Source organism: Agrobacterium sp. DKPNP3 (assembly GCF_052686535.1).
In genome coordinates this window covers 1-57,671 of the sequence record NZ_JBQYSN010000008.1, presented here as the reverse complement: position 1 = coordinate 57,671, position 57,671 = coordinate 1, and the positions used below count along the sequence as shown (strand labels likewise).

The window sequence follows — 57,671 nt, the reverse complement described above, 5'->3', positions numbered from 1 at the left end:
CATCGAGAGCCGTGGTCGGTTCGTCCAAAACCAGAATATCGGGACGGCAGGACATGGCCATGGCCACCATCGCACGCTGCAACTGGCCGCCGGATACCTGATGCGGGTAACGGCTGCCGAAATTCTGATAATCGGGAAGCTGCAGCGCCTGCAGCAGTTCCAGCATCCATGCTTCCGCTTCCTGCCGGTTCATGATGCCGTGATAGAGCGGCCCTTCCATGATCTGTTCGCCGATCTTCATCGCCGGATTGAAGGCGGCGGCTGCGCTTTGCGCCACATAAGCGATGCCCGCACCACGCACCGCCTCACGTCCGGCGCGATCGATCGTCATCAGCGAAACACCGTTTACAATGATCTCGCCCCCAACGATACGGCAGCCGTTGCGGCCGTACCCCATAGCGGCAAAGCCAATCGTGGACTTGCCCGCGCCGGATTCGCCGATGAGCCCTTTGACCTCACCGCGCTTCAGGTCGAGATCGACATTGTCAACCAGGATGGCGCCATTCGGTGCGGCAACCTTGAGCCCGCGAATTTGCAAAACCTTGCTCTCGTTCATCGGTCCGCTCCCTGAATTGCGCTGCGGCCGGCAAGCAGCCAATCCACGACGAGGTTGACGCCAATGGTAAGGATGGCGATGGCGGCAGCCGGATAAAGCGGAGCGTAGAGACCGTAAAGGATCGCCTGCTGGTTATCTTTCACCATGCCGCCCCAGTCCGCGAAGGGCGGCTGGATGCCAAGGCCAAGGAAGGAAAGGCCTGCAACGAAGAGGAAGGTGAAGCAGAAGCGAAGACCGAACTCGGCAATCAGCGGTGGCAGGGCATTGGGCAAAATTTCCTTAAACACCAGCCACAACAGGCCTTCACCACGAAGACGCGCCGTTTCGGCATATTCGAGAACATTGATACCCTGCGCAACGATGCGGGCCAGGCGAAAGACGCGTGTGGAATCCAGAAGGGCGATTGTGACGATGAGCACGGGAATGGACGAGCCAAGTGCCTGCAACACCACAAGAGCAGAGATCAGCACCGGAATACACATGACCGTGTCGACAATGCGCGACAGAACCGTGTCCAGCCAGCCGCCGAAAATGGCCGCGATGAACCCGAGTGTTATCCCGATCGTGAAGGACAGCAGCGATGCGGCCAGTGAAACGCCGATGGACATCTGTGCGCCAGCCAGAAGACGCGACAGCATATCGCGACCATTCTGATCGAGTCCAAACCAGTGCGCGGCCGAAGGCGGATCAAAAGGTGATCCGACGATCTCTTCCTGTGCGAAAGGCGCTATGTGCGGGCCGGCGACGAACAGGACGATATTGAGCGAGATGATGAAAAGACCGATCCATGCGGTCGGGGTGATGGAACGGAGAATTTTCATCGGGGATGCCTCAGGCGCGGATTAAGCGCGATTGCCGAAATATCGGCAATGATGTTCAAGATGACGTAGGCGGCGCCAAAAACGAGGGCCGCAGCCTGCACGAGCGGCAGGTCGCGCTTGGAAACTGCATCGACCATGAAGCGACCAAGCCCATTGTAATTGAACACGGCCTCCACCAGCACAACGCCCGTGATCAGATAGGCAACGTTGAAAGACACGACATTGACGATGGGCGCAGCCGCATTGGGAAGGGCGTGACGAAGAACCGCGCGCCGGGTGCGAAGCCCCTTGAGATAGGCGGTTTCGACATAGGCCTGATCCATGACAGCCAGCACGGCGGTTCGGGTCATACGCAACATCTGCGCCACCGTCACAAGAACAAGCGTCAGGGCCGGCAGCGTGGTCGCCTTAAGCCAGTCCGCAAAACCCATGCCGGGATAGGTGTCCGCAAGGCTCGGCAGGAGGTTATACTGCACGGACACGAACAGGATCAGCAGCAGACCGAGAAAATATTCCGGCAGGGAAACGAAGGCGAGCGCCACAATGTTCACCGCACGATCGAACAGGCTGCCGCGCAGGATTGCGCTGAACAGCCCAAGTGTGACGGCGACAGGAACGGAGACGACGGCGGCATAAAGCGCGAGCGCCATGGTGTTCCAGAAGCGTGGCCACAGAAGATCGGCAACGGGCTGGTGGTTTGCCAAAGAATTTCCGAGGTCGCCGGTTACGAAGCCGCCGAGCCAGGAGAAATAACGATGCAGAAGGGGCTGGTCGAGACCGAGATCGGCGCGCAGCACGGCGAGGGATTCTGGCGTCGCATTTTGTCCGAGTATTGCCGACGCCACGTCACCGGGAAGAAGCTGAGTGCCGGCGAAAATAAGCGCCGACACCAGCAGAAGCGTCAAAATACCCAAAGCAACGCGCTTCAGGATAAGTGTAGTCATTATGCGTCCAACCAGACTTTTTCAGCGAGACGGGCGCCCATGAAATTGAACATGGGATGGGTCGTCACGCCCTTGAGTTTCTTGGATGTGGCGTCGAGATAGTCGCCAAACATCGGGATCATCGCTCCGCCCTCATTGGAAATGAGCGCTTGCAATTCGGCATAGATTTCCTTGCGCTTGGCGTCGTCGAGAAGCGCACGCGCTTCGATCAGCTTCTTGTCGAATGTCTCGTTCTTCCAGTGCGTGTCGTTCTGCGCCGACGTCGACTGGTATGCGATGGTCAGCATCTGGTCCGCCGTGGGACGACCGCCCCAATAGGACATGCAGAATGGCGCTTTCATCCATACGTTGTCCCAATAGCCGTCAGCCGGCTCGCGCTTGATCGAAACGTCGATCCCGCCCTTTGCCGCGCTGGTGCGGAAGATCGCTGCTGCATCCACTGCACCGGAGAAGGCGGCGTCGGAAGCAGAAATCTCGATCTTGAGGGCATCAAGTCCTGCCTGCTTCAGATAGAACTTCGCCTTTTCGGGGTCGTATGGCCTCTGCGGCAGGTCTGCCGCATAGAAGCGGTCCGAGCTGGGGATCGGGTGGTCGTTGCCGAGGCGGCCATAGCCGCGCAATGCGGTTTTCAGAAGTTGCTCGCGGTCGATGGCGTGTTTGATGGCGAGCCTGATATTGTTGTCCGTATAGGGCGCCTGTGTGCAATCCATCAGGAAGGTGAAGTGCTGGCCGCCAGCCGACTGAACGATATTGAGGTTGGGATTGCGGCGAAGCAGATCGACCGTCTTGAAATCCAGCTGGTTGATGGCGTGTACCTGACCCGACATCATGGCATTGGTGCGGGCGGCAATATCGTTGATGACGATGACTTCGACGGCGTCGACATGGGCCGCATTCGGCTTCCAGTAATTGGGATTACGGGTGAAGCGGGAACGCACGCCAGGATCATAGCTTTCAAAGACGAACGGCCCAGTGCCCACAGGCTTGTTGAAATCCGTCCAGCCTTCGGGAACGACGAGGAAATGATAGTCAGAAAGGATGTAAGGCAGATCGGCGTTACCGCTTTCGAGGACGATCTTGACCTCGGTGTCGGAAAGCTTGTCGACGCTTTTCAAGGCGGATGCAACCGAGCGCGCTGCAGAGGTGGTTTCCCCGCGGTGGAGGTTGATGGAGTAGATGACGTCTTCTACCGTCAAATTCTTGCCGTTATGGAACGTGACGCCCTGGCGCAGCTTGAAGACCCACTCCACCGCGCCCGGTTGAGCTTCCCAGCTCTCGAACAGTTCCGGCACGGCATGATTGTTGGCGTCGATCTCCACGAGGCCGTTCATGATCATGAATGCCTGATTGACGGGCACCCAGTCCTTCAGAATGCGGGGGTCGAGATTATCAGTGGTGCTGCCGCCGCCGATGCCCAGTTTCAGCACTCCACCCTTCTTGGGCGTGTCCGTGCTTTGCGCACTGGCATTCGTGATGAAACCGGCGGAAAGCGCCGCAAGGCTCGCCGCACCGGCGAGGAAGTGCCGGCGATCGAGTGAGAAGGAAAAGGGGGAGGAGGTCATATCTGGGTTCCCTGTTTTTTATCTAGCCGGTCAAGGCTCAGCTCGCTGTGGGGTATCGTACTCGGCGGTTCGGCACTAGATAGAGACCAGCAAAGGGGGGTATGATTTTTGCGCATGGGGTCATGAAATCTGAGCGCATCCACTTCTTTGCGAAGCGCTTTAAAGGGAGGCGCCGGAGCCGATCCGGTGTAGCAATTCTCGCGCGGCGAGAGCGTTCATGGAGTGAATACAAATGGGGCTAGCGGATATTGTCGGCCTTGCAGGAGCCTTTTTCTATCTCTTCGCCTATGCCCTGTTGCAGCTTCGATTTCTAACGATAGAAGACTGGCGATACACTCTCTTGAACGTTCTGGGCGGTGTGTTCCTGATCTATTCGTTGATCTGGAACTTTAATCTCGGCTCGCTCATCTCGCAACTCGCATGGCTGCTCTTCACCGTCATCGGCTATGCCCGGTTCCTGCTGGACCGCCGCCGCAAGACGCCGTCCATCAGTGCCTGACAAGATCTTAGCGTGCGGTTTTATGATTGTCCGCGATCAGCCAATCTGAAACCTCACGCACAATCTTGCGCTGGTGGCGATCGGCCGGGCGCATCAGGTAAAATTTGCCCTCCGAGCGCATGGCGTGGGCATGGACAGGCACAAGCGCGCCGCTATCCAGCTGATCGCGGATGAGCCAGGTCCAGCCAAGTGTTGCGCCGAGCCCCTGCGACGCTGCCGCAACACAGAGACCATAATCTCCAAGTTTCCACTGGATTGCATCCTTTGGCGGCAGCAATTGTGCTGAGCGCCACCAGTCGCTCCAATCCTGCCATTCCCGCATCGAATCCTCGATGGAGATCAAAACCGGTGCTTTCTGGTCCATGAGATCGCCCACACCGCGCGCAGAGACAGGGACGACGTCTTCCTGACCGAGCTCCGAAAGCCACACGCCGATCGGTCTTTCCTTGCGATAAAAAATCGCAAGATCGAATTCGTCCAGGCGAAGATGCGCCACGTCATCTGTCACCCGCACTCGCAACTCGATGCCGGGAACATCCCGTTTCAGCTTTTGCAAACGGGGCATGAACCATTGATCGGCAATGCCACGGGAGCAGGCTATGGTGATCTGGCTTGCCCCGGTCCAAGACCGCACACCGTCCGTCACGCTTGCGATATCGAGGATCAGCCGCGATATGTCGATCGAGTAATTCTCTCCTATGGTCGTCAGTCGCACGCCCGTCGGCACGCGTTCAAATAGCTTGGAACCGATGAATGCTTCCAGCTTGCCGATCTGCCTGCTGACCGCGCTTTGCGTCAGGCCAAGCTCGCTGCCGGCGCGAGAGAAGCTTCCCAGACGGGATGCAGCCTCGAAAACCACAAGCGCCTCCAGCGGCGGCAATCTATATGATGGTTGCATTCCAGTTCCTGCGACAGTTTCCGTGATCCGTACACCGCCGCACCGAGCAGTTCAAATTTTTCAGAGGCGATACCCGGCGCTGCGGGCGGAAGATGATGGAAGCTGAACCGGGTGAGGGCGGTCAAACCTTTTGCCTGGAGCTTGTCGCAGGTCGCATTACGTCCCTGAGTCCAAATCCACCCCGTTAGAGCGGGCTCAAAGTTCGATAGGATAAACTTCCCCATGCGTGGCGACAACCGCTTCTCCAGACGCGGTCACCCAGCCGCGGAACATGCCCGCGGTGTTGTACGGAGCGGCGATGTGGCCCGCCGTATCAATGGCGACCAGGCCGGCGCCGATGTCATAGGGAGCCAGATCCCTGTACACGAGATCGCCGGCAGCGTTTTCCAGCTCCTGTCCGAGATAGGCGACGCGGGATGCGATCTCGTGGCCTACGACGTAACGGATGAAAAATTCTCCCTTGCCGGTGCCGGAAACGGCGCAGGCGCCATCGCGTGCATAGGTGCCGGCGCCGATTACCGGGCTGTCGCCGACCCGGCCATCGGGCTTGTTGGTATAGCCGCCGGTGGAGGTGGCCGCGGCGAGATGCCCCGCGGCATCGAGTGCCACCGCACCGACGGTGCCATGTTTTTCGTTTTCCGTCGCTTCCGTGCCGGCCACAGCATGGCGCTTCATCGCCGCGAGCGCGTCAAGGCGTTTTTGCGTGGTGAAATAGGATTGAGCTTCCGTGGCCAGACCTTTTTCCTCGGCGAAGCGATCTGCTGCTTCACCTGTCAGATAGACGGCACGTTCGTCGGTCATCAGCGCACGAGCCGCCTTGACCGGGTTGCGAATGGCGCGGGATGCGCTGATCGCGCCTGCCGCCAGCGTCGCACCGTCCATAATCGAGGCATCCAGCTCATGAATCCCGTTTTCGTTGAGTGCCGCCCCATGGCCAGCATTGAAATGCGGGCTGTCCTCCATGACGACGACCGCCGCCTCAACGGCGTCGAGCGCGGTGCCGCCCGCCTTCAGCACGCCATAACCGGCGCGTAATGCCGCTGCAAGATCATCGCGGGCCGCAGCCCATTCCTCTGAAGTCATGCTGTCTTCCGGCATCACGCCACAACCACCGTGAATGGCCAGTGCGATCTTTGTCATATGCTCACTCCCTCGTCGCCCTGCCGCCGGCAGTGCCTCTTGCAATCAATGAAAGGCGATATCGCCGATGACCCGCACGCGAACCCGCCGTGCACCGCCAGGCAGATAGGCAATCGGGATGTCCTCCACCTCAAGCGTCTTGAGGCTCGCCCGCTCCGCGCCTGAACAAACCGCCGCGTTCTGCGCCTCGGTCTCGGCTTTCGCAAGAGCCTCATCGCGGCTCAGTCCGGAAAACACCTGATCGACCTCGCCGGAAACCTGCGCCATCGCTGCACCGAGTGCATTGGCGACGCCGGCATTTTCCACACGCAGGACGTCCGACGCACCCGGAACCGTCTCGGGGATCAGGAACGCCCCGCCGCCGACGGCAACCAGCGGAACATCTTCGGCCGAGGTCTTCATCTGGTCGAAACTGTCCGCCACCATGTCACGGATGCGCTGGAGTGTGGCCTGCACGAAAGCCGGATCGAGGCCTTTCACGCGATCGCGGTCGCCCATCTCGATCAGCCCCGCGGCAACGGCAATATCCGATGTCGTGAGCGTCTCGCCACCGAAAACACGGGCTTGCGTCAGGATGCGGTAACCGACCGAGCGTGGACCGATCCTGCCCGTATCAGGATCGACGATGGTGCCGCCGCCGAGCGCAATCGGCAGAAGATCGGGCATGCGGAAGAGTGTGCGTACCCCGCCAATATGGACGATATTGTTCGCCTCGCGCGGAAACCCGCCGACAAGGCAGCCGATATCGGAGGTTGTGCCGCCGACATCCACCACCATGGCATCGGTTAGCCCGGTGAGGAAGGCTGCACCACGCATCGAGTTGGTTGGGCCTGAAGCAAAGCTGTGCACCGGGTTGGCAGCGGCGACATTCGCGAGCGCCACGGTGCCGTCATTCTGGGTCAGATAGAACGGGGCCTTCACACCGGCTTCGCGCAACGCATCCGAGAATGCCCGAACGGTTGTCCTGCCCAGTGTTTGCAGTGCCGCGTTCAGCAGGGCGACATTTTCCCGCTCCAGAAGCCCGATGCGGCCAAGCGTATGGGAGAGCGTGATACGTGCGTCGGGGATGACCGAACGAACGATTTCCGCTGCCCGCACTTCGCATTCGGTTGTCAGCGGCGAGAAGGTTGCCGAAATGGCGATGGAGGTGATGCCCGCATCGCGGATTTTCATCGCGGCCTCCCGAATTTCATCAGGGATCATTGGCACCAACGGGCTGCCGTCATATTCACGGCCACCATGGACCATGAAGATCAACGGATCGACAGCATCGTATAAATCTTTTGGCCAGTCGCACATGGGCGGCAGCGACGAACCTGTTGGTAGCGCGATGCGGATGGCGGCAACCCGCTCCAGCCGTGCGCGCTCCACCACCGCATTGGTAAAATGGGTGGTGCCGATCATCACAGCGTCGATCGGTCGGTCCGCAGCGCCGACATGGCCAGACACGTGCGCGAGCGCTGCTTTTACGCCCGACAGAACATCCTGCGTGGTCGGAACCTTGATGGAGGCGACAATGGTGTCTCCATCGATCAAAACGGCATCCGTATTGGTGCCGCCAACGTCAATACCGATGCGTTTCATGGGAATACCGATCTGAAGTCAATGTCATAACCGAAGGCGCGCGGGCCGACGGCAGCGATGCCGGCAGGCGTCGTCAAAAGCTCTGGTGCTGGCAGGGCGACAACCGTCACGCGCTGACCGTAACGCACCGATTCCGTACCGATGGCGCCACCGGAAACCGTATCGAGAAGGCAGAGCAGGTCCGGCGTCATGGCGACTGGCTGGCCATCGCGGAAGGCAACGGCCCACTCATTCTGGAATGCGAGTTCCATGCGTGAACCACGGTCGGCATCGATACCTTCAATGGTCGTGCTGCCGCGCAGGAAACCACCCGTGGTCTCGCGGGCCACGTCCACCACCTTGCCGCGGAACAGCTGCTTGCCGCCCTCGTGGTCGAGAACCGCCTGAACGGGATCGTCATGGCGCGCACGTGCTGCCATCACCGCGCGCCCGAGTTCGGTCGCCTTGGTAACGGTGTAATGAATGCCCCACTCCTTCACTTCCTTGCCGGTGCGCGGGGCCTTGCACGTGGCGGCGGTTGAACCGACCTCGGTGCAGACCTTGCGCGAAATGCGCTCCATCCATTTCCATGAAGCGGCGCGCGTCACGATGACCTCATTGTCGCGCACATCGACCAGCGACAGCGGAAACATCGGCAGGTTGCCGATGGCGAAGGACGTCATCTGCGCTTCCGGATAGGCCCGTCCCATGGCGTCGGCATTAACGACCGGGCGGTCGAGTACGGCGGCGGCGAGGAAGGAGGAAAGCGCATTCGAACCGCCGATTTCCACGCTCATGATCGCCCGGAACGGCTTGCCGAGATAATCCTCCATGACCTCAACAGCGCGGGCGAGATGCACGGGGTCTCCCAGCCGCTCCTGACCGACAAGCGGCGCACCCATCTTGGAGACGACGGCGACCATGTCGTCATCGGCAAGCGCCATGGGATCCATGACCTTCACCCGTCTGCCCTCGGCATAGAGACGCCGCAGATTGAGCGTCGAGATATAGGGGTTGCCGCCGCCACCCGTTCCCAGAATCCAGGCACCGGTGGCCAGAGGTTCGATATCGTCTTCGGAAAATTCCTGGATCATGCGTCATCCTCGGGCATGCCTCAGCCTTTCCGGCTGCAGGCGATGCTCCTTCCCTTTGAAGTTCAAAGTCTGGCCAACCCCGCCTTTGTGGCGGGGCCGGTTTTCATCAGGCGGAGCTCACTCCGCCTTGCAGTCCCAATGGAAGTTGGAGAAGTTCAGGTCCCAGCTTTGCATGGGAATGAACTCGTAGCCCTGAAGGCACTTGTTCGCCGCATAACGGCGGTTCGGCGCAACGGCCCAGACGTCAGGCTGAAGGTCAACGATCTTCGTCTGCAGCTCCTTGTAGGTGGCGTTCTGCTCGTTGACATCGGTTGTGGCGCGGACCTTGTCGATCAGCCCGTCGATCTCCGCATTCTGCAACCATTCCATCGACATCCAGGTACCGGACGCCTTGGAATGATACTGGTTGTAGAACATCGAATCCGGCGACGGATAGGTCGGCGAGATGTTCACCTGCGTCGATGCAGGCGTCGTTTCGGGCTTGGAAGAAAGCTCGACGATACGGTTCCAAGGCTCCGGCTTGATATCGAGCGTGATGCCGATCTGCTCGAGGCTCGATTGCAGAAGCAACGCCACTTCCGCCTCGAAGGCGAGCGACGCGACATAGCTGTTGACCAGCGTGATCTTCTGGCTAGCATATTTCGACTTCGCCAGTTCTTCCTTGGCCTTTTCCAGATCGTAGACGCCCGGCTGGATATCGCCGTTATGCGCATCCTTGAACGCGTCAGAGAGCGGGCCCTTCATATCGAAGCCCGGATAGATCACTTCCTGGATCGTCTTGTAGTCGGTCGCATAGGCGATGGCGCGGCGGACGTGGACGTCGTCGGTCGGATAGACCTTGGTGTTGAGCTTGATGACGAAGCCGCCGGCGGTGCGGGTCTGGATCAGCTTGTAACCGTTCATCCGACCGATGGATTCATAGGTGTCGTTGCCAAGCCCGTGCGAGGAAAGTCCTAGTTCACCCTTTTCCGCCAGTGCCTTCACGGTGGCGTCGTCACTGGTCTGCACGAAGCGCACTTCGTCAATCGGCTTGCCCTTCGTCCAGCCCAGGAAATAATCGGCATTGCGGGCAATGACCATGTCGGCGGAACGGTTGTAGCTGACGAGCTTGTAGGGGCCGGAACCGGCGGAATGTTCGCCGACGTAAGCCTCGCCCCATTTGTCCTCGGGCTTGGCATTGGCTTCGATCAGCGTCTTGTTCATCGCCATCATCAGCGGCGTTGCCGCCATGAAGGGCGAGAACTGGCGCTCGATCTTCATCACCAGCGTCGCATCGTCAGGGGCAGTGACGTTTTCAGGTTTCAGCACGCCGACGATGAGGTTCGACGGGCCCTTGTTGATGCCGAGCAGGCGCTGGATCGACCACGCAAGATCGGCCGCCTTTACCGCCGTTCCGTCCTGGAATTTCGCATCGTTGCGCAGGTGGAAGGTGTAGGTCAGGCCGTCCTCGGAAATCTCCCAGGATTTCGCCAGATGCGGCACGATTTCGCCCTTGGCGTTCACGGTGGTCAGACCGTCATACATGTTCACGATGGCCATGTAGCCGGTGTAGTCAGTCACTTTCGCCGGGTCGAGCGAGCTGAATATCTGCATGGTGTTGACCGCGACCGACACCTTGTCTTCCGCAAGGGCTGCAGAAGAAACAAGCGGCAACGCGAGCGCCGTGCCGAGCGCCAGTGCGGCGAGACGGGAAGAAAGTACAGGCATTTTCATTATCGTTCTCCTCTTTATTGCGGGTCATCGGCCCGCTTATGGTTAGGCAGCCTTGCTGACCGGAACGGGCAGCGGTGAGAAAGGAATGTCCGGGTAACCGAAGGCCGCCGGCCCGACGACCTCTAGAGCGCGGGCGCTGCGCAGCAGGTCGTGGCAGGGGATGGCGATGACGGCCACACGCTGGCCATAGCGCAACACTTCGGTGGTGATCGGATAACCGGTGTCGACATCGAGCAGGACGATCAAATCAGGCACCGTCACTTCCACCTTGCCGTCACGGGAAAACAGCAGGAATTCGTTCTGGATGGCGACGCCCGCCGTCTGTCCGACGCAGTCGTCGAAGCCTGACAGCGTGAGATCGCCGACCGCAAAACCGCCGCGAAGATGGCGCTTCAGATCGGTGATCTTGCCGTTGAAGATTCGCCGCCCGCCTTCGAGCGCGCAGACTGCGGCAATAGGGTCTTCCTGCTGTTTGCGGGCACGGATCACCGCCTCACCGATGGCGATCGCCTTGGTATAGGTTTTCGGAATGCCATACTGGTGCACGTAATGTGCCTGCATCGGAGCCGTCGCCAGCATTGCGCCGCCCCCCTGCGAGACGACGCAGGCGCGCGCCATGCGCTCATGCCAGACTTCGGAAACGGCATGGCTGAAGATGACGGCATTGCCGTGCAGATCGCACATCACCGATGGTGTGGAACTATGGCCATAGATGGAGAAGGTGGTCATCTGCATTTCCGGAAAAGCTCGGCCCATGCCATCGCAATCGAGGATAGGCAGGCCACCCAGCGCCGCCGTCACCAGCGGGTTCATGGAATTGGAACCACCGATTTCCTCGCAGACGATGGCGTCAACTGGCGTGCGGATCAGCTCTTCCATCGCCCGCAGGCAGCGCAGGCCTTCGCGCCCTTCGCGAATGCGCTCGACGCCGACGACGGGCGCTCCGATGCCGCCGATGGACATGCAGAGCGCATCCGGTTCGATGGCGTCGGTTGCGAGGATCTTCATCTCGTAACCGGCCTTCATGGCCTCCAGCGCCAGCAGCTTGCCGAGATAGGGGTTGCCGCCGCCGCCCGTGCCGAGAATGCCGGCGCCGATTTCCAATGCGTCCAGGTCCTCACGGGTCAGCGTCCGCAATGCCGCTTCGTCATATTTCAGCTTGCGTGTCTCAGCCATGATTGGCTCCCATTTCTCCAACAACTTTCACATGAATGCGGGTGGCATTGCCGGGCAGGTAAGCCAGCGGCATATCCTCGCGCTCGATCACTTCGAGCGTTTCGGCAAGCGCGCCGGCGGCAATGGCCTTTTCGCGGGCCTCCGCTTCTGCCTCAGCCAGTGCGCTCTCGCGCGTGCGTCCATCGACGAGTGAGAAGACCCGGTCTGTCTCACCGCTGATCTGCGCAATGGCCGCGCCAACGGCATTGGCCACCGAAAAATTCTCAGGCCGAATAACCTCAAGATCACCGATGCGATCCGGCATCAGGATGGAACCGCCGCCGACGGCGATAACCGGCACCGGTGACGACGAGATGCGGCTGCGCTCCACGCAGGCTTCAAGCATGTCGTTGATCTTGCTGACGGCAGCATCCACCAGTCTTTTATCAAGGCTGGAGACCAGCGCCTTCTCGCCCACATCCGCCTTGCCGGAGGCAACGGCGATATCGGTCGCCGTCAGGGTCGAGCCACCGAAGCAGAGCGCCTCGCGGCGGACGCGGTAACCGACGGATTTCGGGCCGACGGTCAGGCCGTGACCGCCATTGACCACCAGCGAGCCACCGCCGAGACCGATGGAAAAGACATCAGGCATGCGGAAATTGGTGCGCACGCCGCCGATATCCACCGTGGTCGAGGCCTGACGCGGGAAACCGTGGGAAAGCGAGCCGACGTCCGACGTGGTGCCGCCGACATCCACGACGACGGCATCCTTGAGACCGGTGAGGAAGGCCGCACCACGCATGGAGTTCGTCGGACCGGACGCGAAGGTGAGCACGGGGAAACCGCGCACCACATCAGCCGCCATCAGTGTACCGTCGTTCTGGGTGATATAGAAAGGGCAGGTGATGCCCGCAGCCTTCAGTGCCTCGCCGAAAGCGGCAACCGTGCGGTCGGCAAGCGACAGCAGGCTGGCATTCATGATCGCCGCACTTTCCCGTGCAAGCAGACCGTGACGGCCAATATCCTTGGACATCACCACCGGCAGACCGGGGCAGCGTTCCTGCAGGATTTCCTTCGCTCGCAGCTCCATCGCATCGTTGATGCCGCTGAAAACGCAGGTGACGGCAGCCGCCTTCAGGCTCTTGGCGCGGATATCGGCGGCGATGCGGACGATCTCGTCCTCATCGAGCGGCGAAATTTCGCGGCCGTCGAATTCATAACCGCCGCGCACCTGATAACCGTGGTTGCCGACGATTTCCCGGAGGTCATCCGGCCAGTCGACCATGGGCGGCAGGCCAGCGCCGGACGGCAGGCCGAGCCGGATGGCTGCAACCTCGTCCATATGCCGGCGCTCGATCACCGCATTGGTGAAATGCGTGGTGCCGATCATCACGGCACCGATGCGCGCCCTGTCGATGCCCGATGCCTCGATGACCTTTTCAAGGGCTTCGATGACGCCTGACGTCACATCCTCTGTCGTGGAGGCCTTCACCCCCGCCAGAACGGTTTTATCCTGCAACACAACGGCATCGGTATTCGTGCCGCCGACGTCAATTCCAACGCGATACACGTCAGGCTCCTCTTTCATAAATCGGTCGATTTAACGAGGAAGCGCATGCGCTCCTCCTCGGTCACCGTGGGTTTGAGACGTTCTTCCTCGTCGGTGACGACGGGGATGGCCGCAATCAGCGCGCGGGTGTAGGGATGGGCCGGCTCGGCGAAGACCGCCGACGTCACGCCCTCTTCGACGATCTCGCCCCGCAGCATGATGGCGATGCGCGAACAGAAATTGCGCATCAGCGACAGGTCGTGCGAGATCATCAGATAAGTCAGGCCAAGCTCCTCGCGCAGCTGCAGCAGAAGGTCGATAACCGTCTTCTGCACGGACACATCGAGTGCGGCCGTCGGCTCATCAAGGATGAGAATTTTCGGCTCGGCCGCCAACGCCCGGGCAATCGCCACACGCTGCTTCTGGCCGCCGGACAGCTCATGCGGATATTTGCCGAGATAGGATTGCGGCAGCCGCACCAGCCCCATCAGTTCCTGCATGCGGTTTTCACGCGCAGGCCCGTCCATGCCTATGGATTTCAGCGGCAGGACAAGCGTCTGTTTCACCGTGCGCTTCGGATTGAGCGAGGTGCCCGGATTTTGATAGACGATCTGCGTCAGTCGCTTTCCGCGCGCAGGAGCCGGGGCGTCGATAACAAGATTGCCTGACGTCGGGCGCGAAAGGCCCATGATCATGCGCGCGACCGAGGTCTTGCCAGAACCGGATTCGCCCGCAAGGCCAAAAACCTCGCCCTGCTTCAGCGTCAGGTTCACATCCCGCACGGCATGGTAGCCATTGCGCTGGCCATAAATCTTGTTCAGCCCTTCGATGGTGATAATCGGCTGCCGCGTGCTCTGCACCAGATCGGTGACGCGCGGGCCATAGAGCGGAGGCACGGCATCCAGAAGCGAACGCGTATAATCCTTGGTGGGGCTATGGAGGATTTGCGTGCAGGGTCCGGTCTCAACGATATCGCCATGATGCATGACCACGACTCGATCCGCCACCTTGCGCACGACGCCGAGATTGTGCGTGATCATCAAGAGCGCCATGTTTTCTTCGGCGACCAGCTCGTTGATGAGATTGAGGATTTCATCTTGCGTCGTCACATCAAGCGCCGTGCCCGGCTCGTCCGCGATCAGGAGCTTCGGCTGGTGCAGCAGGGCAAGCCCAATCAGCACGCGCTGGCGCATGCCGCCCGAAAGTTCGGAGGGATAGGCGTTCATCACCCGCTCGGTGTCGGCAAGCTGCACCCGGCGTAGAACGGCAGCAATGCGGTTGCGACGCTCGACCTTGGAAGAGTTGATTCCATCGCGCTTGTCGGCAAAACGCATGACGTCATCGAGATGCGTGCCGATCTTGAATACCGGATTGAAGGACGATAGCGGGTCCTGCATTATCAGCGAAAACGCCGTGCCCTTCAGCGCCTCACGCTCCCTGCGCGGTAAGGAAAGCACATCCCGGCCATCGATGACGATCGCACCGGAGGTGATCGCGGCATTCTTCGGCAAAGTGCCGATGATCGCCTTGGCGGTGACCGATTTGCCCGATCCGGTTTCACCGATCAGCGCCACGCGCTCGCCGGCGGCAACCGTGCAGGCGACATCGCGCAGCACCTGCCGGGTGCGGCCATAATTAGTGAAGGTGACGTTGAGATTTTCGACCTTGAGAAGCGGTTCAGTCATGGTCTTAGCTTTCCACGTCGAACATGTCGCGCAGGCCGTCGCCCAGCAGATTGAAACCCAGCGTCACGTAAAGCACGGCCGCGCCGGGGCAGAGCACTTCCCACCAGAAATCCGGCATGAACTGGCGCCCGTCGGCGACCATCGATCCAAGGTCAGGCGTCGGCGGCTTGACGCCGAAACCCAGGAAGCTCAACGTCGCGCCGAACAGGATGACGAAGGCGGCATCGAGCGTCGTCTTGACCGAAATGACCGAAACGCAATTGGGCAGGATTTCGCGGAAGAGGATGTGCAACGGGCCTGCGCCGGCAAGACGTGCCGCTTCAATATAGTCTTCCGAGGCGATAGACTTCGATACCGAATAGATCAGCCGCGCATGCCAGGTCCACCATAGCAGCGTGATCGCGATCATGGCGTTCGTCAGCGTCGGTTCCAGAAGGTTGGACACTGCGAGTGCCATGACCAGCGGCGGCATGGCCAGCATCACATTCGTCAGGCCGCTGATGAGTTTTTCGGTCCAGCCGCCGAAATATCCGGCGATCAGGCCAAGCACAGTTCCGACCGGGACGGAAATGCCGAGCACGCCGATGACGAGAAGCAGCGAGACGCGGAGCCCGAAGATGGTGCGGGAAAAGATATCGCGTCCTGCCTTGTCGGTGCCGAACCAGTGTTCGAGATCCGGCGGCATATGGCGGGCGCGGAAATCGACAACCGCGCCGATATGTTTCGGATAGGGTGTAAGCCAGGGCGCGAAGACCGCCAGTACCAGCACCGATAGCAGGATCAGCGAGCCGATGACCGCCGCCGGATTGCGGCTGAAGCGATACCACATCATGTAACCGGCGCTTAAGCCCCGATCGGTGGGTTCGAGCATTTTCATATCGGCCATCAGCGAGCCTCCTTGCGGCGCAGGCGCGGGTCGATGATCGAGATCAGAACATCCACGATCAGGTTCGCAACGATGAAGAACAGGCCGGCCACAAGCACCACGGCGGTCACGGCGTTGAGGTCTTTCTGAAGGATGGCGTTGAGCCCGTAGGATGCGAAACCGCCCCAGGCGAAGACCATCTCGATCACGAAGGCATTGCCGATCAGCGACGCGAATTCGAGACCCATGATCGTCAGCGGCGCGATGGAAGAAAGCTTCAGCAGGTAACGGAAGATGATCACTCGCTCCGGCACGCCGAAGCTTTGCAGGGTCAGCACATGGTCCTTGCGCTGGTTCTCGATCATCGAGGAGCGCGTGATGCGGGTGATCTGGCCGATGCCGGCCATGGAGAGCGCAAAGGCTGGCAGCGCGAGATGTTTCAGCGCATCGAGCACGACGTCGAAACGTCCGGCCAGCATGCCGTCGATCAGGATGAAACCCGTCGGGCCGCCCTGCCAGCCGAGTGAATGATCCAGCCTGCCGATGATCGGCCAGCCGGAGAGAAAGCGCGCTGCCAGCAATTGCAGCGTGATGGCGAACAGGAAGCTTGGGATCGTGACCCCGGTGAGCGACAGGATGCGGCCGATATGATCCAGCGGCCGGTCGCGGTAATGCGCCGTGATGACGCCGAGCGGGATGGCGACGAGGAACATGAAGATGACCGAGACCAGCACCAGCTCCACGGTGGCGGGAACGGTCTGCGCGAGATCGGTCGTAACCGGACGCTGCGACACCAGCGAAAAACCAAGATCACCGTGCAGCGCCTTGCCGATGTAGTCGAGATATTGAACGGCGAGCGGCTTATCGAGGCCCATCTGCCCGCGCAGCGCATCCACCTGCTCCTGCGTTGCCGCCGGCCCCAGCGCCATGCGGGCCGGCTCTCCGGGCACCACGCGGGCGAGCACGAAAATCATGATGGACAGCGCAATCATGACCAGCGCGAAGGTGCCGAGCCTGTTCAAAATCGCGATCAGCGGGTGTTGCTGCATCCGTGGAACGTCCTTGTGCATCGGTTGGCTGAGTACAAGTTTTCATCGTCAACGCATTTCAACAATCTCCAAAAGGTATAGTTTTTTGAAAGATTGGTATAGGTTTTGGTGATTAAATCTCCTATCCCTTGCGAATGACGCTATTACCTCGAACCCGCCTTTGCCGTCGCATCGCCCGCCAAGCCGCCGGTGTCGTTTTTCTGCGTGCGCCTGCTGGAGCGGGGAAAAGCGTGCTGCTGGAGATGATCGCGAAGGAACTGGGTGCCACCATATGCTGCACGCACCAGCCGCGAAGCGATGAAGTGGCCGATGGCTGCCTTCTATGGGATGTGCCGGTCGTTGCGCGGGCCGTGCGTATGCCGGCGAGTATTCTGGAATCGGTGCGGGTTTTGATCATTGCCTGCCGGCCCGATCAACGGATCAGCGGGCTGGCGCGACAGATCCTGCATCGCGGTTCGCTCACCATTGGGCCGGATGAACTGGCACTGGGGAACGATGAAGCCAAAAGCCTTCCGTTTGAACAGCGACGCATCGCCCTTGAGGATTTTGCGGGATGGCCGGCCTTCCTGGCGTTGGCGCGGCAGCCGGATGACAGCCTGTGTGCAGAGTATCTGCGGGAAAACTATCTGTCGCATCTTTCTCCCGGCCAGACGGCCGAGCTCTGCTTCTGGCTCGAAAAACCGTCTGCACAACCCAAGGCGGAGTGGAGGGACCTGCTCCCACCTTTCCTCACCGGACATCCAGAGCAACATCCAACGCTCATCCGGCTTTTGACCTTGGCCGCACGGGAACGCCTCGCGATTTTGCAGGCCGGCAACGCGGTGGTGGAGGTCGCGTCCGCTTTTGAAAGGGCAGGGCATTCGCTAGCGGCGATGGCGATGTTGCTCGACCGGGGTTATGAGACCCACGCCGCACAAATCCTTGAACGCGCTCACGGTCGTGAACTCATCTACCGAAGCAGCATCGACAGGTTTCGCGAGATCATCATGCGGTTTTCACCGGAGATGATTGCGACGAATGAAACCGTCCTTTTTGCGGTGACCCGCGCCCTGCTGAAACAGGGCGAGTTGCAGCGCGTGCGGCATCTCGTCGGCAAAAGCCTTGGATCGGATTATCTCGATCCACTGAAGGTGCTTGCGCGGGACTCGCGATTCTCTTTTGCCGCCCGAACCTTCCGGCTGAACCTGATGATCGCCGAGGACTTGACGCCAAACGACGCGATGATAACGCGTCTCGGCGAGTTCATGGCTGATTATCCATTGGACGATCACGGCAAGTGGGCGTCCTATTACAATGCGTTGCTTGAATTCGAAATCCGCCGCCGCAATTTTCGCGAGGCGGAGGCGGCTGCTGCCCGCGCGCTCATCTATCTTCGCAAGATGGGCGGCCAGCCTTTGCTCGAATTCTTCATTCATCTGCATCAGATCGTGCTGCGGCTGATGAGCGGTGACGTGCTTCTGGCGCGCCGAGCCGCGCAAGAAGCACGCGCAAGGCTGGAACAGGTGCCACACGATGCCGCTCAGGAGTTCCGGATGTTGCGGCTTGCGGAAGCCTGTCTCGCCTATGAAGCGGGAAAGCCGCGCGATTTGCTGCATTTCGTTGAGCACGAATTCGATCACTTCGCCGCCGCTGAAATCTGGCCAAGCCTGATGCAGTTTGCGTTGTTTTACGCCTCGCAGGTGCTGATCGACCATTTCCCGATGACCGTTCGTGCGGGTTTTCTGGACGGCCTCTGGATCCACCTCTCGGAAGGGCTCCAGTTCCATGCGATGATGGAGATCAGAACCGCTATCGCCTACCAGAATGCCAATCGCTGGGCGGATGCTGCCGCCACTCTTTCGGCAATCCGTATGCCGATGGGCCGCAACTGGGTGGAAAGTGCGCATGAGGACCTGTCAAGACTGACGCGCCGCGACGAAATCGCTTACGTCATGGCTTGGGTGCGCGACGCCGTGCATCTTTTCACGCCGCGCGCTTATCTCTCTCGCCAGATAGATGCGATGATCGCCAATCCCAAAGTGACCAACCGGGAAAAAGTGGCCCTCAGGATCTGGCAGGGCTACGCCGCCCACCAGCGCCGCGACAATGCTGCCGCCCGCGCGCATATTCTCACAGCTCTAGAATCGGCGACCCGCCTTGGTTGCAGAGGCGTCTTGTCAGAGGAGCGCATCTTCCTGTCTCCACTTTTGAACAATCGTCGCATCAGGAGTTTCATCGAGACCTCTTCCGATGTCCGTACCGCGCTGTCGATATTTGCCGACTCGGTAAACTCCCCGCAGGCACGCGCCCTGCATGGCGGGCTTTCCCAGCGGGAAGCGCAGATGCTTCAGCTGCTTGCCGGCGGCATGTCGAACAAGAAGATCGCCCAGACGCTGAACATCTCGGAAGTGACGGTAAAATTTCACCTGGGGAACCTTTTCCGTAAGCTTGATTGCAAGCGGCGCTCAGAAGCCATTCGTGCAGCAAAGGCTCTGGACTGGCTTTAAGACGTCTGCGACTCTCAGATACCGCGCGCGCTCAGCCACATTGGGAGCACGTGCGCCATGAAGGCACGGTCGGTCCACGTCGTGGCAGGCTCCAGCGTAGCCGCCGGAACACCTGTTCCCGAGACCCTGAGCAGCACCGCCTCGACATGCGCGCGGGTGATGGGCGCGCTCCAGAGCCAGCTCCACGAAGGGAATAGCCGGTAAATTCTGGCTCGGTGCCGGCAAAGGCAATGCCCGCCGCTTTGCGCACCACGCTGTCCGCTGCGTCCGCACCCGCAAGCCAGCGCCCTCGAAACAACCTGCCGCCTGCTTGCACGCTGATGTCCTCAGCGGAATTCTCAAATTCTCCAGTGCAAATCCGCGCCGTCTCAACGCCAAGTGCTTCGGCCGGTGCTGCCAGAACGGCTTCGATCCTTGGCATATCGGTGGCAAGGTTGCTTAATGCGCCGAGAGCGATCTTTTACTTGTCGGTTTATGCTGTCCGAAATTGGCCGGTGCACGGGCCGAATGCATGGATAGCCGCCGTCAGCGTCAAAGCCCTGGAGCCGCACGTCACATTCCGCCCCCGATAACCGCCCCCTCGCGTCGTGGATCGGCGCTGCCCGCCAAACCCTTGGCATTTATCTCGATCGCATGCAGACCGGAATTCATCTCACCCGGTTTCACCTCGTAACCCAGTGCCTTCAGCGGCCCGGCCAGTTCTTCCGCGCTGGTGCCTGCCTCGATGTCGTAGGTGCCAAACCGGTTGATCAGGTGCGGCTGGGCGACGATCGCTTCGACCGGCATGCCCCAGTCGGCATACGCGATCAGCGCCTGTGCCACATAGCCGATGATCTGGCTGCCGCCCGGCGAACCGATGGCGAGCAGAGGCTTGCCATCCTTCATCACGATGGTCGGGGCCATGGAGGAGCGCGGCCGTTTGCCGGGTTCTACGCGGTTGGCGATCGGTAAGCCGTCATCGTGAGTCTTGAAGGAAAAGTCGGTCAATTCGTTATTGAGCAGGAAGCCGTTCGTCATCAGACGCGAGCCGAAGCCGTTTTCGATCGTCGTCGTCATCGAGACCACATTGCCCTGCCTGTCGACAATGACAAAATGGCTGGTGGAGGGCAATTCGAGCGCTGCATCCCGGCCGAAAAGCAGCGCGTGGTCCCACTCCGGCTGGCCGGCCTTAACGGCTTCCTTGGGCAGTGCCTTGTCGCCGTCGAGCAGCTTTGCCCTTTCGCCCAGATACGACTTGTCCAGCAGGCCCTTGACCGGAAGCGGCACGAAACCGGTATCAGCGACGTAACGCTCGCGGTCGGCGAAGGCGAGACGTTGCGCATCGCCGATAATTCGCCAGCTTTCGACATTTTCCGGCCCCAGGGACTTGAGATCAAAATTTTCCGCGATGCCGAGCATCTGGCCGATGGCGATGGCGCCCGACGATGGCGGCCCCATGCCGCAAACATCAAGGCCACGATAGAGAAAGCAGACTGGCTCGCGCTCGATGACGCGATAGTTGGAAAGATCGGAAAGCGACAGCACGCCGGGATTGTCGGTGGCCTCGCGCACAGTCTTGACGATCTCCTCGGCAATTCTGCCCTTGTAGAAGGCGTCCGCGCCGCCTTTGGCAATGGCCGAAAGCGTCTCGGCATAGGCAGGGTTTTTCAACAGGGCACCGGTCTGCAAAGCCGCGCCGGAGGTGTCAAAGAAATAGGACCGCGCCTCTGGATATTTCTTCAACCGGTCGCCCTCTGAGGCGATCAGTGACGCCAGGCGCGGCGACACTTTGAATCCCTCGGCCGCCAGCTTTTCCGCCGGCTTCAGCAGGTTTGCCCACTCCGCCTGTCCATAGCGTTTGTGGGCTTCCTCGAGCAGTCGCACCGTTCCCGGCGTTCCAACGGAGCGACCGCCGATGACAGCGTCCATGAATTTAAGCGGCTGACCCTTGTCGTCCAGGAAGAGCTTTGGTGTGGCGTCCATCGGAGCCGTCTCGCGGCCGTCCAACGTCGTCAGCTTGCCGGTTTTCGCATTGTAATAGACGAGGAAGGCACCCCCTCCGAGGCCTGAACTCTGAGGTTCAACCAGGCCCAGCACCGTCTGCACGGCCACCATCGCATCTATGGCGTTGCCGCCTGCGGCGATCACGTCGCGCCCCGCCTCGGCCGCCAGCGGATTGGCCGCTGCGACCATGAAGCCATTTGACTCAACACGTCTGGCTGTCGCGACGTCGGTCGCCTTTTCGGGTGCCACCGTATCAGAGGCCTGCTGGGCGAAGGCAATTGCGGTGGACAGCACCAGGGCGACAGCAGCTTCACCGAGAATTCTCATTTTCATGGTCTTATTCTCCAAAGCGTTATGACCCGTTGATGTGAAAGCGGCCTTCCACCGAGAGCCAGTTATCATTATTGCCGGCGCCCCTCCAACTCAGCCCACTGCCGAGTATCCAACGCCGCCCGTGTCCATAACTTGGCCGATCAACGGCAAATCGAGCGCGCTGTTTCTCACTTCAGAATGTAGCAGATCATGGAACGGTAGAGGCATGCCGCTTTCCCGATCGTAGTGCGTTGCACCCTGAGCTCGAGCCGCGAGAAAGATGTGACGGCCCATGAAAGAATGTAATTTTGTCTCATCGAGCGGTGCCATTGCATTCCCCCAAATCTCTTCGTTGGCGGGCAAAGGGTGACCGCAATTTAACAGGCCAGTGAATGCGCGTAGACAAAGTGACATAGCTCAATGCCACGAAATTGTCACGCCAACGGCTGTCGCGCTTTTTGGTAGCGCACTCGTGTTCAGATGAGGTGGAGCTCCTCTTATTTCTCATCAGTGCATTCTTGGGGTTTGCCTCGGGCCGTTCCGAAAGGGTTGCGGAATGGCCACACCTGCACTTTCGAGGAAAGTTTTTCGCTAAACTGCAACCGCTAAAGTTGTTGCGATGACGTGTCGGGATGTTATCTCTGCGTTAGGTTGAATCATTAAGGGGATGAGGGATGAAAAAGTTGGGGGCGATTTTGCTGATGGCTCTTTTGAGCGCATGTGCAAAGCCATCTGACGGACCGACCGCAGGTAATATCCGGTCTGCGACGTTCCCTCGAACCAACGAGAAAATTCCCGTCATCGAGCTCGCTAATGCATCGGCAACCACGGTTTCCGCCGGAAGCACGCTGAACGCCTCCGGACCCGGCCTTACCGCGCTTCGCAACACCGGTTACAACGCCCAGAGATTGCGGCGCGGCGACGTGATCGACATCACGGTGCTGGATACGGGAGAAGATGGACTTTTCTCGCCGACACAGAGCAAGACGCTTAATCTCGGCCGCTTTACCGTGGATCAGAGCGGCTCGGTGAATATTCCCTTCGTTGGCAAACAGAGGGTTATTGATTCCACACCCGAAGGGCTGCAATCGCAGGTCGTCGCCGGCCTCAAGGGGTCGGCCGTAAACCCGCAAGCCGTCGTTACTGTCGTCGATAAGCCGACGAGCGCCGTCATGCTCAGTGGTGCGGTGAAAAATCCCGGAAAGATCGTGCTCACCGCCCGGCAGGAGCGGGTGCTCGATGCGCTCAATCAAGCTGGCGGTCCGACTGTCGCTGCGGGCGCGGCCACGGTCACTGTCGTTCGTGGCTCGCAAAGGGCCAGCGCGCCTCTTGACCGCGTCATGCGTGAAGACCGGCAGAACATCCGCCTGTCACCGGATGATCAGGTCATGGTCGATGGCGACGCGGCGAGCTACACCGCACTCGGCGCTTTCAAGAGTGCCGGTGAATTCCAGTTCGAAGCCGGAAAGCTGACCCTGGCGCAGGCCGTCGGCCGCGCCGGTGGCTTGCTGGATGACCGCGCAGATGCGCGCAATGTCTATGTCTTCCGCAATGAGATTATTCAGGTTCCCGCCGCAAGGGTGCCCGGCGCGAAAGGGCCGGTCGCGACGGCCACGACCATGCGGCCCGTGATCTATCACGTCAACATGCGCGACGCTTCCAGCATCGCCCTCATGCAGCTCTTCCAGATGCAGAAGGGTGATGTGCTTTATGCAAGCAACGCGCCGCTGGTGGATTCGGCCAAGCTGCTGACTGTGTTCCAGAAGAGTGTGCCGACGGCCGCGGCGCCGCTTCCCGGCGGCGGCAACTGACCAATGAAGCGCTACAGAAGCTGTAGCGCTTCCATTGCCGTTTGTGGACGAAAGGCAGGAAAGTCACTGCAACAGGCCTGCGCAAAATCTTCGAGGCCTTGCGGTGACTCTGCCTTAGCCGTGGCGATTAGCCGCCGGGCGAGCCGTCCCACGGCGTATATGTCCTGATCCGGCTTTGCCGGTGCGCCTTGCATCTGTTCCGGCGGCGCAAATTCAGCCGAGGCCGCAAAACGAAGGCCCTGTTCCGCGTGGTTCCGGCCAATCTGGAGGGCGATGCCGAAGTCGCCCAGTCTTGCCGTTTCGAAGTTGCCGTCCGACAGCAGAATATTGGCTGGGGTGACATCGCAGTGCACATATCCAGATGCATGTACCGCACTCAGCGCTTGCAGCACGCGGCGAAGGATCAGCATCGCCTGCGAGGCGGCAATCGGTTGCCCAGATATGATCGATGCCAGTGAGTGCGCAAACCACGGCTGCAACAGGCCCGGCCGACCATCCGGCAACCGCAAAAGCGCGGACGTTTCCGCAATGCAGGGATGGCGCAGCGCGAGCCCAATCTCGGCTTCGTCCCGTAAGCGTTGCAGCAGAACGGTGTCGTCCCTGCGGGCAGGCGGCACGGTTTTCAGCGCGTGCAGCGAGCCGAGATCGCGGTGACGCAATTGCAGCAAAAGTGTCGTCTCGCTCTGGTAAGCGGTGAAATTCACGGCAAAGCTGTCCGCAATCCAGTCCGGTTTTTCGCCGGAGATATCTGGCAATTTTCGATCCAGCGCATTTCGGATCTGGTTGATCAGGTCCTGCTGCTCCTGGTAGCTTCTTTCCCGCGTGTCCTCATGGCGGATGCTTCGCCAAAGGTCGGAAAAGCGGGCAGCTACCTCCGGATAGACAAGTTCATTGTTCACGCCGGTTTCCAATCACAATTGCGCTTATATTCTCGCGGGCGTTTTCAATCAGCGCTTCCTGAACCAGGGCATTGGCGCAATCCTTGATCGGGGTGTTGAAGACGATCTCGGCAATGGCGCGTTCCCGGAGGATCTGCACCAGCGGGTAACTGCACAGCAGGACCCTGTCTTGCAAGCCCCACTCTTCGAACACGATGTCCGGCCGGAACTGCTGGGAGAGCCCGACACATTGCGAGAGTTGCTTTTTCATGCCGACAACGACGTGATCGCGCGAAAGCTGGTGCATGGTGCCGTTTTTCAGGAGATAGGCGCGCGCATCACCAGACCACAGGACGCTCAGCCTGTGCGAGATGATCGACGCTATGACGACGCTGGCCATCGGCCTGACATCGGCACCGGTCGTCTGGCGGGAGAGGAGCAGGCTGTTGATGGTGCCGAGCTTTCCCCTGATCTGTTGCGCCATCATCTCCGGTGTTTCGGCATCTGGCGTTTCCGCAAGAATATTCGTGGCGAGACGGGCGGCCTCCGCGGCGCTGTGTGAATCACCTTGTCCATCCGCTATGGCGAAGAGGGAGGGTGTCTGGGAAACGAATAGAGCGTCTGCATTCAGCGAAAGCCGCGTGCCCGCGTGTGTGGCATAGCTGTAGGTCACAGATGACGGCTGTTCCGCTGCCGGCGGAGGCGCTGGCACCACGGGCGGCATTTGCTGCTTTGTTTTCGCCTGCGCCGGTGCTGGAATTGGTGCTGGCGCTGGCGCTGGCGCTGGTATTGAGCCGTCCTCGTCGCCTTTGCCCGGCATGTCGCTAAACAGACGCAGGAAATCGGAGGCTTTGGGTTTGCCGTCAAATTTGAGGCCGCGGGCACGACGGCTGACAGGATCGATATACCACCAGAGGCTCGTCGGTATACGGCCGCGCACCATTTCCGGCACATCCTCCTCTTCCCGCGGCTTTGGCAAGCGTAGTTTTTTGATCGATGTAATAAACCGGGAGATGTCGAAATCGCCGGTCATCGATGTCTCCGCCAGCGCCTCTGCGGCCATGAACCAGGTGTCGTCGAGATAGAGGCTTCGCGGATGCTCGCGGAAGCCATGGAGCTGGGCGATGATGGTGAGCGGATATTTGCGTCCCACTCGGTCCGCACTCGGGACCAATACACCGACATAGGCGCAGTTTCCCCATATGCCGTGCTCAACGATGAAGCGTATGGGTGGCGACGAAGAGAATATGTCTGACCATCGGCCCGTGAACATATCCGCACAGGCGTGCATACCGGATCGCATCCAGCCGTCAAAAGTACCTATCAATTCCCGCTCCAGCCCATCGGAGATGAAATCGCCATGGCTTGGGACCTTACCGAAGAAACCGATGCGATCGCTTTCGGTCGCCCTTTGCGTGGACCTTGATGCCTGATCGGCCATCAGTTGCGATGACCCGCTGCCGTTATCGTGCCCGCCTTCATTCTAATCCCCTCCTTTGAAACATCACTATTCCGTTCCGTCACTAGAACTGCGCGGGGCAGGCGAAGCTGGCAATTGCATCCAGCTTGAACGGATTGAGAACCGAGCCGAACTGAATATCGAATTCGGCAGCCTGTCCGCCATTCTCAAACCGCACCCGCAGCAGGTCACCCGACTGGTTCTCGATATCGGCACCGTCAAACAGCCGGAAGGGCGACCAGTCGCCATTTTCGGTTTTGGCCTGCTGCCAGCCGCCGGGCTGGAAGGCGATGCGCGACAGGCTTGCCGTGTTTTCGCGCGAGGGCCAGGTGATCGATTTCGCCTGGATCGGACCATGATAATAAACGACCCGCTCGCCCTCGATCTCCAGCATCACCGCGCTCGAGGCATTGGTGAGGGAGACGGGTTTGACATTGATCGAAACCGCCGGCGTCTCGCTACCATTCGGGAAGAAGGCGCGCGAAATCTTGTCGGCATTTTCGAACTGGGCGACGGCGCTGCTGGGAAGGCCGGCCGCGCCGAAGGTACCTTTCCAGCTCCATGGGCTCGTCGTCTTGTCGACAAACGGTTCCATGCGCTGTTTGAAGAAACTCTGGAAAACCCCCGCCGGCCCGAAGAGACGCGTGAAATCTGCAATGGCGACATCGCGGGTGGAGGTCCGGTCGAAGGGATAACGACCGGTGACGATCGAAGAGCACAGGGAGGCTGAATCGGATGTCCAGAGTTCGGCGATGCGGCTGCGAGCGGACTTGACCGCAAGCGAGCCGACATCCGCCGCCACGCCTGCCACCCAGACGTCGAGCGGTGCCGGCAATTCCCGGGCCTGTTGCAGCAGGTCCTGATTGGCCTTGGTGAGCTGGCTGTCCACGTCGAACACCTTGGCGACTTCATCGGAGGTTGTTGCCGAGCGGGCAAGCTGTTCGTTCAGCAGCTTGAAATGCGCGAGCAACTGTTCCGATGGCGAACCTCCGGTCTTGTCGCCATTGGCCTGCTCGCCCGTTGTGGCTGCGCCTTTCGTCGCCAGCATGTCACGCAGTCTCGCATAGGGATCGGACGCATTCACCGAGGCCGCCAGAACGGCTGTGGTTGCGTCGTCATCCGCAGCGGATGCGAGGGTGACGGGGTTTGCTCCAGGGCGCAGATCGGTTGCCTCCGAGATCGATCTAGCGGCCTCCATCACGATATTGCGCTCATTGGCGAGCGCACGGGTGGTTTCCACTGCGTCGCCGAGGGTCTGGGAGGGTTTGACCCGAAGGTCGGCCAGCATATCAGCCCATTTTTTCTCAAACCGGTCGAAATAGATTTGCAGCGCGGCCTGCGCCACCTGCTCCACGGTCGCGCCCTTGATGGCATCATCAGAACCTCGCACCCAGCCTTCGGAAAGCGCGATGCGGGCGGCATGCGCGACTTGCGGAATGACGACACGGTGATATCCATCCGCAGTGAAGAGGCCCTCTATGCCCTCCGCCATAGGCGCTTTGCTGCGACGCTCGAAAGCACGCTCGCCCAGAGGACCGAGAGCCGCCGCGGGGGTCCATTCCATCAATTCGCGCACCTGCGGAAGACCGGCGAGAATATCATAGGCGCGTGTGCCAATCGCTTGATCGCGGATCGTTTCGCGGGCGGTAGCGATGAGCCGCGCATCGAGCTCGATCGGGGCAAGCACGCCGTCGGCCAGCGCCTTTGCGTGTTGGTCCAGCGCTTCTCGCACCGCAGCCCTTCCATCACCAGGGTATAGCGATGCGAACATCTGATGCGTCTGCACGGTCAGGAAATCACGGTCCAGTGCACCCATCCCGCCCAGCATTCCATAGAGTTTCAGCGAATTGAAAGTGCGGGTGACGTCCTTCTCGTCCTTAAGCTGCTTTTGCAGCTGCACGATCATCCGCGGCAGCAGCAAGGCGTTGAGCGCGCGCTGATAGGCGTCACGCTGGCGCCCGGCGATCTTGTCTTCCTGATCGAGACCGAAGCTGACATTCCAAATGCGGTCGCGGGCAAAGCCGGAATTGGCATCGCGCAGATTGTCGAGTGCGGGGAGGATGCGCAGGAAATCGGCATCTGCGACGTCTCGTACGGGAATTCCCTGAACGAGTTGTTCATAAGCGCCAAGTTTGCGATCCGCTTCGGCGAGCGCCTGTGTATTGGCGAAATAGGTGAAAATCCAGCCAGTGAAGACAATGGCAACCGCCGCCGCGGATGCGCCATAGGCAATGCGCCGCACCAGCAATTGCCGCCCGGAAAGGCGTTTGTCGCGCATCACCAGTGCAGCTTCGGGGAAGATGACCTCCTTGAACAGCCGCGAGAGGAAGTAGCTCCGGCGGGTTCTGGGGGCTGCGGGAGATTTTTCCGTTTCCGGCTGCGTTCCCGACGCGAGATAAACGCCGCGCAGAAGCGGGGGCTCAATGAGAGGCGAACTTGCGCAAAGTTCGGCAAGGGCTTCGTGCAGGCGGTCCTTCAGACGCGCCAGCTCGGCCGGAAAACGGAAGATACGTCCGCGTATCTCCGCATTCTGTTCTTGCTGCAGGCGTTCGATCAGCATGGCGTCGACCCGCTGCTGCAGAAGCTCGAATTCTTCCGTCAGGCGCTGCGGCAGGTTCTCGGCGGAGTAGCTCTCATCCAGCTTAAAGGTTGTGCCCCACACCTGCTGACGATCGGTCTTGTTGAAACCGTCGAAAAACTCCACGAAACCATGCAGCAGGTCGGCCTTCGTCAGAACGATATAGACCGGGACCCGAGCGCGCAGATATTCGTCGAGTTCCGAAAGCCGCTGACGGATGGAGCGCAGTTCCTGCCGCTGTTCTTCGGGATCACGGTTGAGCAGATCGGGGATTGACAGGGTGACCAATGCGCCGTTGATCGGCTGCGAACGGCGATATCGCCTCAGGAGGCTGAGAAAACCTTCCCAGCCGGCCTTCGAGGATCCGTCGAGATCGTCCTGCGTGGTATAGCGGCCGGCGGTGTCTATCAGGATCGCCTCGTCTGCGAACCACCAGTTGCAGTTGCGCGTGCCGCCAATGCCCTTCACCGCATTTTCGCCGAGCGCATCGCCAAGCGGAAATTGCAGGCCGGAATTGGTGAGTGCCGTCGTCTTGCCGGAACCGGGGGCACCGAAGATCACATACCAGGGCAGGTCGTAAATATAACCGAAGCGCTTTTTCGTGACGCGTCGCAAGAGAGCGAGCGCTTCCTTCAGGCGTGTCTGGATTTCGCCGATTTCCGCCTGCCGATTGGCCAGCGCCTCGCGCTCGATACTGTCGACGAGTTCCTTGTCCTGCTTGCGTCCGCGGTAGATCGTAAAGACGATGTAGACCAGCCAGATGGCGATGATGGTGCCGATGGCTATGAGCCGGGCCTGCACCGTGCCAAGCGGCTTGAAATCGCCGAGCGCGATCAGATAACCGTAGAACCAGATGACAACGCAGAGCGCTATCACCCATAAAAGCGATAGGAAACGTCGTCCGACGAGGGCCGCATAGCTCTCGACATAGGAGCGGATCGTATAAAAATAGCTCAATGGATTCATGGCTGGGTTTCTCCCGGCTGCTGTCCCGGACTGGTCTGTATGGGCGGCGAGAGAATGCCGGCATCGCTTAGTTTTTCATCGGGATTGGTCAGGACCATGATTTCTGTTCTGCGGTTTATCTGGCGGCCTTCTTCCGTATTGTTGTCGGCGATCGGGTCGCTGTCGGCCCGGCCTTCGGTCAGGATCGCTTCAGGGCCGGTGAATTGTGAAAGAATGTCTCCAACGGCCTTGGCGCGCGCTTCGGAAAGGTGCCAATTCGATGGAAACTCCACCGTCTTGATCGGCACGGTGTCGGTATAACCGATGACGACCGCACGGAATTTCTCAGCCGCAAGCGCACCGCCGATACGCTGGATGAGATCGCGGAACTGCGGGCTGACATTGGCGCTGCCTGTCGTGAACAGGCCCGAATTGTTGATGCGAACCCGCAGCCGCCCGTTCACATCTGCAAGGGTCACCAGCTTTCTGTCGACTTCGGGCTGCAGGAAGGCCATCAGCTTTTCAAGCCGGGAGGGTTGTCTCGGCTCCACGATTTTGGGTGGATCAACGACGCGGGGAGTTTCCACTTCAATTGGCGGCGGCGGTGGTGCGGGAGGGCTTGCGATCAACACGCTCGGTGTTTCGTTCGGCGGCAGATGAGCAAGCCTTTCGAAGGTGACATCGGATGCGCTGTTGAGCGACAGCGTGAAGAAGAGATAACCAAGCGCGAAGGCGAGCGCCATCAGCGACAGCAGGGTCCAGAGCGCTGCCATCGCGCGCAATGGCGTATGTCGGGCATCGACACCTTTCCAATGCGGAGAAAGCTCCCGTTCGAAGGCGCCATATTGGCCGATCAGCGTTTTGTAGAGGCTGTCGCGGATGCGGGAAAGCTCGAGCGCTCCTTTCGGTGAAACGCGGGTTCTTCCTTCGAAAGCCAGCGACAGGCACAGATAGATCAGAAGCAGCAGATCCTTGTTGGCGCCGGGCGATTGGTGGAAATGGTCGAGAATGTCGAAAACCCGGTCGCCGCCAGTGACGTCATTGTGGAACGTGGAAACGAGGCCGGAGCGCGCCCAGCCTGCCCGCACACCCCAGGGCTTGCTGAGAACGACGTCATCGACCGTGGCGCAGACGACATAATGCGCAGCCCTTGCCCGCTCGGGGCTGATGCGGGCGGAGGCGAGGTCGCGTTCATAGCGTGTAATTGCTTCAACGCAGGCACGGCGAAGCTGGTCGGGGTCCGGCTCGGCATCGCTGAAGCGCAGCAGATGTGCGAGGTTGAGAAGGGGAGCTGCCGATTGCACAAGTGTCGGAACCTCCTCGCCGCCGAAGTGGAAACCGGTCAGCAGCTGTTCGACCGGCGTGGCAGTCGCGCTTGCCCTGCTGGGGCCAGCCGGCTCGTCGGTCTCGACAATGTCCTCAAGGATGGCCGCCATGTTGCGTGCGTTCTGGTTGCGCCGGCGACTTTCCTCGGTGATCTCGACCACCGTCGGCAAATCCTGCCAGGAAGAGGGGTTTTCCGTGCTCATTCGCGTAGTGCCCACATTTCCATTTCAAGCCCAGGGAATTCGCCCGCCAGATGCAGGGCAATCGCCCCTGAAGTATCGAGCTGTTTCCAGAGCGGCGACTGCGTGTCGATCTCGAAATAAACTGTGCCGGATCGATAGGGCAGTTGCCGCGGCAGAACCGGCAGGGACCGCACGGGAATACCCGGCAGTGCCACATTGACCAGTTCGGAAATCCGTTCCACCGGACCGACCTTGATCTGTGCCGGCAGGCGGCGGCGAATATCCTCGGCAGCCATATCCGCCCGCACGGCAAGCACGAAGCCGGCGTCGCGCAGAAGTGTGCGGTCGTGGATAGTGCCGACGCGGACGCCATGTCGGCGTTCCACCAGTTCGATTGCGACGGCCGCCTGTTCCAGAACCGCAGACAGCGAGGTACGCAGATCATCAAACACAGCACCGAAGGTGGCTTTCAGATCGTCGTGTCGATAGGGCGGGAAATCTGTCGCCCGCTTCTTGTCCGTGGTGAAGGTGGCGAGCTCGCCGGCAAGCTGGATGCAGTCTTCGTAAAAGCGGATGGGATGAAAACGCGTAGCGTTGGCACTGCGATGCGCGAGTAGCGGATCGGCCCGGTTGAGGATCTGCAGCAGGAAATAATCGCCCACTTCCGCCGTCCCACGGATCGTCGGGTCACCGATGCGTTCGGCGATCGCCTGGGCGCGGTGGCGCACGATCCCCAGAAGCTCCGTCAGCAATTCGTTGAGACGGGGCGAAGCCGCGCAGCTGAGGCTTGGCGGGATGAAATCAGGATCAAGAATGACCGCACGGTCGGAGCGGACTTCGATCACCCGCGCCAGCCCGATGAGGTCATAACCGGAAAGATCCTCACCGGTCTTGAGGAACTTCAGGCTCAGGCGGCCGACATTAATCGGGGCCACGAAATCCGTCTCTATATTCGTATCGGAGACTTCATAGGTGGATGCGGTGAAGCGCACATTATTGGTGTCATTGTGGCCGCTGGCGGACATGTCGGCCTTGCCCGGTTGCCGGGCCGGCAGGGCAAGATAGATGATGGCGTTCTTGACGCTCTCGTCGAGATCGAGCGGCGGCGGCAGGTCGGAATCTTCAGGCGCCTCGAAGGGCGTGCCATCGGGCAGGATCCCGCGCAGGTTCGACAGAGCGAATTGCCCTATCGACAAGGCGCTGCGATCGACCCCCATCTCTACGATGCCCCAGGGATAGGGCGAAAGGTTGCGTGTGGTATTGCGCACCAGGCGTTCGGTCCAACGGTCGGACTGCTGAAAATGCTGGACGCGAAGAAACATGCCCTCGCTCCAGGCTACACGGTTCTCATGTCTCATCGTGGTCATTTACCCCCTTGGCATCGGCTGTGGCCGCGTCAGTCTCCCGTCCCGGCGCGGCTTCACCACGCGCTGCGCGCTGCAGGAATTGCCTGACCGGCAATGGACGGCCGTTTTCTTCGAATTGCTTTTTGTAGGCGGACCAATAGTCTGTTTTGATGATCAGCCCCTGCCAGTCCCGGCGGCCGATCTTTGCCCGGAAATCGTTGCCGGCATCGACAGACGCCTCGATAAGTCTCGGCTCGAGCCTTTGCGTGCACCCATGGATCAAAGTTTCAAGCGCGTAGGCAAGTTGCCGCTGCTGGCGGATGAGCCTTTCCATCCGCACGCTCAGGGAGGCTGGCGAAGCTTGGCCAGCGTGCTCGCTCTCGAGGTCGAGAACGGCCAGACAATCGGCGCTTTCCTGCTCCAGCGTGGTCAAAAGGTCGCCAATCTCCTGCGCGGTAGAAACGCTTGCAGCCGGTGCGTTCTCCGCTCGTAAATCTTCTTCCGTCTCGGGGAAAACACTGTCGAAATCTTCGCCACCGGCGGCCGAAACCGGACGAGAGATCATGACGGGCGTGTTGAGCGCGTCGGTATGTTCGTGCTCGCTGCTCGCAACCGGCTCCTCATCCCAGTTATCAGGCAGAATGGCGCTTATTCCATGCGCCGCGGGCGGTTCGCTCCAGCCGATCTCGACATTTCGCGAAATGGATTTCGCCTTCCGTTTGGCGCCCTCGCGCCATGTTTCGGACCAATCGTCGACGGAGGCCGCGTTGCCCATCATGCCGCCGGCCGAACGGCCGTTCGGGGCGATGTCCGCAAGGATCGCCGAAATGGTCAGCGGCTCGTCGCTCATTCGCAGGGATGCGTCGGGATCGGAAAAATCCAGTTCGGCATCGCCGCTGATGGCGACCTGAAAAACCTGCCCGCCAATGTTGATTTGCGAACCGTCGCGGAGACGTGCGCTTTCGCCTTCGAGCAGCAGGCGGCCATCGACCACCGTGCCATTTGCGCTCTGGTCCATTATCGTGAAGCCCTCGCCATCGCGGTTGAGCGTGCAGTGCAGCTTGGAGACGCGCCGTTCATTGTCGTCGATCTGCCAGTCGCACTCCCGAGATCGGCCAATGACGCGGCGGCCGCGCTCGAAGGTCCACTGACTGGCTCTTGCTGCTCCGATATTGCGTGTGTCCTTGAGTGCAAGCTTCATATCCATGCCCTCACGCGGAAATCGCCGAGCCTTCCCGCTCGGTCACCACAGCGTCAGCGCTGTCTTGTTGGGCGGGTGCCACGCGAGCCCAGCTGTTCCAGCCGAGACGGGCGGGAGCATCGGACTGGCCGAGGCGGCAAAACGGGATGTCTTCCTTTTTCAGGATCACCTGCACATCGAAGTGCAATGCGCTTCCGACGAACAGGCGTGTCAGAGAAAATATTTCCGCAAGCCGTTTCGAACCGGGCGTGAGGGCCAGGTAATCCGCATAGGCGACAGGACCGATCACGACCCGGAAGCCGCCGCTCATATCTTCGACAGCGCTTCCCGCTGTCGTGTTCTGTCCGAGCCTCAGTCCTGATGCCTGCCCCAGCTGGCTTTGTTCATGCTGCGGCAAAGCTACCCACCGCCGGCGAAACTGTTCGATATGGACCGGAAGTCCCGTGAATTCGCAAAGCATTGATGTGAGGGCCGAAACATTGCGGTTGCGGACGGCCAGAAGGCCGCTGAAACGCAGGAGCGCGTCTTCGCTCACGCCTGCTTTCTCGACCAGACCGGCAGTGCGAAACCCGATGAGGGCGAGCAGTGTTTTGCGGAAACCGTTGTCTCTCTGATCGGCCGACCAGCGCAAACCCCTTGCAAGACGGTATTTTTCCGTCGCGGATACGAATAGTTCGCTGAACCTTGCCGCAAACAGGTTGAAGAAGCTTGCCAGCGCGCCCGAACGATTGCGTTCTTCCCGTTGCAGCAGCTCGCCATAGGTCGGCGGTAGTGAACCAAGTGGCCCGACGATGGGCGCGAAGGCTGATTTCAGTTCGGCATGACCGCGCTTGCGGCTGAAACCGCTGACTGCAAGCGGTGTCGGCTGTATTCCACCATGGGCACCGATGACGATCCCGTCATCCGGCGAAACGAACTGGGCGACGCGAAACGCGGTTGCGGGATCAAAACGGCCGGGATCGTCGCTGAGAAGCGCCGCCTGCCGGTCTTTGATGGTTGGCGTCTGCTGTGCCATACCCGTCTCCTAGAGCAACGGCCGGTCGGCGGCGCGGGCTGGCCAGCGGGCAATCGGTTTAGAGTGGCCGCGCATCGTCGCCGTCAGCCGCGTGAAACTGTTGATCGACGTGTAGAGCCCGAAGAAATGGTTGAGGACGCCGGCGAAAACAAATGCGGCAGGTCGCGCGATCAGTGCCGGGTCAAACTCCACCGTGATATCCGTTCCCGGTACCATTGCCGAGCCAATCCGGGCATGAGAATTCTGCGCCTCGACATTGCTGATCGCCTCCACGATCTGTCGGGTTTCCGGGCTGTCCCTGAAGGAATAAAGCGAGAGAATGTCCTTCAGCGGCGCGCCGCCATTGTCGGTGAGCGAGAGATGGTTGAGGAGAAGATGTGAGATCAGCCGCCACTCGCGTGCCGAACGCTCGTTGACGCGGATCGCCTCTGTCGGCGGCATCAGTGCATGGACGGATTTCACCGCCTCGTTGCCGGTAGAAAGCTGCAGGAATGGGTGCCCGCCGCCAAAAGGAAGCTGGCTTGGCAGTTCGCGGTTGAGGCAAAGTGTATCGATGCTTGCCACCATGTCGAGCGGCCCAAGCGGGCCGCGCGTCTGATCCACGAAGGCGATGTCCGTATCGGAAGAGCCGTCATCATCGAACCGGCGCTGTATCTGCCAGTAAACGTTTGCGCCATTATTGCGCTGTGTGCGACCGAAAAACGGAGACGTCTTCTCGGTCTGTCCGGAACGGCTGGTCAGCTGAACGTCTTCAACGGCATAGATCTCGCGCGTCCGCTGCCGCCGCGCATCCGGCAGCAACCTGTATTCCGTCCGCGTACCATCAAGACTGAGCGGCTCGCAGCTTTGTTTGAACAGGTTGATCACCGGTGAGGCGTTCAACACAAAATCTCTGACCGACACCATGCGCTCAAGCCGCGTGTCCGCCGCATCCAGATAGATGTATAGCTCGCAGTCGCCGCCGCCCCATTTCTGCAGGCCGTCAATGTCGAGAAATAGAAATTTCTGCGGCAGCGCGAAGAATTCGGTGAGAAGCCGGTATCCATCAAAACTGTTGGCTGGATATGGCAGCATGGCTTTATCGCGAGAGTACCCGGACGGCCTAAGATTTCCGGCGGGCAGGAAAACGGCTTCCTTGTCCTCGGCGTGACGCGCAAGCGCCATGCCGACGCAATGGTTGGTCAAAAGCTCGTAAAGTGCTGTCGCCTGCTGCCATGCGGCGGACAGGAAAATCTGGAGTTTTGTCAGTCCCATTTCCGGGAAAGTACCGCCGCGCGGGGCCGTGCTGCGCAGCGAAAGCCTCAAACAGCTGGCCGTGCCGGCAAACGACGCCGAGGAAGGGGCGTCGATCGGCTGACCCGTGAGCGTGGCAGCTGCGATCTCCAGTGGAGCGATCTCGACGTCCTGCGTGGTGCGGAAACGGCAGCTTTCGCCGCCAACCGGTTCGGCGAGAATTTCGCTGTGGCGGGGAAGCGTCTGCACGGTTGCCAGCGCCGGGCTCGGAGCGAATTGCACGACGCTCATCGAGGGGATCGGGGCAAGATAATGCGGATAGAGTGTTTCCAGCAGACTGTCCGACAGTTCGGGGAATTCGTCATCCAGCTTCTGGCGCACCCGGGCGGCGGAATAGGCGAAACTCTGGATCAGACGCTCGACATGCGGATCGTCGGCAACGTCGCCCGTCATCCGCAGCCTGCCGGCGATCTTCGGAAACGCCGCCGCGAAACGGGATGCGCGCTTTCTCAGCGCAAAAAGCTCGTCATTGTACTTTTCGAGGAAGCCTTCAGCCATTCGTCGCCTCCACCAGGAATTGCTGCGTGGAAGGATCGATCCGGGATTCAAAGCTGATCGGCGGCATGCCTTCCTGAAGGCGGAAGCTTGCCTGTATGCGCATGCGAAGCGCCCGGTCACCATCCGTGCGGTTTTTCAGGATCGTCACATGCACGTCGGCAAGGCGTGTTTCGAACAGGGAAATCCGCCGCTCGATGCTGCGAGCAAGTCGCGCCTTGGAGGCATCCGTCACCAGATTGGCCGAAAGAATGCCATCAACGCCATAGCTCACGAGCGCATCGGACAGTTCCTTGAGTGCTGCCGGCGGGCCGGCCGGGTTGCGGCGGGTATTGAGCAATGCCTCGAGGTCACGGCGGATCACCTCGCGCATCTCGCGGGCCTGATCCTTCAGGCTGACGAGCATATCCGTTTCCGCATCCGGTGCGTCATCGAGCAGCCGGTCCAGAACCGAGCGCGACAGCGTCCTTTGCCGTGCGCGATATTGCTCAAGCGGATCAACCACGGGCGATCTGCCTTTCTTCGTCGGACAGGGCGGAAAGCGCGCCGATTTCGTGGAACGGCACCACATCGTCGCCAATCAGCAGGCAGCGTTGGCCGAGACCCGTTATCAGTGGTTCACCCTCACTCCAGTGCGTTTCCCGACCGAGGAGGAGACCGACATCGTCGCCCGCACCGTGATAGATCGCCGGAAGCAGCACGGATGCGACTGCGCCGTCGCGCAACGTCAGTTCGGCACCGCGAAAGGCGAGGTCGCGCGGGCGACTCATGGGGTCGATGCTGAGGCTCTCGATGCGTCCGTAATCGATCCAGAGATAGCGGCCGCCATTGGTCAGGACTTCCAGCGCATGCGGAACCCGATCGTCCAGATCGCGGATGTCGCCGGCGCTCTTGCCGTCGTGGCCGATTGGCACATTGCCGCGTTTTTCGTCGAGTTCATTCAACGCGTCTTTCGCGCCCTCGACATCGCCGCTGCGCGCGGCAATGTTCGCTCGGATGGCCAATTGGTCAAGTTCGGAGGGGCCGCCGGGCAAATCCGGTACGGCGCCGCTTTCAAACCACGCATTGCGTGCGGCCATGGCGCGCAGCTGGTGGCGGAAGAGGGAAAAACCGACGCTATCCTGCGGTGAAAATGTTGCGGCCAGATTACATTGCGCATCGGCCTTTCCATAGTCGCCGGCGAGGACCAGCAGGTCGATGTAGAAATGGCGGCCATCCTTGTCGGTCGGCCTGGTTTTCACATGGTCTCGCGCGAGCCCGATTGCGTCTTGCAGCTGGTTGTCGTCCAGGAGGCGGGAAATATCGTCGCGCAGCGTCATGCGGATATCCTTTGCGGCTCGGCTGAAGGCCGGGATGCGGTGGTGGCCGGCATCATGGTTTCGGCAATGAGGTGGAAGCTCGTGGACACGTCATCGAGCTGGAAATGCGGCTGAAGGCGCACGGTGCATGAGAATGTTCCGGGCTTGCCGGGAACCTCGAAGACATTGATCCCCGCAGAGCGCAGCGGATAGCGCGTGCGCAACGCCGCCTCCGCATCGTCGTTGCCGAGCGTATAGGAGGAAAGCCAGCTTTCCAGTTTGCGCTCAATTGTCGTGGCATCGCTGAGCTGGCCGATGTCATCTCGCATGATGACCTTGAGGTAATGCGAGAACCGGGAGGCACACAGCACATATTGCAGCATGGCAGCAAGGCGGGCGTTCTGCCTCGCCGCTTCGGTGGAGTAATGGCCGGGTGCGTGCAGGGACTGGTTGGCGTTGAAGATCGCCATGCCGGAAAGATAGGTGGTGGAGACGGGTACGATGCCCAGATCGGAAAATTGCTGTTCCTGTCCCGTCGTCAGTTGCACTTCCACGGGCGGCTGGGCGGAAAGGCCGTTGCTCTCAATGCCGAGATCAAGCGGTGGCAATTGCCGGGCGGAGAGCATGCCGCCATCCACGGCGTCCTGTGTAACGCCGCGCAGATCCGCAAACCAGCCGGAATCGACGAAATTGCGCACCACAACCGTTGCGAAGGCAAAGGCGGCGTTGCCCCACAGCAGCGTCTCGCCGCTTTCCGCCACATGCTCGCGGAATGGAAATCCGTCATCCCGCCCGCGCGCATAGGGCTTATAGGGAGAGCGTAGCAACACGCGCGGTGCGACAAGGCCTACGAAGCGTGAATCGTCGCGTGCGCGAAGCGCATTCCACCGCAGACGCGATTTCTCCTGTTTCAGCCATGAGAAGTCATGGACCCGGCTGAGTTCCGAAAAGTCCTGCAGCCCAACGGTGGAAGGCGAAGCCGCCGCCACGAAAGGGCAGAAGGCGGCCGCAGCCACCATGCCGATCTGTGACAGCGTTGTGATGGAATCGGCACCATCAAGATCATCAGGGGAAAAGGCGTAGTCGCCGATCAGAAGGCCGACCGGTTCGCCGCCCGGCATGCCGAATTCGCGGTTATAGACGACCTCGAAAAGATGGCTCTGGTCGAAGTCGGTGGCGCGTTCTGTGTTGCGGGCAAGGTCGCGCCAGCTGGCGTTCAGCAGTTTCACCTTCACGTCGGTGCTGCGGCCCGCCTCGCGCACGACCATGGCAAGCCCGCGCCATCTCGCCTCCATCGCCTGAAAATCGGGATGGTGGAGAATGGCGTTCACCTGGCCGATCAGCGCATCGTCGATGAGGGCGATGAGCTGGTCGGCGAAAATGCGGGCGTCCGGAAAGGACTGATGCGCCATGAGTGGGCTCCGGATGATGAACGGGGCCGGGGTAGCAGACCACCCCGGACCAGGCTCAGTTCTTCGACGGAATACGGGCGACCATGCGCAGCGAGGTCGTCAGTTCTTCCATCTGCAACCAGGGCCGCATCCATGCGACTGCATTGTAGGCGCCGGGTTTGCCGGGCACTTCCTGCACGGTCACCTTGGCATCGCGCAGCGGATATTTGGCGCGGCTTTCCTCACCCGCCTCGTCATTGGCGTTGACGTAGTTGGCGATCCAGCGATTGAGCCACACTTCGCAATCGGACGCTTCCATGAAGGAGCCGATCTTGTCGCGCCCCATAACCTTGAGATAATGCGCGAAACGCGACGTGGCCATGATGTAGGGCAGACGTGCCGAAACGGCGGCGTTGGCTGTGGCTTCCGGCTTGTCATAGAGCTTCGGCTTGTGCGCGGTCTGGGCGCCGAAGAACACCGCATAGTCCGTGTTCTTGTAGTGGCAGAGCGGCAGGAAGCCGAGTTTGCCGAGTTCGGCGTCGCGGCGGTCGGTAATGCCGACTTCGGTCGGGCATTTCAGATCCAGGTCGCCGTCATCGCTGGAGAAGACGTGCATGGGCAGGTTTTCCACCTTGCCGCCGTTTTCAGCCCCTCGGATAGCCGTGCACCAGCCGCTTTTTGCGAAGGCATCGGTCAGCTTGGTGCCCATCACGTATGCGGCGTTCATCCAGCAATATTCGTCATGTTCAAGGTCACCATTCACCGCACCCTTCGTTTCGTCGTAGGCGAAATCATCGATCGGATTGGTTTTCGGACCATAGGGCATACGCGCCAGAACACGCGGAAGAGCGAGCGTGACGAAACGGGAATCGTCACTTTCGCGGAAGCTGCGCCACTTGGCATATTCGACCGTGTCGAAAATCTTCTCCAGATCGCGCGGACGGGCTAGATCGCGATAGTCCTCGAAACCGAACATGTGCGGGCTGGCAGCCGAGATGAAGGGCGCGAAGGCTGCCGCCGCGATCGATGAGACGCCTTGCAGCAGCTGGACGTCATCGAAGGAATTGTCGAATTCGTAATCGCCGATAATGGCGCCGAGCGGTTCGCCGCCGGGGGTGCCGAATTCGTCTTCATAGATCGCCTTGAAGAGGCGCGACTGATCGAATTCGACGGCTTTTTCCAGATCGCGCGCCAGTTCACGCTTACCGGCATTCATGACGCGGATTTTGAGGTTGACGCTCGTTTCGGAGTTCTTGACGAGATAGTTCAACCCACGCCAGGTGCCCTCCAGCTTGGCGAATTCGGGCGCCTGCATGATAGCTGCGAGCTGTTCGGAAATCGTGCGGTCCAGCTCCGCGATCGCGTGGTTAAGGGTGACGGTGAGGTTGCGGTCATATTTTACCGTCCCCTTCAGTGCCTGATCGGTCAGCGTACGCAGGAGGTTCTGCGCGCGGTCCGGTTCGGTTTGACGGGTAGCGGCAACCACCTTGGACAGCAGTCCCTGATCTTCGGCGGTCGTTGCCTGTGCTTCATTTTTCAGCAGGCTCTCAGCGCTCATGTTTCAGTCCTTCCACATGCGGCTTTGAAAATGCCGCTTGAACAGTTGGAAGCCCCAAGCGGGGCCGTTCGAGGAGGTATTCCTCCGCACAGGCGATTATTCTTTCGCGCCGTTCTTTTCCTTGAGTTCGGAAACCAGCGTTGCGAGGTCGCTCTTGTTCTGCAAAATATCTTCCAGCAACCGCTCAAGATCTTCCGAACGGTCGGCCTTGGAAAGAAGGTCGCGCAGTTCGTTGCGGGCATCCAGAAGCGCCTTGAGTGCCGGAACCTGCTGCACGACAGCGCCGGGTTCGAAATCATCCATACTTTCGAACTTCAGGTTGACCTGCATGTCCGTGCCATCCTTCTGCAGCGTATTGGCAACGGAGATATTGAGACCGGGCGTCATGCGCCGCATGACTTCGTCGAAATTGTCGCGATCGATCTGGACGAATTTACGCTCCCCGAACGGCTTGAGCGGCTGGGTGGGATTGCCGGAGAAATCACCGAGCACACCGACCACGAAAGGCAGTTCCTTCACCACCATCGCGCCTTCGGTTTCGACTTCGTATTTGATGTGAACGCGTGGTTTGCGAACACGCTCCAGCTTTTCATGTACACTTGCCATTTCAACCTCCTTGGTGCCACTTGGCACAGACGACTGTTACGGAGCGGCGTCGCGCTCCGTGCTTTCCTATTTTCCGTTGCTCTCTCCGCTTGGCTTGATGCCGGCGGCGGTTAAGACTGCGTTGCGGACCTGTGCTTCCGGCAAAAGCTCGGCCAGCAGTTCCGAAAAATCCATGCGTCCCCTGCGCACCAGTGTCTCTATGGCAAGGGAGATCGGTGAATGCGGCTCGGTACGGCGGAAGTAACGCGCAACCGAGAGAAGAGTTTCAAATGCTTCGTCGCGCGATAATATGCCTTCCGGCGCGGTCACGGCGGGACGCACGGCGGCCGCCCCGTTCTCGTCGGAACCGCTGATGGCCACGGTTTCCTGTTCGACGGGCGCCGGATCCTGGTCACGCCCGCCGAGCGAGCGAATTGCAGACGCTGCTTCGACCAGCGTGTTGCGGATATGGGAACTCGGGGGTGCCGATTGCCCGCAGCGCTCGGCAAGAATGGTCATGATGGCATCAAACGAGGAGAGGCACGCAGTCACTTCAGCCAACTGCGATGACATGGCGGCAACGCCAGCTTCAGACGCAAGCCGATATAGCTCTTCTCGACGTTTGCTCTCATTGGGGCGCTGCGCGAGTTGGAAGTCCCAGAGGCTGTGTTCGCCAAATTTCCCGCCTGGGATCAATGAGGCGAGGCGCAAAGGCTGAACAAGCGTTCCTTCGCCGCCGACACCGTTCAATCCCGCTAAAGGTGCAAATTTTTCTTCGTCATTATCGTCGCTAATCGACCGCAGCGAGTCCCAGTGGTTGTAAAATAGCGCTTTGCCGAGATCGTAGATTTCGCGCAGACCATGGAAGCCGCGCAGGCGCAGCGATGCTTCCGCAAGCCACGCCAATATTTCAACATCCTTGCTTTCGGAATATATAATCTGCAATCCAAGATTGCTGACATTATCCCAGCTACTGGATATTTTCAGGTTATCCTGCGGAGAAGCGGCGCGCTCTTCTGTGCGAGCCTGGTTTCTTTCATCCTTAATTCTATAGTATATTTCACGCGTTCTTGCATTGACCCGGATATTTTCTCCGCAGTCATTCAAAAATCCTAAATCTGTTTTAACATTCAGCGCGTTCAACGTCAGTCTATCTCCGAGAAATAGTAATGGATTTTTTGTAGTTACTTCCCTTACGTGAGGCTATTCATACGACAGACTTATTCTAAATGTGTCTAAATTGTGGCGTCTAGTGGCTAATCTCACCTGATAAAAAATCGACTTCGGGGTGGACAAGTTGGTTTCATCATCATATTTACTCCACGTCACGTTGTGGAATGAACCCGGGCAGGAGGCTCATTGCATGTCGCATATCGATCTCAACCGCCTCGTTGGAGCGCTTGAGCCAGACCTGCGTGTTACCCTTGAAGCTGCGGCTTCTGTTGCGGTGCGCATGGGGCACAGATACGTGGATATCCCGCACTGGCTGCTTGCGGTTGTGGATTCCGGCATCTATGCGAAAACATTCGAGGAATTAAAAATTCCACTTCCGGTATTGCAGGCTGAAATCAGCCGCAGTCTGGAGGAGGCCGTCATCGGCGACGGAGAGGCTTTGTCGCTCTCCCAGAACATTCTCACGGCAGCCCGGGAGGCGTGGATTCTCGCATCGCTGGAGGCTGGCCGCGACCGTGTCACGCTTTGCGATCTGCTGTTGGCGATGGATGAGGAAACCTCACTTCGCTCTTTCGTCCGCTCGGCATTTCCTTCTCTCAAGGCGATGGATCGCACCGCACTTGAGCGTCTTCGCAGCTCGAGCGAAAATGGCGCAGGCGTGGATGTTCCGTCCGCGCTGGCCGGCTCAGGGCAGGCAGGGGCAGGACAGTCTGCAGGCCAGAATGATTTCTTGCGCCTTTATACCCAGGACATGACCGCCGATGCCCGCAATGGCAAGGTTGACCCTGTTATTGGCCGCGATGATGAGTTGCGCCAGCTCGTTGATATTCTGACGCGCCGCCGACAGAATAATCCCATTCTCGTGGGTGAGGCCGGCGTTGGTAAAACGGCGGTTGCAGAGGCGCTGGCGCTGGAAATCGCGTCTGGCAACGTTCCGGAAAAGTTGCGTAATGTCCGCCTGCTGAACCTCGATATTTCGCTGCTTCAGGCCGGTGCCGGCGTGAAGGGTGAGTTTGAGCGCCGCCTTCATGGCGTGATCGATGCGGTCAAACGTTCGGCCGAACCCGTCATCCTGTTCATCGATGAAGCCCACGGCCTCGTTGGTGCGGGTGGTGCAGCCGGGCAGGGCGATGCGGCCAATATTCTCAAACCAGCTCTGGCGCGCGGCGAAGTGCGCACCGTCGCGGCGACGACCTGGAGCGAATACAAGAAATATTTCGAAAAGGATGCGGCGCTGACCCGTCGTTTCCAGCCTGTGCACGTGCGCGAACCGGATGAGACGACCGCCATACGCATGTTGCGGGGTGTCGCTGACAGCTTCGTCAGCCATCACAACGTTGTCGTCCGTGACGAGGCGATCGTGGCCGCGGTGCAATTATCCGCACGCTACATCCCCGCGCGGCAGTTGCCGGACAAGGCCGTCAGCCTTCTCGATACGGCCGCGGCCAGCGTCTCACTGGCACGGCAGACCCAGCCGGAGCGGCTGCGCGCCATGGAAAGCGAACGGCGCCTTCTCACCGATGAGTTGAACTGGCTTCTGCGTGAACCGCAGGATGACGAGATTGACAGCCGTATTCAGTCGATACGCGGCGAAGTCGAAAAGCTTGAGAGCGGGATCGATGATCTGCGTGAGCGTTACGACGCGGAGATGGCTCTGCTAAGCGAAAAGCAGCCGGCTGAAGGCGATGTTTCCAATGTCTCGCCCCTGCGGCCTGCGGTCGACACGAAGCCGGCAAATGCCGACAGGCTTGTCCCGACAGTTGTTGATCGTGAGGCGATCGCCGCCGTCGTTTCGCGATGGACCGGAATTCCACTCGGCAAACTTCTGGCGGACCAGATCGAAAGTGCCCGGACACTGGACGCGCGCATGCGGGAGCGGGTGGTGGGGCAGGATGCTGCAATTGCCCGGATTGCTGATGCCATGCGCACTGCGCGGGCCGGATTATCCGATCCGCGCCGCCCGCCGGCCGTTTTTTTCCTTGTCGGCATGTCCGGAACGGGAAAGACCGAAACCGCGCTGTCGCTCGCCGATATGCTCTACGGCGGCAACAGCCATCTGACGACGATCAACATGTCGGAGTTCAAGGAAGAGCATAAGGTTTCGCTGCTTCTCGGTTCGCCACCCGGTTATGTCGGTTTCGGCGAAGGCGGCGTGTTGACGGAAGCGGTGCGCCGCCGGCCGTTCGGCGTTCTGCTCTTGGATGAGATCGACAAGGCTCACCCCGGCGTCCAGGACATTTTCTATCAGGTGTTTGACAAGGGCGTGCTGCGCGATGGCGAAGGCCGCGACGTGGATTTCAAGAACACCACTATCTTCATGACGGCCAATACAGGCTCGGAGTTCCTGTCGGCGCTGTCGGCCGATCCCGACACGATGCCGGAAGGCGAAGCGCTGGAAGCGCTTCTGATGCCGGAGCTTACCAAACAGTTCAAGCCCGCGTTCCTCGGGCGCACGATCATTCTGCCTTTCATGCCGCTTGGTACGGAGGCGCTTGCAAGGATCGTGGATATTCAGATTGGCAAGATCAGGGAACGTGTGCTCGCAACATATGGCACCGGCCTGACCCTGTCCAATAAGGCGCGAGATGCCCTTGTGGCGCGCGCCGGTGCAAGTGAGATTGGCGCACGCGCCATTGAAATCATGATCGGCAAGGATCTCCTGCCGCCTCTTTCCAGCTTTTTCCTCGAAAAGGTCATCGCGGGAGAGCGTGTCGGGAAGATTGTTGTCGATTTTGGTGAAAACGGGTTCGGCATTCGTGCCGAAGAGGCTGGGGAAGCAGATGAATTCGCCGTAACCGAAGAGGTTGGGGTGGATAAAGTTGCCGCGTCGGATGGGGCTACCCGACGCATGCGGCATTAAACGAAGGGTAACTCGGCCTCGGAGCAAGAGGTCATTTTAGCTACAGGAGCTTACAGCATGCCAATTTATCTGCAGATTGACGGTATCCAGGGCGACGCCACCCATGAAGAACATCGCAAGTGGATGGATATTGAAGCCATTCACTGGAACGTGGCCCGCAACATGAACACCTCTGCTGGTTCTGCTGCAAACCGCGAGGCCTCCGAGCCGACCATTTCGGAAGTCATTCTGACCAAGGTTAGCGATTCTTCTTCCACCAAGCTTTTCCAGGAAGCCTGCGCCGGCCGGACCGGCAAGCTCGCAACCATTCATCTGGTGACCACGGGTAATCCGGGCAACACCTATATCGAGTATCTGCTGACAAACACGCTTATCGCCAGCTACTCGGTGGATTCCAGCGGTGACCGTCCGGTGGAAACCGTCAAGCTCAACTTCACGAAGATGGAAGTGAAGTACACGCCGTTCGACGACAACAACTCGCCGCAGTCTCCGATGATCGCCTCCTACGATCTGGCGACGACGAAGGCTGCCTGATCGTGACGCGCCCCGGTGCCGGCGTTGCCGGCACCGGAACGTTTTCATTGCAGTTTTGCAGCTCACGTCGTGATGTTTCACGTCGACTTTGGTCGAGGCGGTTTTTTGATGCGCTCCCTATATGCGTTTTTTGTTTCCGTGCCGGTTGTTCTGGCATCGTCCGGTCTTTCGCCGGTCAGTGCAGCGGAACGGACATGGATATTCTCTGGTGCCGAGCTCAAGCAGGCCATCGAGGGTAAGCTTGCTCCGGAGGTGTCCGATCCGGAAATGCGGCGGCTGGTTTCCGTTGCAAAATCGAGCGCCTATATCGCCGGCGTGGCCGATCTGACGAGCGGATCGGACTGGTGTGGCGCAGGCGCCGTGGCGCCCCATGAACTTACCGACCGGATCTACACCTATCTCGGCGATCTTCCTGCGGAAAAACTCGATGAACAGGCAGCCACTCTCGTGCGGGAGGCGCTCAAGGTCTCCTTTCCCTGTGAGCAGAAAAGTAACTAGTGGGACGAACCATGCGCGTTAACTTCGACACTCTCTATAAGAATTATCCGAGCAGCGACCCGTCGCATCCGAACTATCTCAGCCAGCGTGATCTTTTCACGGAAATTGGCTGGGATGATTTTATCGGTAACCCGAACTATCACAATACCTGTGCCATCCGCGTCAGCATCGCTTTCGTGAAATCGGGGATCAACATCGTGCCATCCTCGCATCGCATCCAGAAAGGTCCCTATGCGGGGAAGGGCATTGAGGTGAACATGCGCCGCCTCGCAAATCTGATGAAACGGACGAGCTATCTCGGCGAGCCCGAGCCGTTTACCCCCGCGACAGCGCGTAATGGCATCGGCGCGCGTAACGGTGTAGTGGCGTTCAACAATATCCCTGGTTACACCGGCGGCGGCCATATCGATCTTGTGCGGGGTGGCTCAGAGGCCACCCAATGCGCATCGGCCTGCTACTACAATTCGGAAACGATCTGGTTCTGGCCACTTCAGTCCAGCCGCGGGTCCTGATTAGGAGTGTTCCATGGACGACCAGTCGTCACTTTCTGATTTCGTTCAGGCAAGCCGCGTCCTCAAGGTCAAGTCGCCCCTTGGCGAGGATCAGCTTCTGCCGGAGCGTCTGACCGTCGAGGAAGGCGTGTCGCAGCTCTTTGACATTCGCCTGACGGTGCGTGCCAAGAAGGAAGCGGTCAAGCCCGAGGAACTGATCGGACGGCTGGTCGATGTTTCGATCGAAATCAGCCAGGGCGAGGGTGAGGGCGGCGGCATCCGCCGTCCCTTTAACGGCCTTGTAACAGAGCTCCATGAAGGTCCTCCGATCACGCGTGGGTTGCGCTCTTATTCGATGACCATCCGGCCACAGATGTGGCTTCTGTCGCGGCGTTCCGACTGCCGGATCTGGATGGACAAGACGGCGGTGGAGATCGTCGAGACGCTGTTTTCAGAACACGGCATTCCCGCACCCGATACGTCAGGCATTATTTCGCAGCCGCCTGCACAGCATTACAGCGTGCAGTTTAACGAGACCGATCTGGATTATCTCACCCGCCGTTTCGAAGAGGACGGCCTGTTCTACTGGTTCAGCCATGAGGATGGCAGCCACAAGCTGCATGTGGCCGACAGCGCCAGCGGCTGGCTCGGGCCGTCGCCGGCTGCCCAGGGGGAGGGAACGGTGCGTCTGGCGCAGGGCTCGTCGGACCGTAATCACATCAACGATTGGGCGCGGCGGTTCTCCTATGTCTCCGGCCAGCGGGCGGGTGCGGACTGGAACTTTGAGACGCCGGGCATGGTGCCGGGCACGATGACGCCGTCTCTGGTGCAAATGCCGGATGCGACAAAACGCGAGCTCTACGAATATCCGGCCCGCATCAGGACAGTCGAAGAAGCCGAGCGGGCGCAGAAACTGCGCACCCAGGCGATCGAGGCTGATCACGACCGGGTATTCGGATCGTCCACCTCGCGCATTCTGGAAGCCGGCCGCCGCTTCACGCCTTACGAGGTCGCGCATCCCGAACATGCCTATGAAGAGCATGTGATCATCAGGGCAAGCCACAGCATTGTCGATCTCTCCTATGAGACAAACAGTAACGAGCCTGAGTATCGCAACCACTTCGAGGCAATTCCGTCCCGCGTGCCGCTGACGCCGCACCGGACAACGAAGCGCCCACGCATTGAAGGCACGCAGGTGGCGATCGTTGCTGGTCCTGAAGGCGAGGAAATCCATCCTGACCAGTATGGCCGCATCAAGCTGTGGTTCCCTTGGGACCGCAAGGCGAAGAAGGATGGTACGGATACGTGCTGGGTGCGGGTAGCACAGAACTGGGCGGGCTCCACCTGGGGCGGTCAGATCATCCCACGCATCGGCATGGAAGTGATGGTTGCATTTGTGGATGGCGATCCGGACCGGCCACTGGTGACCGGCGTGGTACCGAATGCGCGTCAGACGGTGCCGTATGAGCTGCCCGCGCACAAGACGCGCAGCACCTTCCGCACCAATACGCATAAAGGGTCCGGCTTCAACGAATTGCGGTTTGAGGACGAAGCGGACCAGGAGGAGATATTTCTCCACGCCCAGAAGGACACGAATTTTGAAATTCTGAACGATTATTCCAAGCGTGTAGGGCGCGATAAATCGGAACTCGTGGCCAACGATAAATCGACGGAAGTTGGCGGCGACCATGACGAGGTTATTGCGGGCAACATGTCGATCGCGGTGGGCGAAAATGCCCTCTCAAACCTTTTGAGAGACAAGACGAAGCTCGTCTTCGACAAGGTTGGAGCTGCGTTGGGCAAACTGAAGATCCCGGACCCTTTCAATTTCGCGAAAGGGAATTTCCAGCTCTTTGTGGAGAAAAACCACTCGCAGGTCGTCGGTATCGGCTCCTCGGAGGTTATTGGCGGGGCAAAATCGACGGTTGTCGGACATACCTATCAAACCACGGTCGGCAAATCTCACAGCATCATCGTTCGGGGCCGTTCAGATACAGATATCGGGCGCATCATGAACATCCGGGTAGGCGAACAATTGACGATAAAAGTTGGAGAGAAGTCTATGCTCACGATGTCGCGCGAGGGGCATATCGTGATTAAAGGAAAGCATATTCATTTCGAAGCTGATCAGATTACGCAGAATTGAGCGGGGCCATGGCTGAGAAACCGTCAGGATTACCTCCATCTCGCATGCTGGGTGTTCCGTTTTCTGCATACGACGACGACAATGTCTTGGATATGTTGAAAACCGATCTGTCGACATTCAAGCGTCACCCGTTTTTTCCGGAGTCGCCGAGGATAAGGCCGCCATATCGCGTGGATACACCTCAGCCAACGTTCAATTCTAATGGTGGATTGTGCGAATACATACCCGCAGTGAACGAGACGATTTTGTTTGGACGATCTTCCAGCGCAAACAAACTCCTTCCGCAGAAAGAACGTGAAAACGAGACGAAGGAAAGCGCCTGGAAATTTGGCGAACTGAGCAAGGACTATAAGGATGCCGGCATTGGCAAAAAATACCAAAGGGGCGTCCGGGAGTATCTTGCTTCGGGCTATACGCGTCGTAATCCGGACGGGAAGACCGATCACGACACTGACTGGCGCGGCAAATGGAAGGAACGCAATTTCCAGGTTGCCGAGTTTACATGGTGGAAAGCAGATAAAAAACTGGCCGGAGACAGTTTTGGGGATCCGGCAAAGGATTGGGCTTCAGGAGAATATAAGCTCGGTGCACTGGAGGGTGATGGAAAGGCCGGATTTTCCCTGACCAAAGGCGGTGTTGACGCCAAATTAAGTGCAAAAGCCAGTGCTGCTGCGGCTCAGGGCAAAGTCGAAGTTCTAAAGGATCAAGTCATCTCCGGGGCTGCGAAAGGTGCTGTGCTGAAAGGAGAGCTCGAGGGCGAGGTTGCTTTTGTCGGTAACCCTGAAGAGATAACCGGGACATTGAAGCTTGCCGCCAAGGCGAACGTCATTGAAGGGTCAGTTAACGGAGAGCTGTGCCTGACACCAACCCGTGTTGGCAATCCTGTCATCAAAGCGTGGAACTGGCTGTTCGAAGAGCACAATCAGCTTATCGAAGACAAATGGGATATAGGTGTTTGCGTCGGCGGTGAGCTGCAGGGCGCTGTTGGCGCTCAGGCTGAGGCATCTGCCGAAGCAGGTGTGAAGAAGGGTAAGGCGCGGGCTGAAGTTGGCGCGAAACTTGGTTTTGGCGTCGGGGGTGGCGCAAAAGCCTCCGCGGGCCTGACAGGTCTTGATAAGGCCGCAGACCTCATCAAGGAATGGCGGGGAAAATGATACGGAGAACCGAACGTTGAAGCCTCTATTTTTGGTGCTGCGCCGACTGTCTTTTTCGGCAATGGTTTTAGTGACGACCGCAATTGGATTGGATGTTATGGCTGAAGATTATACGAGCCGTTTGACCCTCGACACTACAGCGAAGGCGTCGGAGCCATATACATTTCAAGACGCCAAGGAGCTTAACTTTCAATCGGTTAAGATCGACAAGTTCATGTGGTTCAAGGAACAGCGGGCATTGTCCGAATGGGACAAGTACGAAACTTTCGACAATGTTACCCTGCAGTCGATCGGCTATGATCCCGCCAATCGCGATCATTTCGAAATCCAGATCATCACTGCCGAGATCAAACCGGAAAAGGTTGCCCGTGGTGTCGATTACGCCCGGCTCTTTGCGAAAGAATGGGCACCTACCATCTCCGCTATGAAGGAATATGGTCGCGACGCCGGCGATGTATTTGCCCTTGGACCGGATAATGGATTCAACCGCCGTGAGAGGGTCGCTGTCTGGCGCAAGGATAAGTCTTTGCTCATTGTGCGTGCCGGCTATGCAGAGGAGGAGGCGTCTCGCGTCGAACCCCAGATCGGGCAATTTTTCGGAGCTTTGAAGTTCGACACAGAAACGGGCGATGGTATTGAAGGTTCGATGCATTTGGAAAAGTTGCCGTCGAGCGGCGGCACTGTCTACTCCACACGTCTGCCTGATGGCTGGAAAAAACTGACGCAGAACAGCGATCCCAACCCGTCCTACACCGGCGCGATCTTCACAAATTCCAATGATCCGGATGGAAACGCGGCTGTGTCCCTGTTCATCTTTCCAACACCGAAATCGGACCTGTCGCCGACTGACGATCAACTGCGGCAGCTCGCCGCGAAAGTGGTGGAAATCGAACTGCAGAATCTGATGCCGGACGTCGGCTTCAAGCTGGACGAGGATGTAAGCTTTGTTCCCGGCGAAAAAGTCGGTGACGTGAATAAAGGTTTCATCGACATCGTTACTCTTCAGGGCAGCGCGCAGAAGATACGTGCAAAGACGGTATTGAGTTTAAGGAAGGGTGTGGTCGCCGCGGTGGCTTCGCTCACGGCGTTTCCTGCCACGCCAACGGACGTCGCAACGATGATACATGCCGACTTCGTCACGCGTACCATCGAAGATAGTTTGGCGGATCAACTGAAATAAGGATCTATGGTCGATGGAAGTGCCGCTCATTTACGATCGGCATTCCATTTGGTGAGTTAAGAGGGAGTTCGCACGATATGAATCAAATCCCTGATCGCAAAGCGCTTCTGCAAGAAGTTCTTCCGTTGCCGGAGGACGCGTGGGGCAAGCTTTTGAAGCTCGCGACAATGATCGAGTTTGATGGCTCCGGGACGCTGACGATCCGTAACGGCGAGGCCCGCATCTCATTGGGTTCTGACGGGATCGTGAGGGTGGAAGGCAAGAAAATTATCCAGACGGCTCGCCAGAATATCTCACTGGATGCCGCCTATATCGATCTGAATTGACCAGCATGTGGGCTGTCAGCAACAACACGCCCTTCTCCGCGGACGGCTATTTCGTTCGAGACCGAGACGGCAAGGAGTACTGGTGTGTCGCCGTGCGCGGGCGGTTTCGTGCGCGTCCCGATGGCATGACTGATCTTCTTGAGCCGCAGCCTATCCGCCTCTCGCCGCTCTATCGCGATGCCGAGGCCAAAGAGCTCCTCGCCGATGCTGATTTCGCACCTTTCCGGCCCGTCGCAGATATTCTTCTCCATGGTTCAGCCTTTGCACCTGATGAAAGGCCGTTAGACAGTATCGATGTCATGGTTGCGGTTGGTACAATGATCAAGCGGGCCATCGTTATTGGTGAAGCGCGCATGATCAAAAAAAAGCGTGGTTGGGAGGTTGCCGACAGAGAGCGAGCCGGCCGCGTCGAACTGTCATGGACGCGTTCGCTCGGCGGAAGCGATCTCTTTGCGGATGAGGATGGGGCCGAGTGCGAAGCTAACCCGATTGGCCGCGGTTGGTCCCGTCATTTCGAGCGCGCGCCGGAGGGAGCTGAACTGGCTTTGCCGCAGATAGCGGCTCCTGCGCAGGTCTTCCATCCCGATCGGCCGCTTTCGCAGCCGGTTGGTTTCGGCGCGGTTCAGCCAGCCTGGGCAACGCGGTATATCCACGCTGGCACCTATGATGACGCATGGATGAAACACCGGTCCCCGCTTTTGCCTTCCGATTTCTCCGAAAAATTCCACCAGACCGCGCCTGACGGTCAGATCTATCCGGGCGAATTACGCGGCGGCGAGCCGGTGAGGCTCGAAGGTCTACATGCTGAAGGCAGTTACGAATTTCGCCTGCCGCAATGTATCCTGGAAGCGGACACGCGTATTGCTGGCCGGACATTAACGCATAGGTTCAGGCTGATTCAGGTGGAAATTACCGGTGATGAGCGTCTCGTGGATCTCGTATGGAACGCGCATATACCATGTGGCGGTCGCGACCAGGATGTCGAAGTCTCTTTCCTTCGATTGAGGCAAATGGCTGGGGTGGTCTCATGAGAGCGGCGGTTTCAATTCTGGCGGCCGGCCTGACATGCCCTGCCGGCAAAAATTTTGAAACGGCAATTGCCGCCTACTCCCGCGGCGAACGGTTCACCGAGAAGGACCGCAACCTGGTGATGGCGGACGGGCGACCACCGACCCTTGCGCCGGTCTATCCGCTGACGGAAGAGCGGGACTATGTCGAGCGGCTGCGAAAGTTACTCTCCTGCGCGCTTGACGATTGTCTTGCGCAATTGGCGCAGCTCGGACAGGAAAGTGCGGATTATGGGATGCTTCTACTGCTGCCCTATTGGATGGAAGGTGGAGTTGTCGCCGAGGCCTTTGATGCCAGGCTTAAACAAACCCCTCTTGCGCAGGTGAAGACCCTCTCCGTTTCTTTTGGCGGACAGGCGGAAAGCCTGCAGCTTGTTGGTCGGGATGGTCTGGAAATCGTGAGGAGAACGGGGAGAGTTGTCCTTGTTGCGGTTGTCGACAGTTATATTCACTCCGATATGCTCGACAGTCTGGCCTATCACGGTGAACTGCTCACCCGGGACAACCCCTACGGTATGGTTCCCGGCGAGGCGGCGGCTGTGTTGGCGCTTGGGCCGGAAGACAATAGGCGGCTCGGCCGAATTGCGCGCCTGTCGATCATGGAAGAGCCTGAAAGCCCTATTGATCCCGAGCGCGGTTTGATGGGCCGCGCCCTTGCTAGCTGTTATGGGGCTCTCCTCGAAGGCGGCTTTTCTCCGGATCGATTTATTGTGGATCTCAATGGTGATCGCGTACGTGCCGAGGAATTCGGATATGCGATGACGACCAACGCCGCGCAAATGGCCGACCTGTCCGAAAAAGCGGAAATCCCGTCGCTTCAAATGGGTGACCTCGGGGCTGCGAGCGGGCTTGTGATGGCGGCGCTTGCGCTTGCCCCCCCCCCCGGATCGCGCGTCGAAAAGGCAGAACCGAGGGGTGAGGAATTGCTCTACAGCCTGTTGTCCGCCAGTTCCCGCGATGGGTTGAGAGCAGCAACGATTGTGGAGAGCGTCCAGCGCGACATCGAAACCGGTGGGATAGACGCATGAAGGAAACAATCCGCATCAATGGGATTACACTCTGCCACAAAAACTCGAAAGGGTATGTTCGCTCGACGTTACCGGATGTATGCCTGACCCCGCCCAAGCCGTTGCCCGTGCCATACACGAATACCGCATTTGCCCGCGACCTTGCCGACGGTACCACCACGGTGTTTTCGCATGGCGGGGCGATGAACGGCGTGCGCGGCTCCCGGTTCGCCAAATCGATCGGTGACGAGCCCGGCTCCTCGGGAGGGGTCAAATCGGGGACACATCTGCATGAGGCGACGTTCTTGTCCTGGTCTCCCAATGTGTTCATGCAAGGCCGCGCAGTAACGCGCCTTACCGACAAGATGCTCCTCAACAAGGGAAACACCGTCTCGGTCGGTGGCTACAAGACCGACCTGCCTGAAGGCCATCCTGAACGTTATCTCTGCGAGGTGGGCTGCCGCTGTTATGCGCTGCATCGCCCAAGAAATAGCGTTACCGAGGGGCTTGAATGGATGGATCAGGTTTTGCCGCGCGACGACGAGGCAAGCCCGGGTCGCTATCAACGCTGTGTCGATGCAACGATCCAGGCGCAATATCCAAACACGGTCCTTGGTGGCAGCATGCCGGTCGGCGATCCGCGCACCAATTACGGCTATATTTCCGAGCTTGGATTCTGGGACCCGAACAATCCTAAAAACACATTCCCGGACAAACCGCCCGGCAATATTATCCTGCAAGGAGAGGAACATGATGTTCCCAAGGTTCCCCGCAGGGCGCCCTGGGGCGGTACGCGATGGTTCAATGTGCGTGGCTCGCGCTGGCTCGATGTGGTGAAAGTCGAGAACGGCCAGATGACACATATGTACGACATGAAGTTTCCGGGGGACAAGTTTCCGAATGATGCGGCGAAGGATGATGCTTATCGTGCTATCGCAAGACGGTACAGAGCTCGTTACAGGGAGTTCGTGGTGTTGGATGAGTGCGACAATTGCGAAGAATCTGTGAGACAGCGCGAACAGGAACGCCAGTGGGAAGCCGAAGAACGATGGCGGCAGCTGAAAAAGGGGCTTGAGAATGCTCCCCCGATCTGGCTTCCGTTGCCCGGGCCAAGGATCCCAGGCGGGCGCCGCCCGCCCGTGCCAAGCTGGTAGGATGATGTCATGAATTTAAACGAACTGGTCGCTGTTGTCGCGAACTTCGAAGAGCGAGGGGAACTCGGAAAACTGGACGAAATCGGTTTGCCACCTGGCAATGCTGTTCAATGGCTGTTTGGCCTGACGTCCGGTTTTTATTTTGCGGATGGTGAAACAAGGCGTACACGCCAAGCCATGCTCGATTTGGCGCTACGTTACTACGACCTTGCGGAAGGTAACGCAAATCTGTTGTCCTTTAACGAGCGTGTACGCCGTATCTCGTCACGGGATGACGTCGCGAATTATCTGTCACAAGATGAATATTTTGACGAGGCAGAGACCGCGAGCTTCTATATCAGGCACATGCCAAAGCAGGCGTTGCGTTCGACCGATCCGGTCCACGACTACTTTACTGTCCTTCTTCCAAGCGTTGGCTACCGCGGTGGTAACGGGCGGCTGATGTATCAGACGCGGCTATCGGAATTATCACGCAATCCAACCGGCGTCGTTCGCCTCTTTGTTGACGCTTGCCGCGATCTTCGGGTTTTTTACGCAGTGTCCGGCATGTCGCTTTTCTTCTATTCCTATGCCGCAGGAGCGACTGAGAAGGCATATCCCTTGTTTCGTCGGTTTCCAGGCCTTCTTTACGAAGATGGCAGCAATTTCACGTTGGAAATATTGCGTCGCACCGATGTGATCCGAGACGTGAATTGGTTGACAGCCATCAACGACGAACTGCTGGCGCGGGTCGGTGGCGTTGAAAAAGCAAGAGACGTACTGGGAGACGAGATTGTCCTCCATCCCTACGAGGGAGGCGTCGTTTTCCAGGCGGGTGCCCGGCCTGTGCTCGGCGACTTGAACAAGGGGCGAGTCCCTGCTGCGTACCGCGCAGTCAACGATTTTCTCAAGCCCCTGCGTTACGAGGCCTGGGATTATCCCTATCTGCAAGCTCCTTACGGTGTTGACGAGATGGAGTATACGCAATGGTGGACGCATCGGTTTGACGATGGTGAACATTGAGCTTGCTAAGCCTCATGAATTTAAACGAACTCATAACCGCGATGGCGATCCTTGAGGAGCGCGGTGAACTTGAAAAACTGGATGAAAATCGGGTGGCCGCCCGGCAATGCCATCCTATGGCTGTTCGGGCTGACATCAGGGTTCTATTTTGTCGATGGAGAAACGCGTCAGATACGGCAATCAATGCTCGGTTTGGCAACGCGTTATTACGATCTGTCAGAGGGTAACCCCAATTTATTGTCGTTTAATGAGCGGGCACGACGCTTTCGATTTGGCTTTCAATAGCGAGGATAAAGCTGCCGTTTCCATCGAGCGTTTCCCTGCGGGCCGTGTTTCATCGTTATCCTGGAGCGCGATCGAAACCTTTGTGAGGGATTCCAAATGAGCCAGTTGCTCCCGGTGACGCTGTCATTTCGTCTCAATAGGAGAGATATCGGTCTGGGTGGTACTGGCTTCCACGGCGATTGAAGAGGATTCTCGTGATTTCAGAGTTCATTGGGAAAGATTGCACGCTCGACCATCTGGCCATCCGAAACAGGAATTTTGCGGCGAGGATTTATCCCGAATTTCCAAGTGGGGAGGAAGTCGCCCTTGTCGCCGCGCGTATAGGTAGTGACGAAATTGATTTCGCTGCTTACGAGTTCGGTCAGTCTGCGTGCCAATTTTCACCGCAACCGGTCGGGCTGGTGCTTGATGCGCTGTTTGAAAATTCGCCCTATAACCTTCTGATCCATTTTTCAGGTCATGATCTCTGGATCTGGGCGCCGGAGGATCACGAATACCTCGTTGTCTTTGGTGATACCAATTCGGTCCAGGCGATAGAACGAAGTGACATATTCTCATACAGCTTTGCTGAATATCTGGGCAGTGGATTGTTGTCGCAAGCGACAGTCAGACATCTTCGCGGCGTAGCATCGAGCTATACGATCGGGTAATTGCGGGCGAGCCCGCTGAGGGCGGATCATGGATGTGCTGGAAGGGTCCGGGAATGTGTTCGCTGGTCGGCACAAGGGTAACCAAAGCACAACATTTTCACGGCGACGCCTAACTATCCAATCGTGTTGTGCCTGAATGCATATTTTGAGATATTCGACCAGCGTGAACTGGTCTGCATCAAGCAACACCTCCGCAGAAGAAGGCTTTTTCGCCATTCCGCTGACATAGAAGCTCGGCGCTTCAGTCAAAGCAGAGAGACAATCATCATAGCCCAAAAAAAGACGAGCATGGCGATGCAGGCCGGGCGGAAGAGATAAAATCGCTGCCAGTTCGTGAGGCGGAGGTCGTTGTAGTGCATTGATCTGTCAAGTTTGACGTGATCCATTTCGCTATCGACAGAAAAATCACCACCATTCTTCTTGTAGAAATTATACTCCCGAACCTGCGCGATAATCTGTTGCACAGCCAGAAGGCCAACCGCGATAAGAGCCGCAGAAAAAATGACGATCTCAAGTATCAGCAAGCGTTTCTCCTGTGCGATCTGTTGAAACGGCGACCTATCCGGGTGTGAATCAAAACGTGGGAGACGAAGTCCCAAACCGCTTCAATGGATGCAATTGTCTTTCAAAACTACGCAATGTCGATTTTTTCGTCCAGTATCTGACAATGATGTGGCAGGGCCCTGACCAAGGGCACAATGGCGTCGTCGTCGTTGACTCGGCCCACATTGGAAAGCGCGGTGATCCGCAAGAGCTGGATATCGACGGGAAGCCGGAGCTTTACCCCAAAGGTCTTGACCTGCTCCCCTGGAATGTCCTCGGTTTGAGGTTAGTCTGTTCTCCGGAGAAGGAGACAGAGAATGAAGCGTTCCCGTTTCAGCGACGAGCAGATCATCGGTATTTTGAAGG

At 59.1% G+C, this 57,671-nt stretch carries 48 protein-coding genes (1 of these 48 running past the window's edge); 17 read left to right on the top strand and 31 right to left on the bottom strand.

Annotated elements, in window-relative coordinates; translation table 11 throughout:
* The 4 genes in view from ACUTJJ_RS04005 to ACUTJJ_RS03990 are tightly spaced (each overlapping or abutting the next) and all read right to left on the bottom strand, a layout consistent with a single transcriptional unit that may run on beyond the window.
* Nucleotides 1-556, bottom strand: partial view of an ABC transporter ATP-binding protein gene (locus tag ACUTJJ_RS04005; RefSeq protein WP_445541372.1) — the beginning only. 1,058 nt of this gene lie to the left of the window's left edge; 556 of the gene's 1,614 nt are visible here — the first part of the coding sequence; the start codon lies at nt 554-556; its stop codon lies off the left edge, out of view.
* The gene (locus ACUTJJ_RS04000; protein ID WP_111792013.1) at nt 553-1,377 is read right to left on the bottom strand and encodes an ABC transporter permease; all 825 of its coding nucleotides are present in this window, start codon (nt 1,375-1,377) and stop codon (nt 553-555) included. The genes ACUTJJ_RS04005 and ACUTJJ_RS04000 overlap by 4 nt, the downstream gene beginning before the upstream one ends.
* Nucleotides 1,374-2,321: an ABC transporter permease gene (locus tag ACUTJJ_RS03995; RefSeq protein WP_144578744.1), complete on the bottom strand. Its 948-nt coding sequence runs from the start codon at nt 2,319-2,321 to the stop codon at nt 1,374-1,376. Before ACUTJJ_RS03995 ends, ACUTJJ_RS04000 begins: the two co-directional genes overlap by 4 nt.
* Entirely contained in the window at nt 2,321-3,883 is a 1,563-nt protein-coding gene (locus ACUTJJ_RS03990; RefSeq protein ID WP_445541371.1) for an ABC transporter substrate-binding protein, read from the bottom strand. The genes ACUTJJ_RS03995 and ACUTJJ_RS03990 overlap by 1 nt, the downstream gene beginning before the upstream one ends.
* A gap of 232 nt (nt 3,884-4,115) precedes the next feature.
* Here ACUTJJ_RS03990 and ACUTJJ_RS03985 point away from each other — a divergent pair, with 232 nt between their 5' ends.
* Nucleotides 4,116-4,382, top strand: coding sequence for a CBU_0592 family membrane protein (locus ACUTJJ_RS03985; RefSeq protein WP_445541370.1), 267 nt, complete (start codon nt 4,116-4,118; stop codon nt 4,380-4,382).
* 7 nt (nt 4,383-4,389) lie between these two features.
* Here ACUTJJ_RS03985 and ACUTJJ_RS03980 read toward each other — a convergent pair whose 3' ends face one another.
* The 10 genes from ACUTJJ_RS03980 to ACUTJJ_RS03935 all read right to left on the bottom strand — a co-directional run bounded on the left by ACUTJJ_RS03980 (nt 4,390) and on the right by ACUTJJ_RS03935 (nt 17,093).
* Nucleotides 4,390-5,280 carry a LysR substrate-binding domain-containing protein gene (locus ACUTJJ_RS03980; RefSeq protein WP_445541369.1) on the bottom strand — a complete coding sequence of 297 codons (891 nt, stop codon included), beginning with the start codon at nt 5,278-5,280 and terminating at the stop codon, nt 4,390-4,392.
* Between the two features lie 195 nt (nt 5,281-5,475).
* A complete protein-coding gene (locus tag ACUTJJ_RS03975) occupies nt 5,476-6,420 on the bottom strand; it encodes an isoaspartyl peptidase/L-asparaginase family protein (RefSeq protein ID WP_445541368.1) in 945 nt (314 codons plus the stop codon).
* Between the two features lie 45 nt (nt 6,421-6,465).
* Nucleotides 6,466-8,004, bottom strand: a complete 1,539-nt coding sequence (locus ACUTJJ_RS03970) for a hydantoinase/oxoprolinase N-terminal domain-containing protein (protein ID WP_445541367.1) — start codon at nt 8,002-8,004, stop codon at nt 6,466-6,468.
* Nucleotides 8,001-9,077, bottom strand: a complete 1,077-nt coding sequence (locus ACUTJJ_RS03965; protein ID WP_003524597.1) for a DUF917 domain-containing protein — start codon at nt 9,075-9,077, stop codon at nt 8,001-8,003. Before ACUTJJ_RS03965 ends, ACUTJJ_RS03970 begins: the two co-directional genes overlap by 4 nt.
* A gap of 117 nt (nt 9,078-9,194) precedes the next feature.
* Nucleotides 9,195-10,790, bottom strand: a complete 1,596-nt coding sequence (locus ACUTJJ_RS03960) for an ABC transporter substrate-binding protein (protein WP_445541366.1) — start codon at nt 10,788-10,790, stop codon at nt 9,195-9,197.
* 42 nt (nt 10,791-10,832) lie between these two features.
* Nucleotides 10,833-11,966 carry a DUF917 domain-containing protein gene (locus ACUTJJ_RS03955; RefSeq protein ID WP_443340944.1) on the bottom strand — a complete coding sequence of 378 codons (1,134 nt, stop codon included), beginning with the start codon at nt 11,964-11,966 and terminating at the stop codon, nt 10,833-10,835.
* Nucleotides 11,959-13,515, bottom strand: coding sequence for a hydantoinase/oxoprolinase N-terminal domain-containing protein (locus ACUTJJ_RS03950; protein WP_445541365.1), 1,557 nt, complete (start codon nt 13,513-13,515; stop codon nt 11,959-11,961). The genes ACUTJJ_RS03955 and ACUTJJ_RS03950 overlap by 8 nt, the downstream gene beginning before the upstream one ends.
* A gap of 14 nt (nt 13,516-13,529) precedes the next feature.
* Nucleotides 13,530-15,179 carry an ATP-binding cassette domain-containing protein gene (locus ACUTJJ_RS03945; protein WP_445541364.1) on the bottom strand — a complete coding sequence of 550 codons (1,650 nt, stop codon included), beginning with the start codon at nt 15,177-15,179 and terminating at the stop codon, nt 13,530-13,532.
* Between the two features lie 4 nt (nt 15,180-15,183).
* A complete protein-coding gene (locus tag ACUTJJ_RS03940) occupies nt 15,184-16,065 on the bottom strand; it encodes an ABC transporter permease (RefSeq protein WP_006698626.1) in 882 nt (293 codons plus the stop codon).
* On the bottom strand, nt 16,065-17,093 hold the full coding sequence (locus ACUTJJ_RS03935; protein WP_445541363.1) for an ABC transporter permease: 1,029 nt from the start codon (nt 17,091-17,093) through the stop codon (nt 16,065-16,067). The genes ACUTJJ_RS03940 and ACUTJJ_RS03935 overlap by 1 nt, the downstream gene beginning before the upstream one ends.
* A 134-nt stretch (nt 17,094-17,227) precedes the next feature.
* Here ACUTJJ_RS03935 and ACUTJJ_RS03930 point away from each other — a divergent pair, with 134 nt between their 5' ends.
* Nucleotides 17,228-19,579 (top strand): helix-turn-helix transcriptional regulator, encoded by a 2,352-nt coding sequence (locus tag ACUTJJ_RS03930; protein ID WP_445541362.1) that lies wholly within the window; start codon nt 17,228-17,230, stop codon nt 19,577-19,579.
* Nucleotides 19,580-20,131: 552 nt separating this feature from the next.
* On the opposite strand, the gene ggt is transcribed toward ACUTJJ_RS03930, so the two are convergent.
* Nucleotides 20,132-21,895, bottom strand: a complete 1,764-nt coding sequence (gene ggt / locus ACUTJJ_RS03925; protein ID WP_445541361.1) for a gamma-glutamyltransferase — start codon at nt 21,893-21,895, stop codon at nt 20,132-20,134.
* A 90-nt stretch (nt 21,896-21,985) separates the two neighbouring features.
* The gene (locus tag ACUTJJ_RS03920) at nt 21,986-22,204 is read right to left on the bottom strand and encodes a hypothetical protein (RefSeq protein WP_445541360.1); all 219 of its coding nucleotides are present in this window, start codon (nt 22,202-22,204) and stop codon (nt 21,986-21,988) included.
* A gap of 344 nt (nt 22,205-22,548) precedes the next feature.
* On the opposite strand from ACUTJJ_RS03920, the gene ACUTJJ_RS03915 reads away from it, so the two are divergent.
* Nucleotides 22,549-23,685: a polysaccharide biosynthesis/export family protein gene (locus ACUTJJ_RS03915; protein ID WP_445541359.1), complete on the top strand. Its 1,137-nt coding sequence runs from the start codon at nt 22,549-22,551 to the stop codon at nt 23,683-23,685.
* Nucleotides 23,686-23,696: 11 nt separating this feature from the next.
* On the opposite strand, the gene ACUTJJ_RS03910 is transcribed toward ACUTJJ_RS03915, so the two are convergent.
* The 14 genes from ACUTJJ_RS03910 to tssA all read right to left on the bottom strand — a co-directional run bounded on the left by ACUTJJ_RS03910 (nt 23,697) and on the right by tssA (nt 42,378).
* Nucleotides 23,697-24,584 carry a protein kinase domain-containing protein gene (locus tag ACUTJJ_RS03910; protein ID WP_445541358.1) on the bottom strand — a complete coding sequence of 296 codons (888 nt, stop codon included), beginning with the start codon at nt 24,582-24,584 and terminating at the stop codon, nt 23,697-23,699.
* Nucleotides 24,574-26,004, bottom strand: a complete 1,431-nt coding sequence (gene tagF, locus ACUTJJ_RS03905; RefSeq protein WP_445541357.1) for a type VI secretion system-associated protein TagF — start codon at nt 26,002-26,004, stop codon at nt 24,574-24,576. The genes ACUTJJ_RS03910 and tagF overlap by 11 nt, the downstream gene beginning before the upstream one ends.
* A gap of 82 nt (nt 26,005-26,086) precedes the next feature.
* Nucleotides 26,087-29,566 (bottom strand): type VI secretion system membrane subunit TssM, encoded by a 3,480-nt coding sequence (gene tssM, locus ACUTJJ_RS03900; protein ID WP_445541356.1) that lies wholly within the window; start codon nt 29,564-29,566, stop codon nt 26,087-26,089.
* Nucleotides 29,563-31,074, bottom strand: a complete 1,512-nt coding sequence (gene tssL / locus ACUTJJ_RS03895; protein ID WP_445541355.1) for a type VI secretion system protein TssL, long form — start codon at nt 31,072-31,074, stop codon at nt 29,563-29,565. Before tssL ends, tssM begins: the two co-directional genes overlap by 4 nt.
* Nucleotides 31,071-32,411 carry a type VI secretion system baseplate subunit TssK gene (gene tssK, locus ACUTJJ_RS03890; RefSeq protein WP_445541395.1) on the bottom strand — a complete coding sequence of 447 codons (1,341 nt, stop codon included), beginning with the start codon at nt 32,409-32,411 and terminating at the stop codon, nt 31,071-31,073. The genes tssL and tssK overlap by 4 nt, the downstream gene beginning before the upstream one ends.
* Entirely contained in the window at nt 32,401-33,606 is a 1,206-nt protein-coding gene (locus tag ACUTJJ_RS03885; protein ID WP_445541354.1) for a type VI secretion system-associated FHA domain protein, read from the bottom strand. The genes tssK and ACUTJJ_RS03885 overlap by 11 nt, the downstream gene beginning before the upstream one ends.
* 4 nt (nt 33,607-33,610) lie before the next feature.
* Nucleotides 33,611-34,615 carry a type VI secretion system baseplate subunit TssG gene (tssG, locus tag ACUTJJ_RS03880; protein WP_445541353.1) on the bottom strand — a complete coding sequence of 335 codons (1,005 nt, stop codon included), beginning with the start codon at nt 34,613-34,615 and terminating at the stop codon, nt 33,611-33,613.
* 9 nt (nt 34,616-34,624) lie between these two features.
* Nucleotides 34,625-36,406 (bottom strand): type VI secretion system baseplate subunit TssF, encoded by a 1,782-nt coding sequence (gene tssF / locus ACUTJJ_RS03875; RefSeq protein WP_445541352.1) that lies wholly within the window; start codon nt 36,404-36,406, stop codon nt 34,625-34,627.
* Nucleotides 36,399-36,908 (bottom strand): type VI secretion system baseplate subunit TssE, encoded by a 510-nt coding sequence (gene tssE / locus ACUTJJ_RS03870; RefSeq protein ID WP_013760992.1) that lies wholly within the window; start codon nt 36,906-36,908, stop codon nt 36,399-36,401. The genes tssF and tssE overlap by 8 nt, the downstream gene beginning before the upstream one ends.
* Nucleotides 36,901-37,722, bottom strand: a complete 822-nt coding sequence (locus tag ACUTJJ_RS03865) for a type VI secretion system accessory protein TagJ (RefSeq protein WP_445541351.1) — start codon at nt 37,720-37,722, stop codon at nt 36,901-36,903. Before ACUTJJ_RS03865 ends, tssE begins: the two co-directional genes overlap by 8 nt.
* Entirely contained in the window at nt 37,719-39,113 is a 1,395-nt protein-coding gene (gene tssC / locus ACUTJJ_RS03860) for a type VI secretion system contractile sheath large subunit (protein ID WP_445541350.1), read from the bottom strand. The genes ACUTJJ_RS03865 and tssC (ACUTJJ_RS03860) overlap by 4 nt, the downstream gene beginning before the upstream one ends.
* Before the next feature lie 55 nt (nt 39,114-39,168).
* Nucleotides 39,169-40,650, bottom strand: coding sequence for a type VI secretion system contractile sheath large subunit (tssC, locus tag ACUTJJ_RS03855; protein ID WP_004431481.1), 1,482 nt, complete (start codon nt 40,648-40,650; stop codon nt 39,169-39,171).
* Between the two features lie 96 nt (nt 40,651-40,746).
* Nucleotides 40,747-41,256, bottom strand: a complete 510-nt coding sequence (tssB, locus tag ACUTJJ_RS03850) for a type VI secretion system contractile sheath small subunit (protein ID WP_445541349.1) — start codon at nt 41,254-41,256, stop codon at nt 40,747-40,749.
* A 66-nt stretch (nt 41,257-41,322) separates the two neighbouring features.
* Nucleotides 41,323-42,378 (bottom strand): type VI secretion system protein TssA, encoded by a 1,056-nt coding sequence (tssA, locus tag ACUTJJ_RS03845; RefSeq protein ID WP_445541348.1) that lies wholly within the window; start codon nt 42,376-42,378, stop codon nt 41,323-41,325.
* A gap of 220 nt (nt 42,379-42,598) precedes the next feature.
* On the opposite strand from tssA, the gene tssH reads away from it, so the two are divergent.
* From tssH to ACUTJJ_RS03780, 13 genes are all read left to right on the top strand, one after another.
* A complete protein-coding gene (tssH, locus tag ACUTJJ_RS03840; RefSeq protein ID WP_445541347.1) occupies nt 42,599-45,268 on the top strand; it encodes a type VI secretion system ATPase TssH in 2,670 nt (889 codons plus the stop codon).
* A gap of 57 nt (nt 45,269-45,325) precedes the next feature.
* A complete protein-coding gene (locus tag ACUTJJ_RS03835) occupies nt 45,326-45,802 on the top strand; it encodes an Hcp family type VI secretion system effector (RefSeq protein WP_004431488.1) in 477 nt (158 codons plus the stop codon).
* A gap of 108 nt (nt 45,803-45,910) precedes the next feature.
* Nucleotides 45,911-46,300, top strand: coding sequence for a Rap1a/Tai family immunity protein (locus ACUTJJ_RS03830; protein WP_121557632.1), 390 nt, complete (start codon nt 45,911-45,913; stop codon nt 46,298-46,300).
* Nucleotides 46,301-46,311: 11 nt separating this feature from the next.
* Nucleotides 46,312-46,812, top strand: a complete 501-nt coding sequence (locus tag ACUTJJ_RS03825; RefSeq protein ID WP_045531759.1) for a type VI secretion system amidase effector protein Tae4 — start codon at nt 46,312-46,314, stop codon at nt 46,810-46,812.
* Between the two features lie 13 nt (nt 46,813-46,825).
* Complete coding sequence (gene tssI / locus ACUTJJ_RS03820; RefSeq protein WP_445541346.1) at nt 46,826-48,937, top strand: type VI secretion system tip protein TssI/VgrG; 2,112 nt, start codon at nt 46,826-46,828, stop codon at nt 48,935-48,937.
* 8 nt (nt 48,938-48,945) lie between these two features.
* Nucleotides 48,946-50,091, top strand: coding sequence for a hypothetical protein (locus tag ACUTJJ_RS03815; protein ID WP_162708949.1), 1,146 nt, complete (start codon nt 48,946-48,948; stop codon nt 50,089-50,091).
* 16 nt (nt 50,092-50,107) lie between these two features.
* Entirely contained in the window at nt 50,108-51,271 is a 1,164-nt protein-coding gene (locus ACUTJJ_RS03810; protein ID WP_445541345.1) for a hypothetical protein, read from the top strand.
* 77 nt (nt 51,272-51,348) lie between these two features.
* Nucleotides 51,349-51,597 carry a hypothetical protein gene (locus tag ACUTJJ_RS03805; RefSeq protein WP_112637528.1) on the top strand — a complete coding sequence of 83 codons (249 nt, stop codon included), beginning with the start codon at nt 51,349-51,351 and terminating at the stop codon, nt 51,595-51,597.
* Between the two features lie 5 nt (nt 51,598-51,602).
* Nucleotides 51,603-52,628 carry a DUF2169 family type VI secretion system accessory protein gene (locus tag ACUTJJ_RS03800; RefSeq protein ID WP_445541394.1) on the top strand — a complete coding sequence of 342 codons (1,026 nt, stop codon included), beginning with the start codon at nt 51,603-51,605 and terminating at the stop codon, nt 52,626-52,628.
* On the top strand, nt 52,625-53,692 hold the full coding sequence (locus ACUTJJ_RS03795) for a hypothetical protein (protein ID WP_445541344.1): 1,068 nt from the start codon (nt 52,625-52,627) through the stop codon (nt 53,690-53,692). The genes ACUTJJ_RS03800 and ACUTJJ_RS03795 overlap by 4 nt, the downstream gene beginning before the upstream one ends.
* Nucleotides 53,689-54,825, top strand: a complete 1,137-nt coding sequence (locus tag ACUTJJ_RS03790) for a DUF4150 domain-containing protein (protein WP_445541343.1) — start codon at nt 53,689-53,691, stop codon at nt 54,823-54,825. The genes ACUTJJ_RS03795 and ACUTJJ_RS03790 overlap by 4 nt, the downstream gene beginning before the upstream one ends.
* Before the next feature lie 9 nt (nt 54,826-54,834).
* Entirely contained in the window at nt 54,835-55,827 is a 993-nt protein-coding gene (locus ACUTJJ_RS03785) for a type VI immunity family protein (RefSeq protein WP_445541342.1), read from the top strand.
* 479 nt (nt 55,828-56,306) lie between these two features.
* Nucleotides 56,307-56,762, top strand: a complete 456-nt coding sequence (locus ACUTJJ_RS03780; RefSeq protein ID WP_445541341.1) for a hypothetical protein — start codon at nt 56,307-56,309, stop codon at nt 56,760-56,762.
* A gap of 245 nt (nt 56,763-57,007) precedes the next feature.
* On the opposite strand, the gene ACUTJJ_RS03775 is transcribed toward ACUTJJ_RS03780, so the two are convergent.
* Nucleotides 57,008-57,286 carry a hypothetical protein gene (locus ACUTJJ_RS03775; protein ID WP_035210580.1) on the bottom strand — a complete coding sequence of 93 codons (279 nt, stop codon included), beginning with the start codon at nt 57,284-57,286 and terminating at the stop codon, nt 57,008-57,010.
* An 11-nt stretch (nt 57,287-57,297) separates the two neighbouring features.
* Here ACUTJJ_RS03775 and ACUTJJ_RS03770 point away from each other — a divergent pair.
* Nucleotides 57,298-57,671 (top strand): hypothetical protein (locus ACUTJJ_RS03770; protein WP_445541340.1); only part of this gene is annotated, 374 nt, incomplete at its 3' end.

Coding starts and splice junctions, on each gene's coding strand:
- ACUTJJ_RS04000 (WP_111792013.1), bottom strand. CDS start 1,377: ATGAAAATTCTCCGTTCCATCACCCCGACCGCATGGATCGGTCTTTTC.
- ACUTJJ_RS03995 (WP_144578744.1), bottom strand. CDS start 2,321: ATGACTACACTTATCCTGAAGCGCGTTGCTTTGGGTATTTTGACGCTT.
- ACUTJJ_RS03990 (WP_445541371.1), bottom strand. CDS start 3,883: ATGACCTCCTCCCCCTTTTCCTTCTCACTCGATCGCCGGCACTTCCTC.
- ACUTJJ_RS03985 (WP_445541370.1), top strand. CDS start 4,116: ATGGGGCTAGCGGATATTGTCGGCCTTGCAGGAGCCTTTTTCTATCTC.
- ACUTJJ_RS03980 (WP_445541369.1), bottom strand. CDS start 5,280: ATGCAACCATCATATAGATTGCCGCCGCTGGAGGCGCTTGTGGTTTTC.
- ACUTJJ_RS03975 (WP_445541368.1), bottom strand. CDS start 6,420: ATGACAAAGATCGCACTGGCCATTCACGGTGGTTGTGGCGTGATGCCG.
- ACUTJJ_RS03970 (WP_445541367.1), bottom strand. CDS start 8,004: ATGAAACGCATCGGTATTGACGTTGGCGGCACCAATACGGATGCCGTT.
- ACUTJJ_RS03965 (WP_003524597.1), bottom strand. CDS start 9,077: ATGATCCAGGAATTTTCCGAAGACGATATCGAACCTCTGGCCACCGGT.
- ACUTJJ_RS03960 (WP_445541366.1), bottom strand. CDS start 10,790: ATGAAAATGCCTGTACTTTCTTCCCGTCTCGCCGCACTGGCGCTCGGC.
- ACUTJJ_RS03955 (WP_443340944.1), bottom strand. CDS start 11,966: ATGGCTGAGACACGCAAGCTGAAATATGACGAAGCGGCATTGCGGACG.
- ACUTJJ_RS03945 (WP_445541364.1), bottom strand. CDS start 15,179: ATGACTGAACCGCTTCTCAAGGTCGAAAATCTCAACGTCACCTTCACT.
- ACUTJJ_RS03940 (WP_006698626.1), bottom strand. CDS start 16,065: ATGGCCGATATGAAAATGCTCGAACCCACCGATCGGGGCTTAAGCGCC.
- ACUTJJ_RS03935 (WP_445541363.1), bottom strand. CDS start 17,093: ATGCAGCAACACCCGCTGATCGCGATTTTGAACAGGCTCGGCACCTTC.
- ACUTJJ_RS03930 (WP_445541362.1), top strand. CDS start 17,228: ATGACGCTATTACCTCGAACCCGCCTTTGCCGTCGCATCGCCCGCCAA.
- ggt (WP_445541361.1), bottom strand. CDS start 21,895: ATGAAAATGAGAATTCTCGGTGAAGCTGCTGTCGCCCTGGTGCTGTCC.
- ACUTJJ_RS03920 (WP_445541360.1), bottom strand. CDS start 22,204: ATGGCACCGCTCGATGAGACAAAATTACATTCTTTCATGGGCCGTCAC.
- ACUTJJ_RS03915 (WP_445541359.1), top strand. CDS start 22,549: ATGAAAAAGTTGGGGGCGATTTTGCTGATGGCTCTTTTGAGCGCATGT.
- tagF (WP_445541357.1), bottom strand. CDS start 26,004: ATGGCCGATCAGGCATCAAGGTCCACGCAAAGGGCGACCGAAAGCGAT.
- tssM (WP_445541356.1), bottom strand. CDS start 29,566: ATGAATCCATTGAGCTATTTTTATACGATCCGCTCCTATGTCGAGAGC.
- tssL (WP_445541355.1), bottom strand. CDS start 31,074: ATGAGCACGGAAAACCCCTCTTCCTGGCAGGATTTGCCGACGGTGGTC.
- tssK (WP_445541395.1), bottom strand. CDS start 32,411: ATGAGACATGAGAACCGTGTAGCCTGGAGCGAGGGCATGTTTCTTCGC.
- ACUTJJ_RS03885 (WP_445541354.1), bottom strand. CDS start 33,606: ATGGATATGAAGCTTGCACTCAAGGACACACGCAATATCGGAGCAGCA.
- tssG (WP_445541353.1), bottom strand. CDS start 34,615: ATGGCACAGCAGACGCCAACCATCAAAGACCGGCAGGCGGCGCTTCTC.
- tssF (WP_445541352.1), bottom strand. CDS start 36,406: ATGGCTGAAGGCTTCCTCGAAAAGTACAATGACGAGCTTTTTGCGCTG.
- ACUTJJ_RS03865 (WP_445541351.1), bottom strand. CDS start 37,722: ATGACGCTGCGCGACGATATTTCCCGCCTCCTGGACGACAACCAGCTG.
- tssC (WP_445541350.1), bottom strand. CDS start 39,113: ATGGCGCATCAGTCCTTTCCGGACGCCCGCATTTTCGCCGACCAGCTC.
- tssC (WP_004431481.1), bottom strand. CDS start 40,650: ATGAGCGCTGAGAGCCTGCTGAAAAATGAAGCACAGGCAACGACCGCC.
- tssB (WP_445541349.1), bottom strand. CDS start 41,256: ATGGCAAGTGTACATGAAAAGCTGGAGCGTGTTCGCAAACCACGCGTT.
- tssH (WP_445541347.1), top strand. CDS start 42,599: ATGTCGCATATCGATCTCAACCGCCTCGTTGGAGCGCTTGAGCCAGAC.
- ACUTJJ_RS03835 (WP_004431488.1), top strand. CDS start 45,326: ATGCCAATTTATCTGCAGATTGACGGTATCCAGGGCGACGCCACCCAT.
- ACUTJJ_RS03830 (WP_121557632.1), top strand. CDS start 45,911: ATGCGCTCCCTATATGCGTTTTTTGTTTCCGTGCCGGTTGTTCTGGCA.
- ACUTJJ_RS03825 (WP_045531759.1), top strand. CDS start 46,312: ATGCGCGTTAACTTCGACACTCTCTATAAGAATTATCCGAGCAGCGAC.
- tssI (WP_445541346.1), top strand. CDS start 46,826: ATGGACGACCAGTCGTCACTTTCTGATTTCGTTCAGGCAAGCCGCGTC.
- ACUTJJ_RS03815 (WP_162708949.1), top strand. CDS start 48,946: ATGGCTGAGAAACCGTCAGGATTACCTCCATCTCGCATGCTGGGTGTT.
- ACUTJJ_RS03805 (WP_112637528.1), top strand. CDS start 51,349: ATGAATCAAATCCCTGATCGCAAAGCGCTTCTGCAAGAAGTTCTTCCG.
- ACUTJJ_RS03800 (WP_445541394.1), top strand. CDS start 51,603: ATGTGGGCTGTCAGCAACAACACGCCCTTCTCCGCGGACGGCTATTTC.
- ACUTJJ_RS03795 (WP_445541344.1), top strand. CDS start 52,625: ATGAGAGCGGCGGTTTCAATTCTGGCGGCCGGCCTGACATGCCCTGCC.
- ACUTJJ_RS03790 (WP_445541343.1), top strand. CDS start 53,689: ATGAAGGAAACAATCCGCATCAATGGGATTACACTCTGCCACAAAAAC.
- ACUTJJ_RS03785 (WP_445541342.1), top strand. CDS start 54,835: ATGAATTTAAACGAACTGGTCGCTGTTGTCGCGAACTTCGAAGAGCGA.